49 protein-coding genes (1 of these 49 running past the window's edge) are annotated in these 57,671 nt (G+C 42.8%); 25 read left to right on the top strand and 24 right to left on the bottom strand.

The annotated features are described in order from the left end of the window. The 5 genes from dnaA (at nucleotide 1) to IEE84_RS00025 (ending at nucleotide 8,002) form a co-directional block, all read left to right on the top strand. A complete protein-coding gene (dnaA, locus tag IEE84_RS00005; RefSeq protein WP_191114447.1) occupies nucleotides 1-1,440 on the top strand; it encodes a chromosomal replication initiator protein DnaA in 1,440 nt (479 codons plus the stop codon). 160 nt (nucleotides 1,441-1,600) lie between these two features. Continuing rightward, nucleotides 1,601-2,776 (top strand): DNA polymerase III subunit beta, encoded by a 1,176-nt coding sequence (dnaN, locus tag IEE84_RS00010; protein ID WP_191114448.1) that lies wholly within the window; start codon nucleotides 1,601-1,603, stop codon nucleotides 2,774-2,776. Between the two features lie 138 nt (nucleotides 2,777-2,914). Next, nucleotides 2,915-4,126, top strand: coding sequence for a DNA replication/repair protein RecF (recF, locus tag IEE84_RS00015; protein ID WP_191114449.1), 1,212 nt, complete (start codon nucleotides 2,915-2,917; stop codon nucleotides 4,124-4,126). A 510-nt stretch (nucleotides 4,127-4,636) separates the two neighbouring features. Next, on the top strand, nucleotides 4,637-7,252 hold the full coding sequence (gene gyrB / locus IEE84_RS00020) for a DNA topoisomerase (ATP-hydrolyzing) subunit B (protein WP_191114450.1): 2,616 nt from the start codon (nucleotides 4,637-4,639) through the stop codon (nucleotides 7,250-7,252). 126 nt (nucleotides 7,253-7,378) lie between these two features. Further along, the gene (locus IEE84_RS00025) at nucleotides 7,379-8,002 is read left to right on the top strand and encodes a manganese efflux pump MntP (protein ID WP_191114451.1); all 624 of its coding nucleotides are present in this window, start codon (nucleotides 7,379-7,381) and stop codon (nucleotides 8,000-8,002) included. A 93-nt stretch (nucleotides 8,003-8,095) separates the two neighbouring features. Here IEE84_RS00025 and rlmF read toward each other — a convergent pair whose 3' ends face one another. Together rlmF and IEE84_RS00035 are read right to left on the bottom strand one after the other, a co-directional pair. Continuing rightward, nucleotides 8,096-9,133, bottom strand: coding sequence for a 23S rRNA (adenine(1618)-N(6))-methyltransferase RlmF (gene rlmF, locus IEE84_RS00030; protein ID WP_191114452.1), 1,038 nt, complete (start codon nucleotides 9,131-9,133; stop codon nucleotides 8,096-8,098). An 87-nt stretch (nucleotides 9,134-9,220) separates the two neighbouring features. Beyond that, the gene (locus tag IEE84_RS00035) at nucleotides 9,221-9,976 is read right to left on the bottom strand and encodes a LysE family translocator (RefSeq protein WP_191114453.1); all 756 of its coding nucleotides are present in this window, start codon (nucleotides 9,974-9,976) and stop codon (nucleotides 9,221-9,223) included. Nucleotides 9,977-10,205: 229 nt separating this feature from the next. Between IEE84_RS00035 and IEE84_RS00040 the strand changes: the two genes are divergently transcribed. Beyond that, complete coding sequence (locus tag IEE84_RS00040) at nucleotides 10,206-11,006, top strand: crotonase/enoyl-CoA hydratase family protein (protein ID WP_191114454.1); 801 nt, start codon at nucleotides 10,206-10,208, stop codon at nucleotides 11,004-11,006. 194 nt (nucleotides 11,007-11,200) lie between these two features. Here the strand turns inward: IEE84_RS00040 and IEE84_RS00045 are convergent, their stop codons facing one another. Beyond that, nucleotides 11,201-12,019 carry a hypothetical protein gene (locus IEE84_RS00045; protein WP_191114455.1) on the bottom strand — a complete coding sequence of 273 codons (819 nt, stop codon included), beginning with the start codon at nucleotides 12,017-12,019 and terminating at the stop codon, nucleotides 11,201-11,203. A gap of 366 nt (nucleotides 12,020-12,385) precedes the next feature. On the opposite strand from IEE84_RS00045, the gene IEE84_RS00050 reads away from it, so the two are divergent. The 3 genes from IEE84_RS00050 (at nucleotide 12,386) to IEE84_RS00060 (ending at nucleotide 16,706) form a co-directional block, all read left to right on the top strand. Continuing rightward, nucleotides 12,386-13,543: a MalY/PatB family protein gene (locus IEE84_RS00050; RefSeq protein WP_191114456.1), complete on the top strand. Its 1,158-nt coding sequence runs from the start codon at nucleotides 12,386-12,388 to the stop codon at nucleotides 13,541-13,543. A gap of 221 nt (nucleotides 13,544-13,764) precedes the next feature. After that, on the top strand, nucleotides 13,765-15,375 hold the full coding sequence (gene guaA, locus IEE84_RS00055; protein ID WP_057757585.1) for a glutamine-hydrolyzing GMP synthase: 1,611 nt from the start codon (nucleotides 13,765-13,767) through the stop codon (nucleotides 15,373-15,375). Between the two features lie 188 nt (nucleotides 15,376-15,563). After that, the gene (locus IEE84_RS00060; protein ID WP_191114457.1) at nucleotides 15,564-16,706 is read left to right on the top strand and encodes an SH3 domain-containing protein; all 1,143 of its coding nucleotides are present in this window, start codon (nucleotides 15,564-15,566) and stop codon (nucleotides 16,704-16,706) included. 93 nt (nucleotides 16,707-16,799) lie between these two features. On the opposite strand, the gene IEE84_RS00065 is transcribed toward IEE84_RS00060, so the two are convergent. Both IEE84_RS00065 and IEE84_RS00070 read right to left on the bottom strand, forming a co-directional pair. Then, the gene (locus IEE84_RS00065) at nucleotides 16,800-17,804 is read right to left on the bottom strand and encodes a YhdH/YhfP family quinone oxidoreductase (RefSeq protein WP_191114458.1); all 1,005 of its coding nucleotides are present in this window, start codon (nucleotides 17,802-17,804) and stop codon (nucleotides 16,800-16,802) included. A 192-nt stretch (nucleotides 17,805-17,996) separates the two neighbouring features. After that, nucleotides 17,997-18,974 (bottom strand): zinc-binding dehydrogenase, encoded by a 978-nt coding sequence (locus IEE84_RS00070; RefSeq protein WP_191114459.1) that lies wholly within the window; start codon nucleotides 18,972-18,974, stop codon nucleotides 17,997-17,999. A gap of 979 nt (nucleotides 18,975-19,953) precedes the next feature. Between IEE84_RS00070 and IEE84_RS00075 the strand changes: the two genes are divergently transcribed. The 5 genes from IEE84_RS00075 to oppF all read left to right on the top strand — a co-directional run bounded on the left by IEE84_RS00075 (nucleotide 19,954) and on the right by oppF (nucleotide 25,946). Further along, the gene (locus tag IEE84_RS00075) at nucleotides 19,954-21,624 is read left to right on the top strand and encodes an ABC transporter substrate-binding protein (RefSeq protein WP_191114460.1); all 1,671 of its coding nucleotides are present in this window, start codon (nucleotides 19,954-19,956) and stop codon (nucleotides 21,622-21,624) included. Between the two features lie 174 nt (nucleotides 21,625-21,798). Beyond that, the gene (gene oppB / locus IEE84_RS00080; RefSeq protein WP_191114461.1) at nucleotides 21,799-22,719 is read left to right on the top strand and encodes an oligopeptide ABC transporter permease OppB; all 921 of its coding nucleotides are present in this window, start codon (nucleotides 21,799-21,801) and stop codon (nucleotides 22,717-22,719) included. Nucleotides 22,720-22,817: 98 nt separating this feature from the next. Next, nucleotides 22,818-23,723 (top strand): oligopeptide ABC transporter permease OppC, encoded by a 906-nt coding sequence (gene oppC / locus IEE84_RS00085; protein WP_224737796.1) that lies wholly within the window; start codon nucleotides 22,818-22,820, stop codon nucleotides 23,721-23,723. 27 nt (nucleotides 23,724-23,750) lie between these two features. After that, a complete protein-coding gene (oppD, locus tag IEE84_RS00090) occupies nucleotides 23,751-24,920 on the top strand; it encodes an oligopeptide ABC transporter ATP-binding protein OppD (protein WP_191114463.1) in 1,170 nt (389 codons plus the stop codon). A 3-nt stretch (nucleotides 24,921-24,923) separates the two neighbouring features. Beyond that, nucleotides 24,924-25,946, top strand: a complete 1,023-nt coding sequence (oppF, locus tag IEE84_RS00095; protein ID WP_191114464.1) for a murein tripeptide/oligopeptide ABC transporter ATP binding protein OppF — start codon at nucleotides 24,924-24,926, stop codon at nucleotides 25,944-25,946. A gap of 110 nt (nucleotides 25,947-26,056) precedes the next feature. On the opposite strand, the gene IEE84_RS00100 is transcribed toward oppF, so the two are convergent. The 5 genes from IEE84_RS00100 to IEE84_RS00120 all read right to left on the bottom strand — a co-directional run bounded on the left by IEE84_RS00100 (nucleotide 26,057) and on the right by IEE84_RS00120 (nucleotide 29,683). Further along, the gene (locus IEE84_RS00100) at nucleotides 26,057-26,311 is read right to left on the bottom strand and encodes a DUF2798 domain-containing protein (protein ID WP_102078218.1); all 255 of its coding nucleotides are present in this window, start codon (nucleotides 26,309-26,311) and stop codon (nucleotides 26,057-26,059) included. Nucleotides 26,312-26,599: 288 nt separating this feature from the next. After that, the gene (locus IEE84_RS00105) at nucleotides 26,600-26,977 is read right to left on the bottom strand and encodes a DsrE family protein (protein WP_102078217.1); all 378 of its coding nucleotides are present in this window, start codon (nucleotides 26,975-26,977) and stop codon (nucleotides 26,600-26,602) included. Between the two features lie 177 nt (nucleotides 26,978-27,154). Next, nucleotides 27,155-27,706, bottom strand: coding sequence for an acyl-CoA thioesterase (locus tag IEE84_RS00110; RefSeq protein ID WP_191114465.1), 552 nt, complete (start codon nucleotides 27,704-27,706; stop codon nucleotides 27,155-27,157). A 59-nt stretch (nucleotides 27,707-27,765) separates the two neighbouring features. Further along, the gene (locus tag IEE84_RS00115) at nucleotides 27,766-28,863 is read right to left on the bottom strand and encodes a YheT family hydrolase (protein WP_191114466.1); all 1,098 of its coding nucleotides are present in this window, start codon (nucleotides 28,861-28,863) and stop codon (nucleotides 27,766-27,768) included. Between the two features lie 220 nt (nucleotides 28,864-29,083). Beyond that, on the bottom strand, nucleotides 29,084-29,683 hold the full coding sequence (locus IEE84_RS00120) for a YigZ family protein (RefSeq protein ID WP_191114467.1): 600 nt from the start codon (nucleotides 29,681-29,683) through the stop codon (nucleotides 29,084-29,086). A gap of 197 nt (nucleotides 29,684-29,880) precedes the next feature. Here IEE84_RS00120 and IEE84_RS00125 point away from each other — a divergent pair, with 197 nt between their 5' ends. Next, nucleotides 29,881-30,585, top strand: coding sequence for a pseudouridine synthase (locus tag IEE84_RS00125; RefSeq protein WP_102091327.1), 705 nt, complete (start codon nucleotides 29,881-29,883; stop codon nucleotides 30,583-30,585). A 377-nt stretch (nucleotides 30,586-30,962) separates the two neighbouring features. After that, nucleotides 30,963-32,027 (top strand): disulfide isomerase DsbC N-terminal domain-containing protein, encoded by a 1,065-nt coding sequence (locus IEE84_RS00130; protein WP_191114468.1) that lies wholly within the window; start codon nucleotides 30,963-30,965, stop codon nucleotides 32,025-32,027. A gap of 154 nt (nucleotides 32,028-32,181) precedes the next feature. On the opposite strand, the gene IEE84_RS00135 is transcribed toward IEE84_RS00130, so the two are convergent. Further along, nucleotides 32,182-32,832: a DUF2939 domain-containing protein gene (locus tag IEE84_RS00135; RefSeq protein WP_191114469.1), complete on the bottom strand. Its 651-nt coding sequence runs from the start codon at nucleotides 32,830-32,832 to the stop codon at nucleotides 32,182-32,184. 43 nt (nucleotides 32,833-32,875) lie between these two features. Between IEE84_RS00135 and IEE84_RS13165 the strand changes: the two genes are divergently transcribed. From IEE84_RS13165 to IEE84_RS00150, 4 genes are all read left to right on the top strand, one after another. After that, nucleotides 32,876-33,004: a hypothetical protein gene (locus IEE84_RS13165; protein WP_267442830.1), complete on the top strand. Its 129-nt coding sequence runs from the start codon at nucleotides 32,876-32,878 to the stop codon at nucleotides 33,002-33,004. Between the two features lie 251 nt (nucleotides 33,005-33,255). Further along, nucleotides 33,256-34,392 (top strand): molecular chaperone DnaJ, encoded by a 1,137-nt coding sequence (dnaJ, locus tag IEE84_RS00140; RefSeq protein ID WP_057757637.1) that lies wholly within the window; start codon nucleotides 33,256-33,258, stop codon nucleotides 34,390-34,392. A 172-nt stretch (nucleotides 34,393-34,564) separates the two neighbouring features. Further along, nucleotides 34,565-35,395 (top strand): 4-hydroxy-tetrahydrodipicolinate reductase, encoded by an 831-nt coding sequence (dapB, locus tag IEE84_RS00145; protein WP_191114470.1) that lies wholly within the window; start codon nucleotides 34,565-34,567, stop codon nucleotides 35,393-35,395. A gap of 70 nt (nucleotides 35,396-35,465) precedes the next feature. Continuing rightward, entirely contained in the window at nucleotides 35,466-36,386 is a 921-nt protein-coding gene (locus tag IEE84_RS00150; RefSeq protein ID WP_191114471.1) for a hypothetical protein, read from the top strand. Between the two features lie 82 nt (nucleotides 36,387-36,468). Here the strand turns inward: IEE84_RS00150 and IEE84_RS00155 are convergent, their stop codons facing one another. The 8 genes from IEE84_RS00155 to erpA form a co-directional block, all read right to left on the bottom strand. Further along, a complete protein-coding gene (locus IEE84_RS00155) occupies nucleotides 36,469-37,644 on the bottom strand; it encodes a type III PLP-dependent enzyme (RefSeq protein ID WP_191115316.1) in 1,176 nt (391 codons plus the stop codon). 146 nt (nucleotides 37,645-37,790) lie between these two features. Next, complete coding sequence (gene def / locus IEE84_RS00160) at nucleotides 37,791-38,345, bottom strand: peptide deformylase (RefSeq protein WP_057757649.1); 555 nt, start codon at nucleotides 38,343-38,345, stop codon at nucleotides 37,791-37,793. A gap of 233 nt (nucleotides 38,346-38,578) precedes the next feature. Next, nucleotides 38,579-38,833, bottom strand: a complete 255-nt coding sequence (locus tag IEE84_RS00165; protein WP_057757652.1) for a GlsB/YeaQ/YmgE family stress response membrane protein — start codon at nucleotides 38,831-38,833, stop codon at nucleotides 38,579-38,581. A 375-nt stretch (nucleotides 38,834-39,208) separates the two neighbouring features. Further along, nucleotides 39,209-40,690, bottom strand: coding sequence for a UDP-N-acetylmuramate:L-alanyl-gamma-D-glutamyl-meso-diaminopimelate ligase (mpl, locus tag IEE84_RS00170; protein WP_191114472.1), 1,482 nt, complete (start codon nucleotides 40,688-40,690; stop codon nucleotides 39,209-39,211). Nucleotides 40,691-40,951: 261 nt separating this feature from the next. Then, on the bottom strand, nucleotides 40,952-41,590 hold the full coding sequence (locus IEE84_RS00175; protein ID WP_191114473.1) for a copper resistance protein NlpE N-terminal domain-containing protein: 639 nt from the start codon (nucleotides 41,588-41,590) through the stop codon (nucleotides 40,952-40,954). Nucleotides 41,591-42,033: 443 nt separating this feature from the next. Beyond that, on the bottom strand, nucleotides 42,034-42,546 hold the full coding sequence (locus tag IEE84_RS00180) for a disulfide bond formation protein B (RefSeq protein ID WP_191114474.1): 513 nt from the start codon (nucleotides 42,544-42,546) through the stop codon (nucleotides 42,034-42,036). A 167-nt stretch (nucleotides 42,547-42,713) separates the two neighbouring features. Further along, nucleotides 42,714-44,288: a glutamate--cysteine ligase gene (gene gshA / locus IEE84_RS00185; RefSeq protein ID WP_191114475.1), complete on the bottom strand. Its 1,575-nt coding sequence runs from the start codon at nucleotides 44,286-44,288 to the stop codon at nucleotides 42,714-42,716. Nucleotides 44,289-44,641: 353 nt separating this feature from the next. Further along, nucleotides 44,642-45,022, bottom strand: a complete 381-nt coding sequence (gene erpA / locus IEE84_RS00190; protein ID WP_057757666.1) for an iron-sulfur cluster insertion protein ErpA — start codon at nucleotides 45,020-45,022, stop codon at nucleotides 44,642-44,644. Nucleotides 45,023-45,683: 661 nt separating this feature from the next. Here erpA and IEE84_RS00195 point away from each other — a divergent pair. Next, complete coding sequence (locus tag IEE84_RS00195; RefSeq protein WP_191114476.1) at nucleotides 45,684-47,708, top strand: ATP-binding cassette domain-containing protein; 2,025 nt, start codon at nucleotides 45,684-45,686, stop codon at nucleotides 47,706-47,708. A 72-nt stretch (nucleotides 47,709-47,780) separates the two neighbouring features. Here the strand turns inward: IEE84_RS00195 and IEE84_RS00200 are convergent, their stop codons facing one another. Further along, nucleotides 47,781-48,143 carry a septal ring lytic transglycosylase RlpA family protein gene (locus tag IEE84_RS00200; protein ID WP_102078203.1) on the bottom strand — a complete coding sequence of 121 codons (363 nt, stop codon included), beginning with the start codon at nucleotides 48,141-48,143 and terminating at the stop codon, nucleotides 47,781-47,783. 684 nt (nucleotides 48,144-48,827) lie between these two features. On the opposite strand from IEE84_RS00200, the gene IEE84_RS00205 reads away from it, so the two are divergent. Together IEE84_RS00205 and IEE84_RS00210 are read left to right on the top strand one after the other, a co-directional pair. Then, nucleotides 48,828-49,853: a DnaJ C-terminal domain-containing protein gene (locus tag IEE84_RS00205; RefSeq protein ID WP_191114477.1), complete on the top strand. Its 1,026-nt coding sequence runs from the start codon at nucleotides 48,828-48,830 to the stop codon at nucleotides 49,851-49,853. Between the two features lie 100 nt (nucleotides 49,854-49,953). Next, a complete protein-coding gene (locus tag IEE84_RS00210) occupies nucleotides 49,954-50,277 on the top strand; it encodes a chaperone modulator CbpM (protein WP_102083164.1) in 324 nt (107 codons plus the stop codon). Nucleotides 50,278-50,358: 81 nt separating this feature from the next. Here IEE84_RS00210 and sstT read toward each other — a convergent pair whose 3' ends face one another. The 4 genes from sstT to IEE84_RS00230 form a co-directional block, all read right to left on the bottom strand. After that, a complete protein-coding gene (gene sstT, locus IEE84_RS00215) occupies nucleotides 50,359-51,561 on the bottom strand; it encodes a serine/threonine transporter SstT (protein ID WP_057757687.1) in 1,203 nt (400 codons plus the stop codon). Nucleotides 51,562-51,855: 294 nt separating this feature from the next. After that, nucleotides 51,856-52,350 carry a DNA polymerase III subunit chi gene (locus IEE84_RS00220; RefSeq protein ID WP_191114478.1) on the bottom strand — a complete coding sequence of 165 codons (495 nt, stop codon included), beginning with the start codon at nucleotides 52,348-52,350 and terminating at the stop codon, nucleotides 51,856-51,858. 7 nt (nucleotides 52,351-52,357) lie between these two features. Beyond that, entirely contained in the window at nucleotides 52,358-54,013 is a 1,656-nt protein-coding gene (locus tag IEE84_RS00225) for a leucyl aminopeptidase (protein ID WP_191114479.1), read from the bottom strand. Nucleotides 54,014-54,238: 225 nt separating this feature from the next. Beyond that, nucleotides 54,239-54,856 carry a cysteine hydrolase family protein gene (locus tag IEE84_RS00230; RefSeq protein ID WP_191114480.1) on the bottom strand — a complete coding sequence of 206 codons (618 nt, stop codon included), beginning with the start codon at nucleotides 54,854-54,856 and terminating at the stop codon, nucleotides 54,239-54,241. Between the two features lie 493 nt (nucleotides 54,857-55,349). On the opposite strand from IEE84_RS00230, the gene IEE84_RS00235 reads away from it, so the two are divergent. Both IEE84_RS00235 and lptG read left to right on the top strand, forming a co-directional pair. Continuing rightward, nucleotides 55,350-56,660, top strand: a complete 1,311-nt coding sequence (locus IEE84_RS00235) for an LPS export ABC transporter permease LptF (RefSeq protein WP_191114481.1) — start codon at nucleotides 55,350-55,352, stop codon at nucleotides 56,658-56,660. Beyond that, nucleotides 56,660-57,671, top strand: partial view of an LPS export ABC transporter permease LptG gene (gene lptG, locus IEE84_RS00240; RefSeq protein WP_191114482.1) — the 5' portion only. The gene runs 197 nt beyond the window's last position; 1,012 of the gene's 1,209 nt are visible here — the first part of the coding sequence; it begins with the start codon at nucleotides 56,660-56,662; its stop codon lies off the right edge, out of view. The genes IEE84_RS00235 and lptG overlap by 1 nt, the downstream gene beginning before the upstream one ends.

Here is a 57,671-nt window from a genome sequence, read left to right on the forward strand (position 1 = left end):
ATGATAGACACAGCAAATATTTGGGATAAATGTCTAAACGATTTGCGTTATAACGTCAAAGACAACGTTTTTACTATGTGGCTGAGACCTCTGTCAGCTCATCAAGAAGCACAAACTTTGATTATTCTTGCTCCCAATGATTATTTTGTGACGTATATCAAGAAGAATCATCTTCAAGATATTCAGCAGTTGGTGACCAAACACAGTCAAGGTAGTATTGAAGAGGTCGTCGTACATGTTGATAATGCTGGCCGCAATGCAGAAGATAACAGTCAATCAGGTTCTTTGTTTGTAGAAGACGACGTCTCCCCTACCCCATCCGAACATAAATTTGAATCTATTCATCATAACAATGCAAAAGCAGATATCGACGCGAACATGCGTCATAATGAGCCAGTGGAGTCTGCTGATACAAAATCATTAAGCTATCTGAACCCCGAATTTACTTTTGAAACCTTTGTTACAGGTAAGTCCAATAACTTGGCTTACAAGGCTTGTTATGAGCTTGGTAAGCGCCAATCAAAAAATCGTCACAATCCTTTATTTATATACGGCCCTTCTGGATTGGGAAAAACGCATTTAATGCATTCTGTAGCTCATCGCTATTTAAAAAATAATCAAAGTTTTTATTATTTCACTTCTGAAAAATTTATAAATCAATTAGTTTATTCATTAAGAAATAATAAAATAGAAGATTTTAAAAAGAAAATTAAAAAAGTAGATTTATTAATTGTAGATGATATTCATGTATTGGCAGGAAAGACTAAAAGTAGTAATGAGTTTCTAACATTATTTGCAGATTTTACTAGTGGTGATAAACAACTTATTTTAGCCTCTGATCGACATCCCTCTCAAATGACAGAATTTGATGAACGATTTAGATCACGGTTTTCTTGGGGGTTAACAGTCGCTGTTGATCCTCCTGAAATTGATACTCGTGTACAAATTTTGCAGAAAAAAGCGGCCTCCTACGGTATGGTATTGCCCAAAGAATGTGCGCTATTTATTGCACAAAATGTGGTGTCTAATGTCAGGCGTTTAGAAGGTGCCTTAAATCAAGTGTTTGCCAATGCCAATCTAACAGGTGCACAGATTACCCTTGAGATGGTGCAATACGCACTAAAAGACATCGTTGCAATGCGTGTGCAGGCAGTGAATATGGATAACATCCGTAAGATAGTTGCTGAATACTATGATGTCACGGTCAAAGATATTATGGGGCGTAAACGTACGCGTAGTATTGCAAGACCACGTCAAATAGCGATGGCTTTGTCGCGTGAATTAACAGGCGATAGCTTCCCTGAAATTGGTCAGTCGTTCGGTGGACGCGACCATACGACGGTGATGCACGCTTGCGATAAAGTAAATGAGTTAAGAGCAGCAGATCCTGCATTTGATAAGGATTATAAAACCCTAGCTCTGATGTTACAGGCAGGATAAAAGCGCTAGATATCGTTGTATTCTAGTAAATACAGATGGTTTATAATATCGAAAATACAAGTGCAGAGATGCTCTGTAGATTATCGTCAGCAGACAAGGTATTATTGAGTCATTACGACAAATTTTTATAAAAGAATCATTCAAATAAGAGTAACTAAGCATGCAATTATCGATCAATCGAGAATCGTTACTAAAAGCTATCAATTTGATCGCCAAAGCCGCTGATAAACGCCACAATATGGTTATATTGGGTAATATCAAGCTACAGTTATCAGAATCTGAGCTTATCTTAACAGCGTCAGATCTAGAGGTAGAGCTGACATCGACATTGAAATTGCCTGCTGGTGCTTGTGTAGAAGCAGGTACAACGACGCTTCCTGCAACCAAGCTAAAAGATATTTGTAAATCGCTACCTGCACAGGCGCAAGTTAATCTAGCAACTCAAGCAAATGAGCGTTGTTTGTTAACTAGTGGTAAGAGTCGTTTTACATTAGGAACATTACCAAGCGAAGACTATCCGAGTTTGGGTAACCCTGAAAATATCACCCCTCTGACTATTAGCCGTAATCGTCTAACAGATTTGATTCATAAAACACAGTTTGCAATGGCGATTCAAGATGTACGCTACTACTTAACAGGTATGTTATTTGACGTTTCACAGCAGCAACTGACAACGGTAGCAACAGATGGCCATAGACTGGCATTAGCCCGTAGTGTGATCAATGTAAGCACAGATCTCAATATGCAAGCTATTTTGCCACGTAAGGCAGTGATTGAGCTTGAGCGTTTAGCTTCTGAGCTTGGCAAAATGTTGGGTGATCAGGATAACGTAGTTACCCTAAGTTTTGGCCGAGAATTTCTACAAGTAAGTTTGCCATTTGGCGATGTCGATAGTGCAGGACAGGTCAGCCAAGATCTAATGGTGACATTTACCGCGCGTTTGATTGATGGTAAGTTCCCTGATTATCGCCGTGTGATGCCGATCAATACTGATAAATTGGCTTTATTCAATCAAGAAAAAATGACAGACGTTCTACGTCGTGTTGCTATCTTGAGTAATGAAAAATCTCGTGGTGTGGTCTTTAATTTTGCTAGCGATGGTATGGTCGAAGTACGTGCCAACAATGCTGAACAGGATGAAGCAGTCGAGATGATACAAGCTAAGTATCAAGGTGAGCCGATGGAGCTGTCGTTTAACGCTGCGTATCTGCAAGATGTATTAAGCGTTATCCAAGGCGATTTACAAATGCATATGAGCCAATCGAATGCTTCTGTATTGGTCAATCAACTTAACGATGAATTCCATCAGTATGTCATTATGCCAATGCGTATATAATGCGTTTTTCTTTAGAAACAAACAAAATTGAATAGAAGTAGTACGTTTCAAAGAGCTTTATTTTTAGTACTATATATTGATTTTTAATAAACTTTTGCCTGCTAAACTAGCAGGCTTTAATGGGCGGCTGTCGATACTATGATTGAACGTCTACAAATATCCCATCTTAGAAACCTTACTCAAATTAGCCTAGAGCCTGCTGCTTGCAACATCATTATCGGTGAAAATGGTAGTGGTAAAACCTCGTTACTCGAAGCTATATTTTTATTATCAAGAGGTAAGAGCTTTCGTCATCACCAGCCCAAACGTTATATCCAGCATCATCAAAATAAGACAACTGTTCATGCTAAGCTAAATGATAGTCGTACTTTAGCTATTCAAAAGCAAGCAGATGCTACGACCATCTTACGCCTCAATCAAACCACTGTTTATAACCAAAGTATCTTGACAGAGCAGCTACCTACGTTACTGATAGATCCATCGACAATGGATATGTTGGAGCAGGGAAGTGCGAGCCGTCGACAACTATTAGATTGGTTAGTGTTTCACATGAAACAAGGATTTCATCCACAATGGATGGCTTATCAACGCCTCCTAAAACAGCGCAATAGTTTGCTAAAAGTCACTCGTCACTTAACCCAAGTACAGCTAGCTGAGCTGAAATCATGGGATAAAGGGTTGAGTAATCATGCTGCCTTGATTCATCATTATCGCGAGCAAGTATTTACTGAATGGCAGCCTTATTTTGCCAAGAGTATCATACAGCTATTGCCATCTTACGCTGAGCAACTGAGCCTAAGCTATAATGCTGGTTACGATACCAGTGTTGCGCTAGATGTGCAGCTTAACGAGCGGTTAGAGCAGGATCTGCAACTGGGGTACACCCGTATAGGTAATCATCGTGCTGATATTCATGTGCATTGGCGTTCTGATGAGTCTGTAAACGATCAAATTAAAGATGCCAGAACAGCGGATTCAGCAAATAGTATCCAAAACAAATTACCAACTTTGAAAGAGCAGGCAGCAAATGTATTGTCTCGCGGTGAAAAGAAACTGCTCATTACTGCACTGCGCCTATCGCAGCTACCACTGTTGCTAAACGATGAAGAGCGCAGTAACTCACTCAATGATGATTTGTCATCGAGAGCGACACCTGTTGTGCTTCTAGATGATATCACTGCAGAATTGGATAATAGAGCTATAGAAATACTGCTATCGACCCTCGCGCAACTCCCATGCCAAGTATTTATGACCAGTCTAACAGACGATATTTTACCTTTAGTTAATGAACTTTGGTCACAACCAAATACGTTTCACGTGAAACAAGGTAGGATGTCACTTAGTGATTAATATCTTATTTTCAATTCATACTCCTGATGATTATCAATCTATTTTTATCTCTTATTCTTTGGTACTACAGCCATTACTATTTGTCCTAACCGTTACTATGTTAAGACGACCTTTCACAGACCATAAAACTCTCAGTAAACAGTGACTTAGAAGCAAAAAAATGTTAAAATAACCCTTTATTTTTGTCCTGTGCTCAGCAATTTATTTGACAGCATCATAGAAAAGATTTCTATTTTTCAATTATTCATAAGTATTTGATAAATATGTATTTTATTTATTTCAATAGTTTTAACAACGGTTAGAAAAACAAAGACTATTACTAATAAATAATTTATTAATTTTATCTCTGTGCGGCCTTTTTTGAGGCTAACGGTGGTTAGTGGTTTAGCTGCTCATATGCACTTTAGATTATGAATAATAGACGTTAATTCTAAGATGCCACTATGTAGCGGACTTTTTATAAGTCCGCTAATCGTAAATGGCTGATTATGGCTAGATTAAGGAATGTACATGAGTGATTCATTACCTATTAACCACGAGCAATTGATAGACGACAGTACTAATGAAGCAGCTGTGCCTACGGTAGTTTCAGAAGTATTGCCTTCTGATTATAGTTCTAAAGATATTCGCGTATTGCGTGGGTTAGAGGCCGTACGTGTGCGTCCTGGTATGTATATCGGTGATACCGATGATGGCACAGGCTTGCATCATATGGTCTTTGAGGTAGTGGATAACTCTATCGATGAGGCGCTTGCTGGTCACTGTGATCAGATTGATATCGTTATTCACGAAGATGAGTCTGTCAGTGTGATGGATAACGGTCGCGGTGTGCCTGTTGATATCCACCCAGAAGAGGGTGTATCAGCGGCGCAGGTTATTATGACGGTCTTGCATGCAGGTGGTAAGTTCGATGACAATAGCTATAAAGTGTCAGGTGGCTTGCACGGTGTGGGGGTATCAGTAGTTAACGCTCTGTCTCAAAAGCTTGAGATGAATATCTGGCGTGAAGGCTATCATTATCATCAGACTTATACTGATGGCGTACCTGATAGCGATATCCAACAGATGGAAGCAACCGATCAGACGGGTACACAAATCCGTTTTTATCCTAGCAGTGATGTGTTTACTGGTACGATCTTTGAGTACGATATCTTAGCAAAACGCTTACGTGAGCTATCATTTTTGAACTCTGGTGTGCGTATTGTTTTGACTGATGAGCGTATTGATAAACGTCATGAGTTTGAGCATAAAGGTGGCTTGCTAGAGTTTGTTAGCTATATCAATGCTGGTAAAGACGGTATCAATGAAGTATTCCATTTTACTAGTCAACAAGATGATGGTATTAGCGTAGAAGTCGCGCTACAGTGGACAGATACGTATAACGAAAAAGTATTGTGCTTCACCAACAATATCCCGCAAAAAGATGGTGGTACTCACTTATCTGGTTTCCGTTCAGCATTGACGCGTTGCTTGAACAGTTATATGGATCGTGAAAACTTATTCAAAAAAGAGAAAGTAGCCGCAACGGGTGATGATGCTCGTGAAGGGTTGACCGCAATTGTCTCTGTAAAAGTACCAGATCCGAAGTTCTCAAGTCAGACCAAAGATAAGCTAGTATCAAGCGAAGTGAAATCTGCTGTTGAATCAGCCATGCATGATAAGTTCAATGACTACCTGCTAGAGAATCCAGGTGCTGGTAAAGCCATTGCTAACAAGATTATCGATGCAGCGCGTGCACGTGATGCGGCTCGTAAAGCGCGTGAAATGACGCGTCGCAAGACCACTTTGGATATTGCAGGTCTGCCTGGTAAGTTAGCCGATTGCCAAGAAAAGGATCCAGTATTATCTGAACTATACATTGTGGAAGGTGACTCTGCAGGTGGCTCAGCTAAACAAGGTCGTAGTCGTAAAACACAAGCAATCTTGCCACTAAAAGGTAAGATTCTAAACGTCGAGCGTGCGCGCTTTGACAAGATGCTATCGTCTGCTGAAGTGGGTAACCTGATTACTGCATTAGGTTGTGGTATCGGTCCTGATGAGTACAACCCTGACAAAGTACGCTACCACAAAATCATCATTATGACCGATGCCGATGTTGATGGATCGCATATTCGTACGTTGCTATTGACGTTCTTCTTCCGTCAAACGCCTGAATTAATCGAGCGCGGCTATGTATATATTGCTCAGCCACCGCTATACAAAGTAAAAAAAGGTCGTCAAGAGTTATATCTCAAAGATGACGAAGCGCTTAAAGCGTATCTATTGTCTTCAACGATTGACAATACCAAGCTGCATATCAGTGCTGATGCGCCTGCGATTACTGGTCAAGCGCTTGAGACACTGCTTAACGACTATAACCAAACGCAGTTGATCAAAGCACGTCTGCAGATTCGTTTCCCAGCGGTAATTTTAGACGCATTGACGCATACGCCGAAACTTAGCACTGACATGACTTATGATGAGTCTGCCATGCAGGACTGGAAAGCAGCGATGCAGACTAAGCTTGATCACTTCGGTAGCGATCTAAGCCCTGAGATTGAATTGGTTAATATCCATGCGCCGCAGCCAAAAAATATGGATGCAGCCGCAGCAGATTTATTGGGTATGACGCCAGTAGTAGGTACTGAAGAAGGCGAAGCGTCAGATAGTGAGGCTTTATCTACCAAGGCACAGTGGCTACCACGCGTCACGGTATACGTGCATCAACTGGCACACCATTATTTGTTAGATGCTAGCTTTATCAACTCTGGTGAGTATGGCAAGTTGCTACGTTTATCAAGTGAATGGAATACATTGCTTGAGAGCGACGCCTTTATCCGCCGTGAAGCAAGTGCGGGCACAACAAAAGATATCCCAGTACGCGACTTCGATTATCTATGGCAACAAATGATGCTCGATGCGCGTCGTGGTCTAGCTATCCAGCGTTACAAAGGTCTAGGCGAGATGAATGCCGATCAGCTGTGGGATACAACGATGGATCCTGAAAATCGTCGTATGCTACGCGTTACTATCGAAGATGCTATCGCCGCTGACCATATGTTTACTTGCTTGATGGGTGATCACGTTGAACCGCGTCGTATCTTCATTGAAGAGAATGCGCTAACAGTATCGAACCTAGATATCTAAACTTGAAACTGGTTACTGACAATTTATAAAAATACCGCTTTGATATTCAAAGCGGTATTTTTGTTTCACGTGAAACTCATTTATTAGCGTTGCTATTACTTAATAATTATAATTTGTGGGAATCAAATGGTTGAAGTAATTCTACTCGCTATTGCTTTAGCGATGGATGCGTTTGCAGTGTCGATAGGGTCGGGTGCTAAGGCTCAAAAATACAGTCATCAATATGTATTGCGATTAGCTATTTATGCTGCGCTGTACTTTGGTATCGCTCAGGGGATAATGCCGCTTATTGGATACTTATTAGGTGCGGCAATGTTGGGTTGGTTGGCCGCTGCTGCACCTTGGATTGGCGGCACTATATTGATTGCTCTAGGTGGGAAAATGCTTTATGAAGTGTTTACTGCTGATGAGTCAGATACTGACAGTGATGATCTGGACGTCAATGATGATGCTATTAACACTGATAGTGATACAGTAACAGCCACGAGTAACCATGGACGTATCAATCACCGCACTATGTTTACGTTAGCAGTTGCCACTAGTATTGATGCAATGGCGGCAGGGTTTACGCTGAATTTATTGTCACTGAATGCGTGGTTAGCTTGCTTAATTATCGCTGTAGTAACTGCTATATTTGGCTGGATCGGGGTCTATCTGGGACGTCGCTCAGGCACATGGCTAGAGGATAAAGCTGAAGCATTGGGAGGTATCGTGCTTATTTCGATTGGTCTAAAAGTGATGTTTTTTTAGCTAATTTAGTTTTTTACTGAGTATTTATACAAAAGCACCGCTTTGAATATCAAAACGGTGCTTTTTTGTTTCACGTGAAACTCAAATCAGTGATTATTCTTCGTCAGTGTCAAAACGCCAAGCTAATACACGAGTGCTTTTTTGACCTTGGCTCATCTCGATAATACGCATTTGAGCGACGTTTAGCTGCTTTAATAATAATTGCAATGGCTTAACGTTTTCAGATTTCGACACTAAAGTAGTAAACCAACCAACGTGTTCTGCAAAGCTCTGGCTTTCTTTTGCCATCTTGGTCAAGAACGCAATTTCGCCACCTTCACTCCATAGCTCTTTGTGCTGACCGCCGAAGTTTAGGTTTTGCGCAGCGTTGCCTGATTTGGTTGAACTACGGCTGATTTGCTCGCTTTCATTTTTACCACGATGACGCTGCAAGTTATGTTGTTTGCGACTATTGGCTTCCATCGCTTCTTCTAATGAAGCATGAAACGGAGGGTTACAAACCACGACATCAAAATAATCTTGACGACCAATGATGTTTTTAAAGATAAACTTAGGCTCAGGCTGCAGCTTTACTTTGACCGCACTCTTTAGTTTTGGATTAGCTTCACAAATCAGCGCTGCGGTGTTGACTGAGATAGGGTCAATGTCACTTGCTGTAAAGCGCCAGCCATAGCTTTGACTACCAACGATAGGGTAGATAGCACTGGCACCAGTACCGATATCAAGGGCGTGAATTTCTTTACCTGTTGGCGGTGTGTTATCGGCGTTTAGGTGAGTGGTTTGCGCCAGTAAATCCGCGATATAGTGAATATAATCGGCACGTCCAGGAATAGGCGGACATAGATAACCTTCAGGAATGTCCCAAAATTTAACCCCGTAATAGTTCGCCAACAGTGCTTTATTTAGCACGCGAACAGCCTGATGATCCGAGAAGTTAATCGTCGACTCACCTTTAGGATTGGTAATGGTATGGTCAGCAAGCTCGGGTAAGGCGCGAGTCAATACCGCAAAGTCATAACGACCTTGGTGCGGGTTACGTGGGTGCAGCTGACCGAGTTTTTTCGCGGTCGCAGGAGATCTGTTTCTGTGTTTACTATTTGCAGGGTTACGGGTCATGGGCTTACTTGTCATAATGTCAGGCTACGATATATGGATATAAGTAACCAGTGTAGCAGATTTCGCAGGTTGCTAATTGTTTATCCGCGCTTTATCGGTCGCTTATCGGTGACGTAATATCAAGTTAAGTCCTAATACGATCATCGCAGTACCCAATACGCGGTCGATCCAATGCTCAAATTTTTGGAAGCGTCGATGTACCGCAGGGATAGAGAGTAGCATGACGACCGTACTAAACCACGCCATCTGTAGCACCATCATCCATACACCATAAATAGCCAATTGCCAAAGCGGTATATCAGGCGACAATACAAGAGTAAAAATAGCTACAAAATAGACAGGCGCTTTTGGATTAAAGACGTTACAAAGGAATCCGCGACGCAACGTAGCAAAGGTTGACTCACTATTGCTAGGCGATTTTTCGATAGTGGTGTCTTTAACTAGAGATGTGGTCTGGCTAGTAAGCGCATCTTGCGAAGTGTGAGTGCTTGAACCTACTTGTGAATCTGCTTTTTCTAAAGCATGTGTTTTTTCTAAAAGATGAGCTGTTTCTAAATCTGCTGGTTTTTTAGGCTTGGCTTGGATACCTTGCCAACCTAAATAAATCAGATAGCCGCCACCCAACCATTTAATAGTAGTCAATAATGGCTGTGAATGAGCAATGACAGTCGCCAGTCCTAATACAGAATAGATAATATGGACGGCAAGACCCAAGGTAATACCGAGACTACAAATCAAACCTGTGCGTCGGCCTTTTGCTAATGTCTGCTGCGAGACTAAGACAAAATCAGGGCCAGGTGAGGCCGCAGCCAATAGATGTACGCTAGTGATGAGTAAAAAACCGTGCCAAAATTCCATAAAATACTCTGAACCATATTTAGACCTGCAACATAGTTGCACTTATCGTAAATGAGGTCAACTTTTATCGATTTTTGCACTATGCGAGTCATCTCTATGGCTTGTGTTATAGAACGAGGGTGTCTATATTAAAGGTGACTTATCACTCAATCTCTACCGATAAATTATCGAGATTTGACTATATAACCACTCATTATATGCCAATGATTACTTTAACAAGGATGGAACCATGACTACGGATAGTAACGCCACAGAAAACCGCATCACTTATAATACGCAAGGCCACGTATGCCTTGTCGGGCTAAATCGTGCCAACAAACGCAACGCCTTTGACAGTCATATGATTGCCCAACTGTCTGACGCCATGACTCGCTACGAGGCAGACGATAACTTACGCTGTGCGCTGATATTTGCGCATGGAGATCACTTTACCGCTGGGTTAGATTTGGTAGAGCTACAAGATAAGCTAAACGATGGCGTGTTTGAGTTTAATGACGATCAAATTGACCCATGGGGCATTAGCGGGAAACTACGTACCAAACCTGTGGTCGTGGCGGTCAAGGGCACTTGCTTCACCGTGGCTATCGAGCTGATGCTAAACAGTGATGTGGTTATCGCTAGTGATAACTGTAACTTTGCACAAATGGAAGTCCAGCGCGGTATCATGCCATTTGGCGGTGCAACGGTACGCTTTGTCGCCGCTGCTGGCTGGCAAAAAGCCATGCCGTATCTACTCACTGGTAAAGCATTCGATGCGCAAACGGCCGATAGGCTGAATTTGGTCAGTGAAGTAGTAGCAAATGGGACTGAGTACGAGCGTGCATTAACGTTGGCAGAAGAAATCTGTAAAGCGGCACCTTTAGGCGTGAGAGGGGCATTGTCTTCAGCACAAGATGCCAGCCGTAATGGGGCAGCGACTGCATTGGCTAATATCCATAGCTATCTGCCGCCGCTGTTTCATTCAGAAGATGCCAAAGAAGGTGTAATGGCGATGGTTGAGAGACGTGAGGCGGAGTTTAAGGGGCGTTAATATTAATAAAGTTTAAGAGTTGTTTCTCGTACGCAAAAGATAAAAGGACGATATGTGCACTTACCTTTTAAACTTCCGTAAAAGTCCTATTTAACCAAACATACCACCAAAAAAAACCTCGCAATCGCGAGGTTTTTTTATTTTATCGAGTATGACTGACTACAATAGCGTCAGTGTTGACCACTCAACTATAATTATTTAGCTGACTTATAGTAGTCAACCATCATCGTACCTAAAGTGCCGTTATTATCGATCGTGACGATTCTGACCGTACCTGATTGTGCTGCAGTACTCGACTGCACTTGTCCAGCGTTACCTAAGACGACTTGGTTGTCTTTAGACGCCTTTGCCTCGTTACCGATAGCGATACTGTTCATGCCGCCTGCCATAGATTTATTACCGACCGCCACCGAAGTTGCACCTTGTGCTGCTGCCGCTTCACCGACAGCGGTAGAGCGCATACCACTTGCATTGGCTAGATGACCAAATGCTTGTGCGCGTTCAGCGGTAGCTTTTGACTGCCAACCGATAGAGGTTGAGCCTAGACCAGCGGCATTAGCTTCACCGCCTACGGCTGTTGCTGAATTTAGACCTGCATTGGCTTTATTCCCGACAGCAACTGTATCATTATTGCCACCTGCCATAGCTGCCTCACCGACAGCGGTAGAGCGTACACCACTTGCATTGGCTAGATGACCAAAAGCTTGTGCACGTTCGGCAGTGGCTTTTGATTGCCAACCAATAGAGGTTGAGCCTAGACCAGCAGCGTTCGCTTGACCGCCAACGGCAGTAGCTGAGTTTAATCCTGCATTGGCCTGACTACCAATGGCAACGGTATCATTGGTGCCGCTAGTTGTGGCAGCATTGCCGAGAGTGATGGCGGTGCTGCTAGCTGCGTTTGCAGTCTGATGGTCAGTTCCTGTTGCCATAGCAGTGCAAGAAGCAGTTGCGGCAATGGCAAAGGTAAGGGCACTAATCTTTAGTACTGATTTCGGTAAAAAGTCCATTTTCATTCTTTATTCCTTTTTGTTAGCCTTGATGGCTTATTAGATAGTTTAGGTAGATGTTGATAGATTATAATCATGGCAACATCAGCGCACTCTGGCACAAATAACTTTATGATAGATAGAGTCCGAAACCTTAATGTAGCATTATTTTTTAATCATTATTAAAACAATGTTCACTTTATATCTTTGAAGGTTATTTAAGCCGATAAATGGATAATTAGGGTCTAAAAGCACTTTAATTATTTGTAAAAAATCGAATGCGCCTTAATCTACTACAGCAGATAGCGTAGCGTATATTGATAATACAATGCATATATTGCGCTGTGTTTTTGACGTTCCAAACCATTATTGTTCTAAACAAGAAGAGTACCAATGCAATATAACTTTGATGAAATAATCGATAGACGTAATACAGGGTCACTCAAATGGCACTATACCGATGACACGATTGCGCTATGGGTCGCGGATATGGATTTTAAGGCTGCGCAGCCTGTCTTAAATGCAATTGAGCAAACAGTGCAGCATGGCATATTGGGATATACCAATCCTACCGAGGCTTTGTATGACTCGATTATTAACTGGCATGGCCGTCGTTATGACTTGTGGTTAGATAAGCAGGATATTTTATTTTCCCCTGGTGTCGTGCCGAGCTTGGTGCTGATGATGAATGTCTTTACCGAAGTAGGCGACGCGGTACTGGTCAATGATCCTATTTATACACCGTTTATGACCAAGGTTGAGGGCAATGGCCGTAAGCTTGTGCTCTCTGCATTAAAGGAAGTCGAAGGCAAGTATCATCTGGACTTGGTCGATATTGAATCCAAAATAGTCGAACATGATGTTAAGCTTTATCTACTCTGCAATCCGCACAATCCAGGCGGGCGCGTGTGGACGAAAGATGAGCTTGAAGCGGTTCTTTCGATTTGCAAAAAGCACAATGTGGCGATTGTCAGTGATGAGATTCATCAAGATTTGACCTTAACGGGTCACACGTTTATACCGTTTCTAACGCTAGCAAAAGGCTACGAGCACAATGTCGTAAGCCTGACTTCGATGACCAAAACCTTTAATATCGCAGGTATCAAAGGCTCGATGATATTTGCTAAAGATAAGGTACTAATCAAAAAAATCAGTCAGCAGCAGCAATTAAATGATGAATACGAGCTGAACCTATTTGCGTATACAGCTATGCGTAGTGCTTACGAGCACGGCGGTGAGTGGCTAGAGCAAGCGCTTAGTTATATCGAAGCCAACATTGAGTTGACGGTGCAGTTTTTAAATGAGCATTTGCCTGATATTAAAATCATGCACCCAGAAGCATCGTACCTAATTTGGCTAGATTGTTCAGCATATAGCCAAGACGATCAGGCGCTGTATGATGCGCTTAGAGCTGCTAAAGTTGAGCTAAACGCCGGTATTAAATATGGCGAAGAAGGACATTTAAAGATGCGCCTAAATGTGGCCTGCCCTAAAGAAATATTGAGGGAAGGGTTGACTCGCATTCATGCAGCGTTGAGTGATGCTACGTAGTAAACTTAGCAAATGGCTGATGAACAGAGAGGAAGATAGTTTCCTCATAACTGGGTTTACTGTCTACTTTTTGCTTATTTTTGTCATTGCTTAGAGGGTAATTATATAAATTGAGGGTATGCGCGAATAATAATCGCGAATAATCGAACATCTAATAGCCAATAGAGGGCGTAAACTTGTTAAAATAGGGCACCAATTTATCTATTGATGGATATCGATTTATGACCACTGCTGCTGCCACTCCTGCAATCAAAGAAGATCGCATCTTAATCCTCGATTTTGGCTCGCAATATAGCCAGTTAATCGCTCGCCGTGTGCGCGATTCTGGGGTGTTTTGTGAGATGTTCCCTTATGATATCGACACTCAGCGCATCATCGATTTTGGCGCAAAAGGCGTCATCTTGTCAGGTGGCCCTGAGAGCGTCCACGCAGAAAACAGCCCACGTATCAACGATGCGGTATTTGATCTAGGCGTGCCAGTACTAGGTATCTGCTACGGTATGCAAGCAATGGCAGATCGTTTCGGCGGGCAAGTTCATGCCAGTGATATTCATGAGTTTGGCGCGGCGACTATCGAAGTAAATGGTCACTCGCAGCTGACTGACGGTATCGAAGACAGCAAGACTGACGGCGCGGCTGCCAAGCTAAACGTTTGGATGAGTCATGGTGACAAGGTCATCGAAGTACCTGAAGGCTTCGACATCATTGCTAGTACGCCAAGCTGTCCAATCGCGATTATGGCCAATGATGATAAGCAATACTACGGCCTACAGTTCCACCCAGAGGTCACGCATACGTTACAAGGTCAAGCGCTGCTTGGTCGTTTCGTGCATCAAATCTGTGAATGTGCAGGTGAGTGGACGCCAGACAATATCGCTGATATGCGTATCGCACAGTTAAAAGAGCAAATCGGTGACAAGCAAGTATTACTAGGTCTATCGGGCGGTGTTGATAGTTCAGTCGTTGCCGCGCTATTGCACAAAGCAATCGGCGATCAGCTGACTTGTGTGTTCGTTGATAACGGTCTATTGCGTTTGCATGAAGGCGACCAAGTCATGCAAATCTTTGCAGAAAACATGGGTGTGAAAGTCATCCGCGTCGATGCCGAAGACTTGTTTTTAGATGCGCTAGCAGGCGAGTCTGACCCAGAGAAGAAACGTAAAATCATCGGCAAGACATTCATCGACGTATTCGCTGATAGCGCGCGTCAAGTGAGTGAGCAGAGCGATGGTAAAGTCGTTGAGTTTTTGGCACAGGGTACGATTTACCCAGACGTTATCGAATCTGCTAAGTCGCATCAAGGCAAAGCGCATGTGATTAAGAGCCATCATAACGTAGGCGGTTTGCCAGATGATTTGGCATTTAAACTGATTGAGCCGTTACGTGATTTGTTTAAAGACGAAGTGCGCAAGCTTGGTATTACCTTGGGCCTACCTGCCAAAATGATCTATCGTCATCCGTTCCCAGGTCCAGGTTTGGGCGTACGCATCCTTGGCGAAGTCAAAAAAGAATATGCTGATATTCTGCGTTTGGCTGATGCTATCTTTATGCAAGAGCTTGAGCGCTCAGGCTGGTATGACAAGACGGCACAAGCATTTGCCGTATTCCAACCAATCAAATCTGTCGGCGTGGTCGGCGATGGCCGCCGCTATGCGTGGGTAATCGCGCTACGTGCGGTTGAGACGGTAGACTTTATGACCGCTCGTTTTGCGCATCTGCCGTATGATTTGATCGAGACTGTATCGAACCGCATTATGAATGAAATCGCTGAAGTATCACGCGTGACTTATGATGTGTCGAGCAAGCCACCTGCAACGATTGAGTGGGAATAACATCAAGCCAAAAATCTGATTATTTCAATATAGTAATAAAAAAAACACTCAACTTGGTTGGGTGTTTTTTTTGTTATCCAAAGAAGTAGAAGACAAGTAAATGTTAGTGCTCTATCTCACTAACTATTATGCTATCTTTGGAATTGATTTTGGACAATTAAAAACGGTTCAATAAAAGGAATTCGGAAATGGATGAAGAACCTAGAAAAGAATACAAACTACCATCAATGTTAGAAATGTTCGATAAAGTTCAGAGTCAAATGAACCCGTTATCCTACCAGCTCGAAAAATTAAACAGTATACAAGGGATAGCAAACCAGTATGAGCATCTTAACCCAGCTGTAAATATTGCGGATATTGCAAGAAAAGCTGTTCAACCAGTAGATTTGGCTTCCAGCAATGTTGTAGACCATATTGCAGTAGCAATGAGTGCTCAGTTGAGAGTTCCAGAAGCAATGGCCGTGCAAGATAATTTTCTTGAAATGAAAAAGGGGATGGGTGCCTACAATAATAGTCTCATGTCTGAGAGAGAGAGCCTGATACAAAGTACAGGAGGAACTAGTATATATGAAAATATGATGTCATCAGTAAATCTAATCAGGGATTCGTTAGAACCATATAGAAGCACTTTTGATGCAGTGCGTACCTCATTTGAAGCAAGTGAATCTTTTAAACTTGCAAGAGAGCTACAATCGCAAGTAGTTTTAGCTACTTCCACATTATCAAAATACTCGGATGTTTTTGAGCAGTTTAATTCGTTACGCAATCTTGAGTATTTTCAATCAATATTTGAACTAAATAATTTTCAGTTTGAAGAAGTTGTAAGCATTAATTTAACGCAAGGAGATATAACGAGATTTACAGAAAAACCGATATCTGAAATTGAGTCTGATTTAAGTGATGAAATCAAATCAGGAAAGGGTTTTAGTTTATATTCAGATCAGGATAAGAAATATTTATCTTATATTTACCATTATTATCTACTACCATTATTTTTTGGCTATTTATTTTTAAATATGTCGAATATTCTTCAGGCTAAAGAAGAGTTAAAAGTAATGGAAACTAAGCAGGAAATAAGGTCATTTACAAGATCTTCACATACTACGTTTGACCGTAAAGCATTAAAAGGTCATCGATTTGTTATGGTTAATTTACTTAATTTTCGCGATAGACCTAGTATGAATTCTAACGTGATTGATTCTTTACCGATTGGTACTACTGTAAGGGTTTTAAACAAATCTGAACGCTCGTGGCTTCTTGTAGAAGTCGAAATTAATGGTGAATTAGAGCAAGGTTGGGTTCTAAGACGTTATACAACTTATTTTAAATAATTTAAGTATGAATAAGGCTGTTTCTGAAACCTAAAAAAAGCAGCACCTCAAAAGAGATGCTGCCTTTTATTTATAAGACTAGCTCTTAAAAAACTAACCCTTCACATTCACCACATAACGCCCAACTACTTTGCTCGACATAAAGCGATCTAAGTATTCTGGCGTTTGCTCTAGCGTAATCTCTTCACCATAACTCTCAAGATTAGGGAGTTTCATATCAGTGGCGACACGTTTCCAAATGGCTTCTTTATCAGCCAGCGGAATATAAACCGAGTCGATACCCAGTAAAGATACCGCACGGGTGATAAAAGGTATCACCGACATCGAAAAATCAGCGCCGCTTGCTAGGCCACAACTGGTTACCGCACCGCCAGATTTGGTTTGCTTGAGCAGGTTGGGTAAGTAGTCGCCGCCAATGGTATCAATAGCATTGGCCCATAGCTCACGGCCGACAGGCTTATTACCGATTTCATTGATGGTATCGCGATGACGTACTTCGCTCGCGCCAAGCTCTTTTAGATGTTCGCTTTGCTCTGGTTTACCTGAGAATGCAATTACGTCATAGCCGAGCTGCTTTAAGATAGCAATACTGATCGTACCGACGCCACCTGTTGCGCCTGTTACAGCGACTGGGCCATCACTTGGTTTTGCGCCCATTTTTTCTAGCTTTTGCACACTTAGCGCTGCGGTTAAGCCGCCTGTACCATAGGTCATCGCTTCTTTTAGCGTGAGTGTTTCTGGACAAGCCAGTGCCCAATCTGCTGGGATTGAGATCATCTGACCGAGACCACCATCGGTATCCATACCGAGATCATAGCCGAATACCAATACTTCTTGCCCTACAGTAAACGTGCCTGATTTGTCACTGACGACGACGCCTGCTGCATCGATACCAGGGGTATGCGGGTACTGTTTGGTGATTCGTTTATTACCAGTGGCTGACATCGCATCTTTAAAGTTTAACGATGAATAATGCACTTCGATGAGCAAGTCATTCTCTGGCAAGTCACTGACTTTGCGCTGTTGGATGCTTTTTTTGAATTCACCATCGCTGGTTTCTTCAACGACTAATGCTTTGAATGTTGTATCGTTTGACATGGTTATATCCTTATTAAATATTATTATTTGGGTTGATAGGCAATTGCTTATGAAACTAATTACTTTGAAATAATCATGACAACAGCATGGTTAAAATAAAAAAGCCCATAGTATTATCTAACGAGTAATACAGATGGACTTTTCATATTTATGATGCCTTTAATGACAATCAATGCAAGGTTAGAGTATTGCTTAAGGCTTTAGAATAACTTTACCTTTTTTGCTTGATTGTACTTTTCCAGAGACGGCAGTCGTGATGTCGTCCAGACTATAGATAGCTTCGATAGGTAGCTTTAGGTCGCCGTTCGAAGCGCGCTCTAGTAGCTCATCGATTAGACGTTGTTTGTTTTCTAGATCCATTTCTTGACTGGTTTTGCTACCCCAGAAGCCTTTTACAACGGCTTGCTTAAAGATCAAGCTACCAGCGTCTAATGCCATTGGCTTGCCTGACATGATACCAAATGAGACCAGCGTGCCTTTGCTGCCAAGTAATGATAGTAGCTCGTTGCTCGACTCACCACCGACTGAATCGACGGCTGCTGTAATCTTATCATCACCAATGATAGCGCGAACTTGGTCTTTCCAGTCGTCATCAGCAGTGACGACATTGTTTTTGATACCGAGGGAGGTCAGCTCTTCCATCGCATCTTTACTACGTACAAGGTTGATCGTATTTACACCGCGTGCTGCTGCTAGCATGGCAAGGGTTTTACCGACAGCGCCGTTTGCCGCGTTATGAATAATCCATTGACCTTTATCTACTTCTAGGAACTCTAATAGCATTAGGGCAGATAACGGCATCGCAATCAGCTGGGCAGCCAACTCGTCTTCGATACTATCAGGCATGTTAAATACCATACTGGCAGGGGCGACAAAATACTCTGCCCACGTTTCATGCACACTGGCACACGCCACACGCTGGCCAACACTGAACTCTGTCACATCATCGCCCACGGCATCGATAATACCTAGCGCTTCACTACCACCGATGGCTGGCATCTCAGGCTTATAGCCATATTGACCACTTACCGTTAGCAAGTCATGGTTGTGAATAGGGGAGAGGATGGTTTTGATACGGACTTCGTTGGCTGCTGGCTGTGGCATGGGGCTGTCGCCAACGCTCAATACGTCAGAAGGTTTGCCAAAGCTGTTATGAATAGCACTACGCATGATGATTTCCTTTATCTATTTATGATTTAATTTACGTATAAGTGTATGAATAACCGACTATAAACATCATGTCATTGAGATCATTCATCGATGTATTTTTTCTTCTAGTAGAAACGATACCATGATAATGATGCTTAGAGGTTATCGACTAACAAAGACACTATACTTAAAAATAGACTGGTCGTCTAGGAGTCGGATACATTTGCGCTAACGGGATTTTGTTATAGAAAGCTTGGCTTACATCGGTAATATTCTTTGTGTTACTGCTCACACTGATGTAGAGCTGTTCATGTTATTTGATTTGTGGGATTCAGCAGGATTCTCTAATGAATAGGGCTTTTTAGAGAGAAACTAAAAATAAAAATCATTGGTGACATGACTCAATGAATTATAGCGAATATCTTAATTAATCACCGTGCTACTCAAGGTCGCACTAGAACGTATCACATGAATGGTCTTCCATATGATTATCTAAATTATCAAATGTCTTAAGCTTAATAATAGAATACGATTCCAAGTATTAGTTCGTAAGCACTATAAAATGTCAAACATATGTCAGATACAATTTATAACATATGAGTAGCATTTTGACGAGTGATGGGTTTTTTATAAAAAAATCGGTTAAATCTTTGTAGAATTCCGTAAATTAGTATGTTTTTTGTTCATTTTTACTCATTAATAGTATATGCAGATGTTTGACTAAATTCACGTTTTTTCTATGAACTGAAAAATTGTTGACATTGATAACTTTTTTTACTATTACTATTACCAATAGTTTTCTAACACACATTATGAACAGATGGTAGTCATCTAGACAGCCACTACAAACAATCCAGATAATTATGATGATTACAAAGTTACTGGTCAAATTATGGCCTTTAACGACGTAAATAATGCATATGAAAACGATATATTAACTGTAAATGGATTTACTACTAGATTAGTTAATCTGATCGCCACCTGCCTGCTAGGACGCCATATGACCCGCAATTCTGTCTCCCTTCGTACTGCTGTATTTTTACCGACTTCTCTTGTACTTGCCATGTTTATGACAGGGTGTAGTGATAATGCGGCCACTAGTAGTACCAATTCGTCAGCCAATATTGATCCAAACGTACTAGCGGATACTCAAGAGCTGGTCATTAATAATGGAACAGAGCCTGAATCGCTTGATCCACATAAAGTGTCTGGTGTACCTGAGTCTAATATTGGTCGTCAATTATTTGAAGGGCTAACCAATACCGATGCAGACGGTAAAACCATCCCAGGAATCGCAACTGAGTGGGAGAGTCCGGATAACAAAGTATGGACTTTCAAATTACGTGATGCCAAGTGGTCAAATGGCGATCCGGTTACTGCGCAAGACTTTGTCTATAGCATGCGCCGCCTAGTCGATCCAAATACAGCGTCGCCTTATTCAAGCTATTTGGTTGATGCTAAAGTAGTTGGTGCTGATAAAATCGTTGAAGGTGCTGCAGGTATAGATACGCTTGGAGTAAAGGCAATCGATGACAAAACTCTGCAGGTCACTTTGTCAGAGCCAGTGCCTTATTTTCCAGATATGCTTATTCATAATTCCGTCAAACCTGTGCATCAAAAAACAATCGAAGCATTTGGTGATAAATGGACGGATCCTGCCAATATCGTCGTCAACGGCCCTTATAAAGTCAGTAAATGGCAGATTAACGATGAGCTCGTTTTGACACGTAATACCTCTTATTATGACGATGCCAATACAACGCTTGATACAATCACGATGCTACCTATTCCTTCTAGCACAACCGATGTAGCACGCTATCAGGCTGGTGAAGTGGATGTCACTTATAATGAAATTCCAACCGAGCAGTTTGCTTCTTTGAAAGAGAAAAATGGTGATGAGCTCAGAGTTTCACCTTATCTCTGTACCTATTATTACGAGTTCAATACCGTCAAACCTCCTTTCGACAACCCTAAAGTACGTCGTGCCTTAGCCTTGTCACTAGATCGTGACACCATTGCCGATAAGGTTATTGGACAAGGCCAAACAGCGGCTTATCAGCTCACACCTATAGCAGCTAATGGCAAAGTGGAAAACAAACCAGAATGGTCCACGTGGGATAAAGAGAAGCGTATTGCTGAAGCCAAAAAACTACTAAATGAAGCTGGTTACAACGAGAGTAATCCGCTCTCCTTTGAGCTGCTTTACAACACCAATGACAATCATAAAAAGGTCGCAGTTGCCGCCACTTCGTTATGGAAACAAGCGCTCGGTTTCGTCGATGTAACCTTGACCAATAAAGAATGGAAAACCTATCTTGATACACGCCGAAACGGTAACTATCAAATCGCTCGTGCTGGTTGGTGTGCCGACTACAACGAACCTTCAGCATTTTTGAATATTGCCAAATCTGACAATAGCGGTAACTACGGTAAGTACGCCAATGCCAATTTTGATAGCTTAATGGCTCAAACGTTAAAAGCGGGCGTCACGCCTGAGCAACGTGCAAGCTTGTATCAAAAAGCGGAAGCACAGTTAGATCAGGATATGGGGTTACTTAATATCTATCACTATGTCAGCCCTCGTTTGGTAAAACCTTACGTCATCGGCTTTTCAACGAAAGATCCTCTAGACAACTGGCAAGGTAAAGATATCTCTATCGCCAAGCACTGATCATCAAAGAATGACATCCAATAGTCTTATCAGCAGGCGCTATGAAAAGGAGTAATTCCGATTGATAGCGTCCGTCTGCTATGGACCAGAGAAAGTCTGAAAGTGGCGTAAATACTCAAAACGAGCATTTTGAAATCAAGCGTTGTTGTACAGGTAACCTTATAAAGAGGCATTATGCTAAAGCTTATTTTTCGGCGGATTTTAGAAGCCATTCCGACCATGTTTGTTTTGATAACCGTGTCTTTTTTTATGATGCGTTTGGCACCGGGCAGTCCTTTTACTAGTGAGCGTAGTTTGTCGCCAGCAGTATTGGCCAATATCGAAGCCAAATACAATCTCAATGATCCTATGTGGCTGCAATATGTTAATTATCTAAAGCAGCTGGCTCTAGGCGATTTCGGACCATCCTTTAAGTATAAAGACTATACAGTCAATGAATTGTTATCGCAGTCGTTTCCGGTATCAATGGAACTTGGCTTGTATGCTTTTATATTAGCACTGGTGTTGGGGCTTATTCTTGGGGTGATAGCTGCGCTCAAGCAAAACTCTTGGATGGATTATATTCTGATGGCGTTTGCCATGACGGGTGTCGTGATTCCAAGCTTTGTAAAAGCCCCCTTATTGGTATTGGTGTTTGCGATTCTTTTACAGTGGCTGCCAGCTGGTGGCTGGAATGATGGAGCAGTGCGAAACCTGATACTGCCCGTTACAGCTTTAGCATTGGCTTACGTCGCTAGTATTGCACGTATCATGCGTGGCTCGATGATTGAGGTGATGAATAGTCAGTATATCCGTACGGCAAAGTCTAAAGGGTTGCCAATGCGTCGAATCGTGATGAAACATGCGCTCAGACCAGCATTACTACCTGTGATTTCTTATCTTGGTCCTGCATTCGTCGGCATTATCACTGGCTCTATCGTGATCGAGACTATTTTTGGTTTACCAGGTATCGGGCAGTTATTTGTGAATGGTGCGCTGAATCGCGATTATGGTGTTGTGCTTAGTTTGACCATTTTGGTTGGTGTATTGACGATTGCCTTTAACGCCATCGTCGATATTTTATACGCCATTATTGATCCAAAAATCCAGTATTGATATTGGTATTAATGGCCACTTAAAGCACACCGTATAAATGCTAATTATCACTTAAAAATACATATCAGATTCTCAATTAAATGAGTAAAAGGACGACTATGAGCCTGACCGTAGACCAGCCAACCGAGCTTATGGAACTGCCTATTAAAGTGATAAAAGGCCGTAGCCTTTGGCAAGATGCATGGCGCCGCTTTTATCAAAACAAAGCGGCAGTGACGAGCTTTTTTATCCTATTACTCGTCGGTATGTTTGTCATCTTTGTGCCCATGCTAGCACCTTTTGGTTATGCAGAGACTGATTGGAACTTTATGCAATCTGCACCGTCGATTGAAAACAAGCACTATTTCGGTACGGACTCACTCGGTCGTGATTTACTCGTGCGTACAGCAGTCGGCGGGCGAATATCACTATTGGTAGGTATCGCTGGTGCAACGGTGGCGGTATTGGTTGGTACGGTGTATGGCGCAACGTCAGGCTATCTAGGCGGCAAAGTAGATATGATTATGATGCGCTTTTTGGAGATTCTAAGCGCCTTTCCATTTATGTTCTTTGTGATTTTGCTAGTGACGATATTTGGTCGTAACCTTATTTTAATTTTCGTCGCTATCGGCTTAGTCTCTTGGCTGGATGTCGCTCGTATCGTCCGTGGTCAGACGCTGAGCCTGAAGAGTAAAGAGTTTATAGAAGCGGCGCACGTTGGTGGGGTGTCAGGGTTTAACATTATCCTGCGTCATATCGTGCCCAACGTGCTTGGCGTGGTGGTGGTTTATGCCTCATTACTAGTACCGACGATGATTTTATTTGAGTCATTTTTGAGCTTTTTAGGGCTTGGTGTACAAGAGCCAATGACCAGCTGGGGTGCGCTACTACAGGAAGGCTCGCAAACGATGCAAGTCGCTCCTTGGCAGATTTTGATTCCCTCGGCTTTCTTAGTCATTACTTTATTTTGCTTTAACTTTATTGGCGATGGTCTGCGTGATGCGTTTGACCCCAAAGACCGCTAGACTCAAGCTCGCTAGGAGAACAACATCATGTCAATGCAAGATAGCAATAGCGCACCTGAGAAAATAGACTCTACTGTTCGTAAAGTGGGCGCTGACTCAGTGCTCAATACCCAAGCCCATCAGGCTAAACAAGTCAGTCAAGAAAGCAGCTTATTAGCGGTTAAAGATTTATCTGTGCAATTTAAAACCGAAGATGGACTTGTAACCGCAGTGAATGGTTTGAACTTTAATCTGCATGATGGTGAGACGTTGGGTATCGTTGGTGAGTCAGGCTCTGGCAAGTCACAGACGGCGTTCGCTATCATGGGTTTGCTGGCAAAGAACGGCCGAACCAAAGGCTCAGTAAAATTTGAAGGCAATGAGCTATTAGGTTTATCGCAAAAAGCATTGAATAAGATTCGTGCTGAGCAAATCGCTATGATCTTTCAAGATCCGATGACCTCACTCAATCCTTATATGAAAATAGGCGATCAGCTTGCTGAGGTGTTGATTCTGCATAAGGGTATGAGCAAAAAAGATGCGTGGGCGGAGTCGATATGTATGTTAGATGCGGTCAAAATTCCTGAGGCAAAAAAACGGATTGGTATGTATCCGCATGAGTTTTCAGGAGGTATGCGCCAACGGGTAATGATTGCGATGGCGCTGCTCTGTCGCCCTAAATTACTGATTGCCGATGAGCCAACGACAGCACTTGATGTGACCGTCCAAGCACAGATTATGGTGCTGTTAAATGAGCTAAAGCGTGACTTTGGTACCACTATTATTATGATTACTCACGACTTGGGTGTGGTGGCTGGTATCTGTGATCGAGTACTTGTGATGTACGCTGGTCGCACCATGGCATATGGCGAGACGGAAGAGATTTTTTATACACCGACGCATCCTTATACTATCGGGCTATTAAAAGCTATTCCGCGTCTTGATGATGATAAAGGTAAGCTTGAAACCATTCCTGGCAGTCCGCCCAATCTACTGAATCTACCGACTGGCTGTCCTTTTCATGAACGTTGTACGCATGCCATGGATATCTGCCGTGATGTACCACCGCCGCTTGAGTTTTTACCAAATGAGCGTCAACGTGCTTGCTATTGGCATCCTGAGATGCAGATTGATGATGCAGGAGACGTTACCAAGGGTATGGCAACAGATACTGACCCTAAGACTAATATCAATAACCTATCGACATTGGAGGGCTAGGACATGACATTATCTAATATAGGCATAGTCAAAGAAAGCCAAGCTCCACTACTACAAGTGCAGGATGTGCATACGACGTTTAATATCAAACAAAAAGGGACGTACTTTTGGCACAAGCCTGACACCTTAAAGGCTGTCAATGGTGTCTCGTTTGAGCTATTCGCTGGCGAGACTTTGGGTGTGGTAGGTGAGTCGGGCTGCGGTAAATCGACGCTGGCAAGAACGATTATCGGCTTAGTGAGAGCCAATGCTGGCAGCATAAAGTTTGGTGATGAAGAGATAGTAGGCGCCTCTAAGAAAACCATGAGAATAAAGCGCAAAGATATTCAAATGATATTCCAAGATCCGCTAGCGTCGCTTAACCCACGCATGACGGTAGGCGATATCATCGCAGAACCACTGCGTACCTACTATCCAGAAATGAAAAAATCTGACGTACAAGATGAAGTACGTACAATGATGAAAAAGGTTGGGCTACTATCTAATCAGATTAACCGCTATCCGCATGAGTTTTCTGGTGGTCAGTGTCAGCGTATTGGAATTGCTCGCGCTCTAATACTAAAGCCTAAAATCATCATCTGTGATGAGCCGGTATCGGCTCTTGATGTCTCGATTCAAGCGCAAGTCATTAACTTGTTGCAAGACATACAGCAAGAGATGGGGTTGGCGCTTATCTTTATCGCCCATGATCTATCAGTGATTAAACATATCGCGGATAGAGTGCTTGTTATGTATTTAGGACATGCCGTCGAGCTAGGTATAAACGAAGCTGTATATGGAAATCCGACGCATCCCTATACACAAGCACTGATGTCAGCGGTGCCATTACCTGATCCTATTGCCGAACGTAATAAGGTCATTCAGTTATTAGAAGGCGACTTACCAAGTCCAATCAATCCACCGTCAGGCTGCGTATTCCGTACTCGCTGTCCAATAGCGGATAGCGAGTGTGCCCAAATCAAACCTGTGTTAGAAGGTACTTTGGACCATAGAGTGGCTTGTTTAAAGAATAAGGTTGAGCTTTAATTAACCTACATCCATGATGCTATCGGTATAAAGAACACTAGTATAGATAATTCATCAGCGTAGTCAGTGATGTCCACTATGTAGTAATTTTAGCTGCGGTAGGGCATATTTCAATAAAACTCTATTCTACTCAGTACGTGCTCTTGTACTAGATAGGCGCAGATGTACGCACTTGGCCACGCAAACATAAAGGCCAGTCCCCACGAATGCATCAACTCCATAAAAAATCCGTCGATAAAGCCTTGTTTGACTACCAACAGGGCTGTTGAGATAATCAGTGACATCATCATCGCCATCAGACCTGTAAAGATAAGGCGGTAATATTTGCGGCGCGTACGTATTCTGATAGTGGGGAAGTTGGCCATAGTATTCGGTTGTCCTACATAGTGTTAGCTACGCCCAGCCTATGATGCGGGCATACATTGTAAATATAATAGTCAGATAATGAGCAGTCACGATAGATAGGGTGTGTACTACCAGTGTTCATCATACTCTGTGATACCGAACGGGTAAAATCGTTATTATCAATGGTAGGGTTCACGTTATATTATTAATAAGTACTCTGCCAATCTAAACGAAAAAAGAAACACCAGAATATCTGATGTTTCTTTACTATCTCGTAGGATTATACAAATGAACCATTTATGAATATCTTAATTCAACTGCAAAGATCCCTTTGCATTCATCAATAGCTCAACCACATCATCACCACTAATTACTTCAAAGCGCTTGTCGATATCTGACTCTTCTACACCGTTGTGTTTCATACAAGCGCCGCAGACCAATACTTGGCCACCTTTTTCGATAAAGGCTTCTAGTAACTCACCAGCTGGCTCAAACGGATCGCCGATATCTACATTGTCTAGCGCGTTTGGTTTTGCCAGATGCACCGCATCCACCATTAATATCACAGTAGCAGAATGGCCTTTTTTCAGTGCCACGCCTGCCATGGTAAACGCTAAAGTAATTTTGCTTGGGTTTGATTCACTATTATCAAATAACGTGCCGACATAATCTGTTGTATTAGCCATATTATTCTCCTTATAAGACTATATTTGTTTTGTCTGAGTATGTACTCACTCCTATCCTAACATTTATTATATGTATTTATATAATGAGTTGTTATGAAATAGTAGCTATAAGGTTGCTTGCTTGTACTATCTGTTAAATAAGTTAAAAGTAATGGATTTCTAGCTTACAAAGTTAAGTTAGTCAGCTGTATCGATAGGCGGCCACGGACGATCAGCATCACTTTTGATCCATTCAGCCACATAACCCGTTGGCGGTAGATCCCAGTCAGATTGGCCAAGTGCAGCTAGTACTTGTGCCGTGTAGATCACTCTACCACCCTTGGTAACACCGGTACGCAGTAGACCAGATGAGCAGGGCTGTCCTTTGACCCACATAGATTGCTCAATATACAGCCAGCGCGCGTCGATACCGACGATTTTGGTTTTGAGCGTGACTTTTTGAAAGGCACGAATACGCTTACGGTATTGAATAGTGCTGCCAGCGATGACCAAGCCCCAGCGTTTTTTTAACAACTGCTTGCCAAGCCCAGTCCGTACCGCAAAGTCCATACGACCCAAATCATAAAGCGTAAATACGCGGCCGTTATTCATCTCCAAAAAATTATCTATATCGGATAAGCGGCAGCGAAACTGAATCTCACTGGTGTCCTTAAACGTCAGTGTGTCGCCCTTTTTTGCTTTTAGAGCAGCATGAGCGATGGTACTAGCATAACGGATAAATGGGTACATAAAACACTCTCAAAAGGTTATAAACGTTGGCGTTATTATTTTGTCATTGATGACAGTGATTATTTATTGTCAGAGACCACATCTTGAGAAGGTTCGCTAGTAGAAGCCACACCAATCCAATTAAAATAAGCGCTGACAGTTTCAGGTATCCAGTTGATATCGAATTTTGAAGTCTTGGACTTTTTATCATCGGTGACAGACGATTTGTTTTTGGCCTGACCATTGTCTGAGCGATAACGCAGATAGCCAATATGTCCGCCGTGGTCAGTATCTAAGATAGTGACACTCTCAGAGACATCATTTGGCGTAGCCGTGAAGCCGATGAAAGGATCATCTTTTGCACTGATTAATAGCAGGGGATGAGTGACATTGCGCAAATACGGCATGGCGGATGCAGTATGGTAATAGTCGTTTTTGGAGCGATATCCGTGACGCGGCGCAGTAAAGATATCATCGAAATCACTGATACGATTGGCAGCTTTGATAGAGTTGATTTCATCCTGCGTGAGATCGTTTGCCAATGCTTTTTTGATAATTGGGTTAAGCAGATAAGGCGTATAGATACGATGACTCAAGAAGCTGTGCATAGTAATGGCAGCTGAAGACATATCGACTGGCGCGGAGATGACAACAGCACCTTTACATAGGACTTTGTCCTCATATTCGCCCATGTATTTGGCCAGTGCATTGCCACCTAATGAGACACCAACCGCATAGATATTGGCATACTGCTCACGCAAGTTTTGTAGCGCATGATGTACCTCGTCCGTATCGCCGGCATTATAAAAAACTGTGCCACTAGCAGGAATACCACCGCAACTACGGAAATGTGCCACCACAAAGTGCCAGCCTTGCGCGTGCATTTGGTACGCTAGTGCGCGCGCATAATGACTGTCACTACTGCCTTCCATGCCGTGGAATAGCACAATCAATGGGGTTTGCTCAAGCTCGCCATCTTTTGATGCTTCTATAGGGTGCGCATCATAAAAGTCATAGGCAATATCACTCTCGTCCAATGAGTCTTTTTCGACCACGCGGCGGTAGGTGGGTGCCTTTGGCGCAAAAAACTTAGGCAAGATGCTTTGCAAGTGTGGATTGGTTAGCCAAAAGGGCGGCTTAAAAGGGGCTGGAGAAAAAGGTTTGGTTGAAGTTGACATATATTGGTCTTATTTAATGATCGTGGAAAAACAAATAGAGTAGTGTGATAAAGGTTTTTTTATCATAACGCCAGTACCCGTGAAAACCAATAATTTTCAGTGAACGCATGATTACTGAAAACAGCTACTGAAAACAGCTACTGAAAAATCTAACAAATAAGCATATTGAAAAGAGAGCTGTCCAAAATTTGCGACGAGAGTAGTTAAACAGAAAATTTTATTATTCTGGCTTATCCAATACTCGACCATCCATCGCAAGTCGCGCTTTTAAATTTTCGACATCTGCTTCAGCAAGTGTGGCGGTTAAGGTTACTTGCTTGCTATAGGCGACATCGTCGATATGACCGCCAAGGCTCTCTAACATATAGCGGCATTGCGCTTCAGTCGCAAACTCTGCCAGTATTTGAATCTGGGTCATCGGTACATAAGGGTTTAGTATCATTTCATCGACGGCCGCTTGGGCAGAGCCTGCATAAGCACGGGTCAGACCGCCAGCACCCAATTTGATACCACCGAAATAACGCACCACGATGACAATTACGTTGCCGATCGACTTATGCTGCAGCACATTTAATATCGGCCTTCCTGCCGTACCGCTGGGCTCGCCATCATCATCGAAACCAGCGCTAGTGGTATTATCTGGATCACCGATAATGTATGCCCAACAGAAATGCCGTGCATCGGCATATTGCTCGCGCAGTTGTTCCACGTGAAACATTGCTTGCTCGCGAGAGGTCACCGGATAGGCGTAAGCGATAAACTCAGATTTTTTAATTTCGAGTCGCGTGGTAACGGCACGTTTTAACGTTTGATAGCTCATATTTCATCAGGCTTAGGTTGGATATGTTAAACTGGTCTGACTTTCACTGGCTTTTGTATTGGGCACAGTGTTCATTTAATTTTTCATTATAGTACCATTTCTAACCATCGAAGATAACGAGCCGCTCACGGCTGAGTGCTGGCGTCGTTAGTTTCTGATTTAGGGCTGGTATAATAAAACCGATGGTAGTAAATAGTATGCGTTTAGATAAATTCATTAGTAAAGCCACCGAGCTGTCGCGCAAAGAGTCAAAAAAAATCATGCACGCCGGCGAAATCACCGTAAACGATCAAGTGGTTAAAGATCCTGGCCTACATGTCGATGTCGTCAATGATGATGTGATGTGGGCAGGCGAGCCGTTGTCGGTTGCTGCGGGCAATCGCTATATCTTGTTGTACAAGCCTGAAGGTTTTGAGTGCACGCTAAAAGTTAAAGAGTATCCAATTGTCACCGAACTGATTGCTGTACCAGAATTGGGTAGCCTGCGTATCGCTGGACGTCTCGATGTCGATACCACTGGCGCATTGCTCATGAGTGATGATGGCGGCTGGCTACATCGTGTCACCAGTCCTAAGCACGAGCATGCAAAGGTGTACGAGCTGACATTGGCAGATGCAATGGATAGTGATGCACAAGAGAAAGCCGTGAAGAAAGTGGCTGAAGGCATCTTGCTTGAAGGTGACTATGAGCCAACCAAGCCTGCTATTCTTGAGTTCATTGATGAAAAACATGCGCGTCTGACATTAGAGCAGGGCAAATACCATCAGGTCAAACGTATGATGGGCTACTTCGGTAATCGAGTCACGGAGCTGCACCGCGCCAGTATCGGTCACATCAATCTAGAAGGCCTAGAAAAAGGCGATAGCCGTTTCTTAACGCCAGAAGAAGTTGCCAAGTTTTAAGAAATAAGCACTAAAACTATTAAGCTTTGGCCTTAGTATTTGTCTTGAAACTATCGTTTTGAACCCATTAGCAGCCGCTACCCAGTGTGCTGCTTTTTGCGGTCTGCTATATTGTATTTATGTCTACTACCTACCTGTGTTGCCTATCTCTTAAAGCTAAGTAGCAGTTTTGCGACTTTAGCCATTTTGTGCTTTGCAAAACTATCCCATATGCTACAGTCTTTTTAATCTATATTTTTATGACAGACAACCCTTAAACCAACTCTAAAAATCTGACTAATCAGAAGATGTATTGCTACCTTTCAGTTAGTTGTAGATTTGGAATTGGTCTTAATATTGAAAACTGCCATTATTAAAAACCAGATAGGAATCTCTCTGTGACATTACCTGTGTTAAAGTCCGCTAGCCTAATCAGCGTCATACTATTAGCAACAACTGCGTGCGCTCAGCCAAGTTCAGCGGATGCTAATAGCAATAACGTAACGCAAAACACTCAAAATTCGCAAGCAGATCAAGCAGTGAGTGCGACTGTCGATAAACGATTGCGCCAAGTACTGACCCAAGCAGGTATCAAAACACAGATTACTTCTATTGTGCCGTCCAAACTGCCCAATATGTATCAAGTGAATCTGGCTGGGCAGTTGCCTTTGCATATCACTGAAGATGGTAGATATGTCATACAGGGTGAGCTACAGAAAAATCCAAGTAAGCAAGTTGTCACTAAAACACCATTACGTAGCACGAGTGCGCAGGTAGGCGAACCTGTCAATGCGAGTGTCAAGTCTGACATGCTAGCAAATATGGCTGCGCTTAAGAACATGAGCGCTAAAACGCCATTCTTTTATACCGCAGTACCGGGTGTTATCTGGGGAGCAACGCTAGAAGGCGTGCCGTTTTTACTATCAGATGATGCGCAGTACATTACCGATGGTGAAATATCAGTCATCGAAAATGGTCAATTTATCGGCCTCGATGAGAACTTTGAAAAACGTAAAAACCAGTCGGTGTTTGCGTCATTGGATAAAAACCAGCTGATTACTTATCCAGCAACCACTACTGAGAGAGCCGTTATCTATGTGGCGGATGATGTGAATTGCCCTTACTGCCGCCGACTGCATCAGCAAGTGCCCTCGCTTAATGCAAAAGGCGTGACGGTTAATGTCATCGGCTATCCGATATATGAGGCGTCACCGAAGCAGATGCGTGGTATCTGGTGCCAAGCGAATGAAGACAGTCGTCGTCAGGCATTTGACAAGGCAATGCTGACAGGTGAAATGACACCTGCATCAGCAAGTTGTACGGTTGACCATGTGACACCCAATCGTGAAAAAGCAGCTGGACTTGCGGTAATGGCGACGCCTGCCATCTATCGTGAAGATGGCGTGCTATATCAGGCGAGTTTTGAGAGTCCAGAATTTCTAGAATTCTTGGGTGTTGAATAATTGATTGGTATGGTTAAGTGTTTCAACAGTTCAAATACTTAAGATATTGGACTGCTAAACAAAGTAGAAAAACCGCCCTATGAATCAGTTCATAAGGCGGTTTTTTTTGGTTCTATTCAGAGGTTTTTGCGTCTCAAAAGCTGTCTTAAATAATTTATGGTAAGACGATATCAACGATTTTCCAATTGATAAGCCCTTCACGCTGCATCTCGATAGTGAGAGGATAGCCTTTTACCTGACCACTAATACTAAAGCAGTTAATACCGCAGTAGCTCAGCGTTGGCTTCTCGCTGTCATTGCCTTGGGCGACTTGCTGCTCAAGTTCGGCAGCTTGTTTTTTCATGACTTGCTGCATTTGGCTTTTGACCACGGCATCGACATCACCGCGCTGAATAATTAAGCTCTGAATTAGGTTTTTCAAGTCAACTTGATTGCTAGCGATGGCCCATGCTGCGGCTAGCTCTTTGGTTGCTGTATTGGCTTGACCTTGGGTATTAATCACTTTTTCGATATTCTGCGGGGTGATGGCCCCTTCAACTGCCTGCGCGATAAAACCATTCGCGGCTTGGGTCAACGGCTCACCACCCAATTCAGAAATTAATGGATACTTAGTCATTGTCGTCGCAAATTGGCTGGTTAGCTGGTTTTGGACGCTTGGTCGCACTTGCTCATAATCAATAGCCGCTGCGATAGTGGCACCATCTTTATCGTCATAAGCGTTTTTGAGCTGATAAGCACTGTAATAAGGCGAGCCTGCATACACTGCTACCGCAATGATGATTAATAGAATAACCAGCTTTTTCATAAGACTTGATACCTTGTCGCAATCGTCATCACTATGAGTATAAATGACCGTAGATGTGACGGTAAATATTAGCACGACTATGCACCGCTCAGGTACGAAAAGCTTTGCAGTAACCTTAATGAATCGTTTGGCTTTTGCCGCAGCGATGCCAACTGCTAATTTCATCATTTAAGAGCTTGATAAATCAGCAGACCATCTCCATAAATAGCGCAAACTTTTTATAATTGATTTGGCTAAGCAGCCTTCACCGTATTTGTTGGTTAAGTCTAAGCATTATGGTTCTATAGCTTGGTGAGTTATTATGTTTCATGTGAAACGTAATACATATCCACTAGCTAAGAACCACGAATAAGATTAAGACAATTATCAACTGAGCTGATGATTTGACGAACCGGTGTGGCTGTAAAGACGATAGGAGAGAGCATGAGTAAGCGCGATTTTTATGAAATATTAGGTGTCAGCAAGACCGCTGACAGCAAAGAAATTAAGCGAGCCTACCGTAAGCTTGCCATGAAATACCATCCAGATCGCAACTCTGATGATCCTGATTCGGAAGACAAATTCAAAGAAGCTTCAATGGCTTATGAAGTATTGAGCGACGAAGAGAAACGTTCAGCCTACGACCGTATGGGCCATGCAGCCTTTGAAAACGGCATGGGTGGCGGCGGCTTCGGCGGCGCAGGTGGCGGTAACTTCCAAGATATCTTTGGCGATATCTTTGGTAACTTCGGTGATATCTTCGGTCAGCAGCGTGGTGGCGGCGGTGGGCGTTCGCGTCGCGGCTCTGACTTGCGTTATGTGATTGAGCTGACATTAGAAGAAGCTGTACGTGGCTGCAAAAAAGAAATCAGTTTTACGGCTCCTGCGCCTTGTGATACCTGTGATGGTAAAGGGGCAAAAAATGCTTCTGATGTGGTTACCTGTCAGACGTGTCATGGCCAAGGTCAAGTACGTATGCAGCAAGGTTTCTTTGCGGTACAGCAAGCTTGTCCTCATTGTGGCGGTACTGGTAAGCAGATCAAAAACCCTTGTTCGGACTGTCATGGCAATGGCGTAAAAGACAAATCACGCACGTTAGAAGTCTCTATCCCTGCAGGCGTCGATGATGGTGATCGCGTTCGTCTAGCAGGCGAGGGCGAAGCAGGCGGCGCTGGCGTACAAAACGGCGATCTATATGTCGAAGTACGCGTCAAACAGCACAATGTCTTTACCCGTCAAGGTGCTGATCTATATATGGATGTACCCGTCAGCATTACTGATGCAGCATTGGGTAAAGAAGTTGAAATCCCAACCTTAGATGGCAAAGTAAAAATCAAAGTGGCAGAAGGTACGCAAAGCGGTAAGTTACTGCGTGTACGCGGCAAAGGCGTAACGCCAGTCCGTACTACCATGAAAGGTGATTTGATTTGCCGTGTGGTTATCGAAACGCCAGTGAATCTGACTCGTGAGCAAAAAGACTTGTTACGCCAATTCCAAGACACGTTGGATGACGATAGCAAGCATCAACAGTCGCCACATAAGAAGTCATTCTTCAAAAAAATCGGCGATTTATTCGATTAAGAAATAATCTAACTAAGTAGCTAGTATTAAACTAAGCCCAAAGGTTTCACATGAAACCTTTGGGCTTTTTATTGATAGTATAAAAAGCCCTTCGTGTGATGATATTTGCTAAACTTACGATAAATATGGTCAAAGATAATTTCACCAAATATAAAACGTCTAAGGTAAAAACATGAGCGAACAATCGAATAATAAATCTATCAACGTTGGGGTAATCGGTGCAGGCGGACGTATGGGTCGTATGCTTATCGAGGCAGTACAGAACAATCCACAAACTGCATTAAAAGCAGCGATTGAGCGTCAAGGCTCTAGCCTAGTTGGAGCAGATGCAGGCGAAGTTGCTGCTATCGGTCATTTAAATGTACAAATCGTTGATGACTTAGCTGCTGTGATTAACGATATCGATGTACTGATTGATTTTAGCTTGCCTGACGCCACTGAAAAAAACATGCAAGTTTGTGCTGAGCATAACGTCGCTATGGTCATCGGGACGACAGGATTCAATGAACAGCAAGAACAAGTACTGGCAAAAGCAAGTGAGAAAATCACCATCGTATATGCGGGTAACTATTCGACAGGCGTTAATTTGTCATTGAAGCTACTCGGAATGGCTGCCAAAGCGTTTGGTAATGATGCTGATGTAGAAATCATCGAAGCCCATCATAAGCACAAAATCGATGCGCCTTCTGGTACCGCATATATGATGGCTGAAGCCGTCGCAGAAGCGCGCGGACAGAACCTAAAAGACGTCGCTATCTATGGCCGCGAAGGACAAACTGGCGAGCGCGAATCTGGCACAATCGGTATCCACGCGGTACGTGGTGGCGAAATCGTAGGCGACCATACTGTGATGTTTATCGCAGATGGCGAAGTGGTCGAGATTACCCATCGTGCACGCGCGCGTATGACATTTGCCGCTGGTGCCGTACGTGCCGCAACTTGGGTTGTTGAGCAGGAAGTAGGTCAGTACAACATGCAAGACGTGCTTGGATTAAGTGACTAACGACTATTGATGATTGACTATAGCATTGTGTCTGATGGCTCGATGACCTAATAGCAGCAAGGGAGCGGGTATGAATAGTATCGAACGTTATGTTAGTCATAGACTGATTGGTGCTGTTTGTACCATCAACCTTGCAAGCCTATCAGCCTTTGCACTGAGTCTAGCGGTTCTACCAATTAGCGTACAAGCTAGTACTCCTCAAACCTATGTTATCCATACTTATGGTGGGGCTAGTTTGTTACCTGCAGTAAGGCAGCTATTAAGTAGTAGCGCAGACGGTGGCACGGTGACTACGTATCAAGATAAATTGGTACTGCGAACGACGGCACGCAATTATCAGGCGGTACAGCAATTGTTGTCTCAGATTGACCGTCAGCCACAGGCATTGACGGTCGCCGTACGTGTTGGCAATAGTAGTAGCGGGCAAGGTAATATTCAGCAGGGTCAGGTCATTATTACCAATCGCAGTATTCAAGGTGCAGGGGTTATTAGTCAGCGTAGCAGCCAGCAGCAGAGTAGTAATCTATATCAAGTACAAACATTATCTGGCAGTGCGGCGAGTATCAGCACAGGTACGCTTTATTCGCTAACTCAAACCTATAATGCTAATAACCATCCAACTTATCATCGTTCAGCTAACGATAATTTCAAACCACAGATTGTGATTCAGCAGAAAATACTACTGCCAACGACACAAGGGATTGCCGTCACACCAAGACTGCTGCCTAATGGACATGTGGAAGTACAACTCTCCCAAGTGGAAGAAAGATTAGTGCAGCCGAATTCACCTTATAATCAAATGAGTTCTACTAACAATTCTACTAACAGTGCTAGCAATGCTATTCGAAGTCAAAGATTGAGCAGTACGATTATCGTGCCACGTGGACAGTGGGTGACGATTGGACAAGTTTCACAAAACTCAACCAATAGTACTAGTAACAGTAGCCGTAATACTAATAATAGCCTGCCTATTTCTTTAAGAGTTGAATAGTTCACCAAGCAAACCATTAAGCACAAAAAAGCGCGACACGAGTATTAACCGTGCCGCGCTTTTTTATGAAACATTAGAAATACTAGTCAATATAAACCACTTCGAGCGGTGGGAAACCATTGAACTCTACCGATGAGTACGAATTGGTATAAGCACCAGTGGTGAGCCAATAGATTTTGTCACCAATCTCAAGCTCTTCTGGTAGCTGATAGCCGGCTTCTTCATACATAATATCAGTTGAATCACAGGTTGGGCCTGCCAGTACTACTGTACCTTCACTAGTAGACGTCTCCATCTTAGGCGTATAGACAGGATACTTGATAGCTTCACCTAGCGTTTCGATCAAGCCTTGGAATAGACCAACGTCGGTATATACCCAACGAGTCAAATCGGTATCAGACTTACGAGAGATCAGTACCACATCACTGACCAACACGCCTGAACCACCAACCAACGAACGACCCGGCTCCAAAATAATTTCTGGCATTTCGTCATCATTATAGTCATCAGTCAGATAGCTGGTAATCTCTTCTGCATAGACTTTGATAGGGTTAACTTCGCTGATGTAATTGGTCGGGAAGCCGCCGCCCAAATTGATCATTTGCAGCTTGATACCTTCTTCGTTCTTCATCCAGTCAAACATATATTTAACTTTGGATAATGCATCATCCCATGCAGCGACGTCTTTTTGCTGGCTACCGACGTGGAACGAGATACCATAAGGCACCAAGCCCAGCTCGCGTGCTTGAACCAGTAGGTCGATGGCCATATTAGGATGGCAACCAAACTTACGTGACAATGGCCATTCTGCTGTCTCTGAGCCTTGAACCAAGATACGAACAAATATTTTAGAACCTGGAGCGTGTTTGGCAATGTTCTTTAGATCTGCTTCTGAATCAGTTGCATATAGATCGATGCCTTTCTCAAAGGCATACTTAACATGCTCAGCTTTTTTGATGGTGTTGCCATATGAGATACGAGATGGCTCAACGCCGCAACCAAGCACGCGATCAAGCTCATAGATAGAGGCACAGTCAAAGTTAGAACCAAGGTTTGCTAGTAGATCGATTACTTCCACTGCAGGGCTAGCTTTCATTGCATAATGCAGTTTTGCGTTAGGAAACAGGCTTACCATCTCGTGGTATTTGGTTTCGATACGACTAAGGTCAACTACTAAGAAAGGCGTCTCGCGACCTTCAGCAGCCTTGGTAAATTTCTGCCAGCTGGCAGGTTCAAAATATTGGTCAATTTTGATCATTGTCATAGTAGTAAACCTTTTGTGGAAACTGTATCGGTTAGAAAAATTATCGCCAAACAGTGAATGCTAAATATTAACACCCACTGTAGACGTAACTATGTGAAGGATAAAGACGAAATAGAAAGATAAGAATAAAGAGTAGCGCTTTAAGAATTGACGGCTTGTGTCTGTTTTTCTGCTGATTGAGCTTCTTGCTTTTCGCGTATTTTAAGAACTTTACGGACTTTATCACGAGCACGAGTCTGTTTAAGACGAGACAAGTAATCAACGAAGATTACGCCATTTAGGTGATCCATTTCATGTTGGATACAAACAGCCAGCAGTCCTTCGACTACCTCGTCGATGACCTCACCGTTACCGTCTAACGCTTCGATACGGACTTTATTAGGACGTTCGACTTTGTCATAGACATCAGGTACGGATAAGCAGCCTTCTTCATACGGTTGCTTTTCTTCTACCAGTGGCGTGACTTTTGGATTGATAAAAACTCTAGGAGAGCTTTTGTCTTCAGACAAGTCCATAACGATAAGCTGAATATGATGATCCACTTGACTGGCTGCAAGCCCGATGCCTTGAGCATCATACATCGTCTCGATCATGTCTGCGATTAAGGTTTTGATTTCAGCAGTCACTTCCTTGACAGGCTTGGCGATAGTACGCAAGCGAGGATCTGGGTAACTTAAGATAGGGAGTAGTGCCATAACGCTCACCTCAATGATAAGGACAAAATAGGGTTGATATTATAAGATAAATGGGGACAAAAGTAATGCTTATCAATACTTTCGCAGTCATATGATGCTATATGCATATAGAAAGACTAAATTTCGATGATAAATGACATAAAAAAGCCCTGCTTAACGCAAGGCTTTGTTTATATAGTATTTTAATTAGCTAGTAATCATTTATGACCAAACTATGTACGGTTTATGACTAATTATGCACGGCGTTTATTTACGATCATTTCATACAAGAACAATAAGATAATTGCACCGATCACTGAGAATATAAGACCAGTAAAACCGCCATCAGCGTTGATACCGATTAGGCCAGCTAAGAAACCACCTAGCATTGCACCAACGATACCCAATACGATAGTCATAATCCAACCCATAGGGTCATTACCTGGTTTGATAGCACGTGCTAATAAACCTGCGACTAAACCTACAATAATCATCCAAATAAAGCTCATGTTATTCTCCTAATATTATTAATATTTATAATGTGTTACAAGTTTTGATAAATCTATTGTAAACACTCCTCGGACGCAAAAGTAAGCATAAAATGTTACTACTGTAGGGGCTATGTGAGGAAAAAGTCCGATTTGCTATCGAGTAAGGGCAATAAGTAAACGAAAGGTTACAAAGGTAGCAGTGGTGCTAACAGCGTTTATCAATGTGGTGCCTGTAGTGCTGAACTCATATAGTGAAGACATATAAATATTAGAAATAAAAAACGCAGCCATCTATTAGATGAACTGCGTTTTTATATAAGGGAATAAGAAGATCAATTTCTTTATAAGAGTTATTTCTTTATAAGAGCTGCTTCTTTATCTTAGCTAGAAGCATTAACCATTATGCAATGCGGTTAATAAACGCTGATGAATCCCTTCAAAACCGCCATTTGACATAACCACAATCGCATCACCTGCTTTTGCATGACTGCTGATATGCTCAATAATAGCGTCAATGCTTGATAACACTTGTTGGTTGCCGATAGAGTCGCTAGTAGCCTTAGCTTGTTCGATGACTTCTTTTAAGCCCCATTCCAAACCAGTAGGCTCGTACCATAATGTGTAGTCAGCAAGTGCCGCTGATTGAGCCAAACTGTCTTGATGAATACCCATTTTCATGGTGTTGCTACGCGGCTCAATAATGGCCCAAATACGTCTATCAGCTAGCTTCTTTTTGGCACCATCTAATGTGGTCGTAATAGCTGTTGGATGATGGGCAAAATCATCAAAGACTAAGATGTTATTGACGTCGCCAATCAGCTCCATCCGGCGCTTGATACCAGCGAAATCTGATAAAGCAGCACAAGCAGTCTCAACACTGACACCAACATCATAGGCAGCAGCTACAGCAACTAAAGCGTTATTGACGTTATGGATACCGCTCATTGACCAGTTTACGATAGCAGAGGCATCTTCATTAGCGGCAAAACTGACTTTGAACTGGCTACCGTCTTCTTGAATCAGCTCAGCCTGCCAATCGCTACTATCTTTCAGAGCACGCGCATTTTCGCTGGTATCAGCTAAAGTAGAGTCGATGACAGCAGTACGCCAAATAGGCGTCCAAACCCCTTTTTCTAGCGTATCTTCTAGACTAATGGTCGCGGCTGGCATAATGATTTTGCCAGTGCTTGGAATCATACGCACCATATGGTGAAACTGAGTTTGTATCGCATTAAGATCTGCAAAGATGTCTGCATGATCAAACTCAAGGTTATTCAAAATAGCAGTACGCGGACGATAGTGAACGAACTTTGAACGCTTATCAAAAAATGCAGAATCGTACTCATCTGCTTCAATCACAAAGTAGCCAGCTTTATCATAAGCGCTTTTATCAGCACCCAAATAGCTACTATGTGCAAACACTTGCTGTAAGTGCTCGTCAGTCGTATCAACTAATGGCACACCGCCAATCAAAAACCCTGCATCGATACCAGCATATTGTAATATCCACGCAAGCATAGTCGTGGTTGTGGTCTTACCATGTGTCCCTGCAACGGCGATTACGTGGCGTGACTGCAATACTTGCTCAGATAAGAACTGCGGACCTGAGGTATAGCGCAAGCCATTATCTAGCATGTACTCAATCACATCCATGCCGCGCTTCATCGCGTTCCCAACGACCACTAAGTCTGGCGTTGGTTGCAAGTGCTCTACCAGATAGCCTTCTTCGATAGTCACGCCAGCATTTTCGAGTTGAGTGGACATAGGAGGATAGACATTGGCATCTGAACCTGTGACCGTATGCCCAAGCGCACGTGCTAGCAATGCCAGTGAGCCCATAAAAGTACCACAAATACCAAGGATATGAATATGCATAGACGTTCCGTACGCGCTTGAATGAAAAGAATAGAAAGCGGATAAAATAAAGTGTGAGGTGCTTAGCTGTTAGCAGTAAAAATAACCACTTTGATAAACAATGACCAATACATCAGCTGGGCAAACAAGCAATCATTGTAAAGTAAACCCTGTTCGATGACCAATAAAAAACGCCTAACAAGTAGGCGCTATGTAGCTAATGTAATTTGGCTGTTTTAGTATGTAGAGATACGCCAGCTAACAGTCAGCATGAGGACGCTTTTATTTTCGTGATAACGTATAGTCATCCTCTAAATTATCGTGCTCATCGATCCGTATCAAATGATTGTCCTGGATATGGTAGGTCTCGATATTTTTCCCTTCATAGACAATGGTGATTTTATCATTGTCTTGTCGGTAGATACCCGATTCGAGTAGGGGTGTTTTTGGTTTTTCAGGATTATGATAATAACTTGCTTTTAGTACGGAACCATCGGCGAATAAGTTCAATGTGACATCAATACTGTCGCAATCTGTACAAGAGACCATGCCACCATAATCGCCCATCAATGTCGCTTGCAGCATACTGCTTTTCGCTTCTGTTCGCTCCATAGAGCTGTCTGCATAGGTATCTTTATTTGACTGAGCAGCAGCAATTAATGATTGCCCTTCCCCCATGTCGCTTGTCTCATCATCACTCGCTAGCTCAGCATTTCTAGCATTTTCATCTTGCAATGATTGTGAAGCCTCCTGCGATTCAGAACCAGTCGATGCGAACGTAGATACCATGTCTTTATCGGTATTGGACGAGGCACTATCACAGCCTACGAGTAGCACGCATAGTGACGCTACAAGTAACGAAGGACGCCACCGTTTTACGATAGCAAGCGTAGTAGAGCGAACGGGAGCAAAATATATCATGGTCATACCAAAAACAGTTTTTAACAAGTATTTTTCAAGCTCATCTATACTATCGACAACGTAAAGCCATTGTCAAAGATAAGGATAATAAGGCATGGGCGCGTAGTAATAATATAAATTAAGAACTTGATAGCATTATCTTATATTCAAAATACAGATAGCTTATGAGTAGAAAGCGACAAATATCTAATGCTTATCCGTTTATAAGGTAAGCTGACTAAAGATATCAAAGGCTTGAAAATATCTCTGTGGGCTTTTTGTTGTTGGCCTTATATCTAAAAGGCATGAGTTGGTAGTAGAAAGTCCTATAGGTATCGCTAATATGGATTGTAAGGTCGGGTTAATAGTAGACAAAAAAAACAGACATTGTATCGAAGATAGCAATGTCTATTTTAAAAGCAGAAGTAGGAAAGAAACCTAACGTCTTATTGAGTCATAAGATACTAATTAGCAGATTTTACGATACGCATTAATATCAACACATGTACGATCAGTAGCACACTAAATAGAATCAACGACTGCTCAGGGATACTCAATCCCATAAGCGTCCAATCAACAGAAGCACATTCGCCAGATCCTGCAAATACTTCTTTGAATACTTGTAGGATAGGGAGGGTATCAAGCCAATAGTTCAGTCCTGGTCCACAAGAAGGTACTTGGTCGGCAGGCAAATGTTGCAGCCATACATGGCGTGCTGCTACCGCAGTTGCCCAGCCGATACCTACTAGACTACCAAGCCATAGCAGTAGTCTTATCACTTTAGACTTAGGATTAAACAACGCCGATATCAGGGCAAATCCGCCCATGACGATTAGACCAACGCGCTGAAAAATACAGAGCGGGCAAGGTGAAAGCCCTAAATGACGCTGTAAATAAAACAGCGCAAAACTCATGCCTATCACGGCCATTATCACCAAAAATACTTGCAGGTTACGGTAAGTGGTTAGCTGTCGCATTGTGCGGTTACTCTTATGGGTTTATCTATAATAGATGTGGGGTAGCAATCAAGATTAAGCAGTCAAAATTTTACAGTCAGTACTTAGCAATTAGGCCTTAGCAATCAAAAACTAGTCATCAGAACTCAGCAATCAACAACTGGCAGTTAAAAGCTAGCAATCAAGGCTTAGCGATACTGCTTTAAAAATTCCATAAAGTCTTCTGTTTCAGACTGCTCAATCTCAGCTTGCTGCAAGATAGATTTTTCTGCTAATACTTCGTATTTAGCTTGAGTGTTTGGACTAAGTGTCTGCTGTAATAAAGATTCGCGATGCTGCTGAGCCAACGTAAAGCCAAGCTGCCATAAGCTGCCTAAGCGTTTACTGTCAGAATTTACTTGTGCAGAGATAGTCGACTCAGAGTGTCCTGCTTTGCCTTGCATCAATGCTACGGCTGCACGGTAATCGTTACCACCGTAGTGAGCATCAAGCAATGCAGCAAGCGGCTGCATACGCTCTAGATGCGTGAGCATCCAGCTTTCAAGTGACTGCTCTTGACCATTATTGATAATATGCAAGTCATCACGGCGACCTTCATTGACCACACGCTCAAGATTGATAGCGAGCGTGTCTTCTTCTTCAGGTAGCAAGTCTGGTGAATCACTGAACAGGCAATACAGCGCCATCACTTCCAAGAAGCAAGCACTAGAGAGACGAATACCTACGTCACTATATGGATCAAGGTCGATAGCGCGGAACTCAACATAGGCGATACCGCGACGCTCAAGCGCTTCGGTTGGTGTTTCACCGCTCATTGCGATTTGTTTAGGACGAATAGGGCTGTAGTACTCGTTTTCTATCTGCAGAATATGATTGTTGATTTGAATCGGGTTACCATCTTCGTCTTCTAAGCCAAGCTTAGCAAAGCTTTCGTGCGGTGTTTGGATAGCACGGCGTAGACCATCGACATACTCTGGCAGATAGTTGTAACGGATATCAAGCTGCTCTTGCACACTGTTAGTATAGCCAAGCTTACCCATACGCAGGCTAGTCGCAGCAGGTTTGTAATAAGTCGAATCATTGAGCAATTCTAAATCGTGCTCACGCCCTGCCAAGAAGCAAGGACATACGCTTGGACTGGCACCCAGTAAATATAAGACAAGGCTGGTTAGACGTTTGAAGTTACGAATCAGCCCTAAGTATTTCTCATTTTTGAACTCTGTCAATGTCTGGCTTTGTGCGGTCGGCGTTTTGGCTTGCCACGTCTCAAACAACGTATCACCAAAAGACAAGTTGTAATGCAGACCAGCAATCGTCTGCATGCGACGACCATAGCGGATACCAAGTCCACTACGATATAAAGTTTTTAGCTTACCCGTATTAGAGCTACCATAATCAGCTAGTGGGATATCTTCGTCTTTAGAAGACAACATGCAAGGCATCGATAATGGCCACATCAGCTCACCTTCAGGCATACCCTGATAGACCAATACGTGCAATTGGCGCAGCATATTGAGGGTCTCTTTTGGTGAGGACTTTGGTTCAGTGATGAGCTCAAGCAGGCTTTCTGAGTAATCGGTAGTAATAAAAGGGTGGGTAAGTTTTGACCCAAGTTTGGCTGGATGCGGGGTCTGTGCCAAGAAACCATCAGGCTTTACGCGTAGGCCCTCTTTTTCAATACCGCGAAGCATACCCGTTAAGTGTTGGCTATCAAACCAATTAGGGATTTCGAAATTAACAAAGCTACTCGCAAAATTACTCATAATAGTCATCTATTGTTATTTATTATGGCGGATCAAAACACGATAAGCGTTTGTCCATAAAATAGGTAAGTGTTAGGTCAATAATTCCGTCAGTTTAGCTCAAAGCTGTCTTGAAAACCACGGACAATTACAAATACGATAAGCTTTAGGCAACGCGATGTGTGAGGATTTTGACCCTGTTTTTAATACAAATTCATCTCGAATATAGCGTTATTCAGGCCAGACAGTTTGATAAAAAAAGCATCTACCTGAGAGATAGATGCTTTGTTCATTATGCCTACAAGCCATTTGACATGGTGTTCGCACACTATCGCATTATCTTAATAGTCATAGCGCGACCGCGTCTATTTGGCTTATATAGAGAATGACGAACCGCAGCCGCACGTGGTCGTGGCATTTGGATTGGTCACCACAAAACGTGCCCCTTCCAGTCCTTCGGTATAGTCAACGGTAGAGCCTTGCAAGTATTGATAGCTTAGCGAATCGACGACTAACGTCACATCACCATTATCAAAATTGGCATCGTCTTCGTTTAGATCATTGGCAAAGTTAAACCCATAAGAGAAACCAGAACAACCGCCACCCGTCACATAGACACGTAGCATAAGATCGCTATCGCCTTCTTCTTCGCGTAGACGGCGTACTTTTTGCGCCGCACTGTCGGTTAGGCTTAATACGGTTGGGTCTACTGGCTGGCTTGAGCTTGGACTAAATTGGTTGGCTGATTCGTTCATATCTACCTCAGTTGCTAGGATCAAATGCGGTCGTCGTCCTGTTTGGGTTTGCAATAGGATACTTGCAAATAAAGATACGCACGGCGTTTGATTTAATTGGGTGCTGTCATTATGGCAAAGCTATTGGTGCATTATAAGCTGTTTGTACAATTTCAAAATAGTATTTGTGCCATTACAATATTTTATTGGCTCTATTGATAGTGGGCACTTATCTTTTAGCAGTATATCATAATGGGGGTGCTGATTCGTTTGTCAAGAGTGATGCGACTACTGAATTTTACTAATGAATAGCAGTGCTCCATTTTTGATATTATGTTTTTTAAAATAACTGCGTCAATGGGCTAAACCAATAACCAGACTAAAAAATAATAGCGTGTGATTATATAAAACACTACTTAATAATATTAGGCAGTCTTAAAGCTTATTAGTCATATTACGGTATTTTACGGCTATAACCTTTATAATAGTAACAACCATGTATGAGCTCAAGAGTCGCTTGTGCAACTTAAGGTGTTTGGCGTAATAAATACTTAGTTTTGAAATAGTTATTTAATTGTTTGCCTATGGAGCAAGCGTTTGAAATAATAGCCGCCAGTTGGCATACCCTATGTGTGTTTCTTATTGCCCTATATCTATATTATTGTTGAGATGAAGAAATTATATGATCGAATTTAAAGACGTTGGTGTTCGCCGTGATGGTCGTGAATTGTTTGCAGGTGCAAGCTTTCAGCTCCATCCAGGTCACAAAGTTGGACTGACAGGCAACAACGGCACAGGCAAATCTACCTTATTTGCGCTATTACTGACGCAGATGGGTACAGGCGATACAGAGGTCACCCTTGATAAAGGTGAAGTCAGTATTCCTGATAGCTGGCATGTGGCGCACATGGCGCAGGAAGTTGGTGCTACGACGCAGTCTGCAATCGATTATGTATTGAGCGGTGATGAGCAGTGGTATGAAATTAATGCTGCGCTAAATGATTTGAGCAGTGTCAGTGATGAGCAAATTGGTGTGTTGCACCAGCAGTTCGATGAAATCGACGGATATCGTACGCCGACTAAAGCGGCACAAATTATGGCAGGTCTTGGTTTTAAAACTAGCCAGCATGAGCTGCCAGTAGAAGGGTTTTCTGGTGGTTGGCGTATGCGCTTAAACCTCGCCAAAACCTTGATGAGCCGTGCTGACTTGATGTTACTCGATGAGCCAACTAACCATTTGGACTTGGACGCTATCTTATGGCTTGAGACATGGATCAATGCCTATATGGGTCTGGTCATTGTCATTTCTCATGACCAAGCGTTTTTGGACGCGACAGTCGGTCATATCCTACATGTAGAGCAACAAAAAATCACTCTTTATACTGGTAACTATCAGCAGTTTATTCGTACCCGTCACGAGCGTATGGCGCAGCAGCAGCAAGCGTTTGAAAAGCAAGAAGCGACCAAGGCTCACTTGGATGACTTCATTCGTCGTTTCCGTGCTAAAGCCAGTAAAGCTAAGCAAGCACAGAGCCGTATTAAGCAGTTAGAGCGTATGGCAGAACTGTCACCAATGATGGCTGACAATCCTTTCTCGTTCCAGTTCTACGAGCCTGCAAACATGAGCTCACCGCTGATTGAGCTGACCAACGCAGATATTAGCTATAGTGAGACACCGCTTCTACACAATGCCAATGTACAGGTAACCCCTGACACCCGTCTTGGCTTATTGGGTATGAACGGCGCTGGTAAATCAACGCTGATTAAAGCATTAGTCGGTGAGCTTGGCGTACTAACAGGAAAGTATCGTGTTTCGGATACCTTAAAGCTTGGCTATTTCAATCAGCATCAAATGGATATCCTAGATGCCAAAGCAACGCCTATAGAAATGCTACGTCGCCTGGCAGGTAAAACCTCTGATGCGATGCTGCGCTCGTTCTTGGGTAGCTTTGACTTCCGCGGTGAGCGTATTGATACACCAAGTGAGCTATTCTCAGGTGGCGAGCGCGCGCGTTTGACTTTGGCATTGATTGTTTGGCAGCGTCCAAACGTCCTTGTACTCGATGAGCCAACCAACCATTTAGACTTGCAAATGCGTCAAGCATTGACTATCGCCTTACAAGGCTTTAAAGGTGCAGTGGTATTGGTCTCGCATGATCGAGAGTTGATTGCCAATGTCTGTGATGAGCTGTATCTGGTACATGATGGCATCATTGAAGAGTTCGATGGCGACATTGGTGACTATGGTAAATGGCTAGCAGAGAAGCGCAAGCAAGAGAACGCATCAGATAAAAATACTGGTAAGAAAAAAAGCAAAAAAGAGAGCAAGAAGTTTGTTTCACGTGAAACAGATAATAGCCAAGCAAGTAATAAAGCATCTGATAACTCATCAAACAGTAAAGCTGCGGCGCCTGCACTTATTAGTAAAGAAGAGCAGCGTAAGCTAGCGGCTGAACAGCGTAAAATGACAGCACCTATCCGCCGCGAGATAGAGGAAACAGAAAAGACATTGGCTAAGATTGATAAGCAGCTTGTGACGCTGGAAGAAAAACTGGCCGATACAGATCTGTATGAAGAGAGCCGTAAGTCTGACTTGCTTGTATTGCTCAATGAGCAAACGGCGCTACAGCATCAGCATAGTGATAATGAAGAGAAGTTACTACTATCAATGACGACTTTAGAAGAGATGGAAGCTAAGTTCGCATAAAGCATTCTAGATAGTTAGTTATATAAACAGACATAAAAAAGGGATGGCATCAGCCATCCCTTTTTTATTACATTATTCCTTACGATATTTGCCATCACCGTACGACAGTATTTCCATCGTGGTCGTACAAAGCTGACAGTTTATTTCACCAGCAGCGGCTTTTGATAAATCAAGGATACGACCTCTAATAAAAGGTCCTCTGTCCGTGATTTTTACAACGACGCTCTGCTTTGTCTTTTGATTGGTTACTTGTACCTTCGTGCCGAACGGTAACGTGCGATGTGCAGCGGTTAAAGAGTTCATGTTGAAGATACTACCACTCGCTGTGCGCTTACCATGAAACTTACTACCGTAATAACTGGTATTGGCAGCGAAAACTGTGGTGCTAATTAGTAGCGATAAAGTGACAACCAAAGACTTGATTAAATAAGACATTTAATACCTTCAAGCAATTAATAAAATAGACAGATGCTCTTGCCTACGTTATCTATACTCCCTATGAGTATGAATAATAAGGGATTCTACAAGAGCTAGCTTGTCATATTATTACTGTCGTGTAAAAAACTCATGAGGTCAAATAGCTGTTTTTTAAGGAAAAATAGATATTTTCTAGCAAAAATAATGATGATGTAGGTACTAAAATTAGACTTATAAAGAGTTATTCTCATAAAGAAGCCGACAAAATACTGGAAAGCCAAGAACGTAATATAAATAGGTAATATATAAAGACCAAATCTATCGATATAGCATAATTAACGTTATGAAACGCTATTTAGAAATAGATAATATAATGTAAAAAAACCTTGCTATATTCTTACTATTTTGTAAATAGAGAAGGTCTGGCATTATTACAGTTCTAATATAGAGCTGATAATACTAAATTTTTAAAAAATCTAGCTTAAGGTAAAGATGTTCGCTTACCTGCATTAGAGAATATTGTAGATATCGCTTGGCATCACTACTGGTAATATTTATATAACGGTGTTTGTTGTAATTATTGCTATGATGATAAGTAGGCTACAAAAATTGCTATAGCAGAATCTAGTAGCCATTTATACCGTATCGTTTGAAATTGGCAGACTGATACCACTAATATGTTTTTATTTTGGGGAAAATAACATGGCAGAGAAAAACTACTATGACATTTTAGGGGTCAAAAAAGACGCCTCAGACGCTGATATCAAAAAAAAATACCGTAAGCTTGTTCGTCAGTATCATCCCGATGTCAGTGATCATCCAGACGCTGATAATAAGATTGCAGAAATAAACAACGCTTACGAAACGATCAGAGATAAAGAAAAGCGTGCTGAATATGACGCTATGCTCAATAATCCGTTTGCTGGTCAAAGTAGATCAAGTGGGTTTGGTGGCAATGGGCAAGCTGGGACGGGTCAAGGTGGTTTTCGCTGGGAAGATATCAAAGATCAGTTTGGTGACGGTGAGGCCTTTGGTGATGGTGGTTTTCGCTTCGATGACATTTTTTCAGCATTTGGTCGCGGCGCACGTGGGTCAACTGGTGGACAAACGGGCAGTCGCTCTCAAAGCAGCGGCTTCGATCAATTTGGTGGCGGCTTTGGGACGCAAGATAGCAAAGGTCAGGATCAGCATGCCGAGATTACCGTTGATTTATCTTCAGTCTATAGTGGCGACGACTACAGCATTAAGTTAAACGTCCCTGTTCGTCAGCCCAATGGCAATGTCGACTACGACAATAAAACTCTTAAGATCAAAATTCCTAAAGGTATCACTGATGGTAAGCAAATTCGTTTAGCAGGGCAAGGTGCTGCTGGTAGCAGTAATGGCAAAAATGGTGATTTGTTTTTGAAGGTTAAAATTCGTCATGATGCCAATATTCGCATAGAAGGCACAGACGTTTATCAAACTGTGAATATTGCACCGTGGGAAGCGGCATTGGGTGAAAAAATCAATGTCAGTACGCCAGCGGGTACGCTTGGTGTGACTATTCCTAAGAATAGCAAGTCCGGTAGCAATTTACGTCTTAAAGGCAAGGGTATCCCTGCCAAGCAAGCAGGTGACCTGTATCTAACTTTAAATATCGTCAATCCTGATGTCAGTAACGATGCGTCGATACAGGCTTATGAGCAGCTAAAACAAGCCTTTGCTGATACCAGTATTAGTCGTTAGACGAGATTATGAATAACCGTTACTTATTGCTGAAGTAACAAACGAATAGCAGAGATGAATACGATACCGATGAAATAAAGAGAAAACGAGGATAATAGCTATGAACCACTCGACTGAATTTACAGACATCATCATGAGCTTAGATGAACTGGTCTCTGCCTGTGGCCAAGAGCGCCAATGGGTCATCGAATTAATCGAAGAAAATATCATTGAGTATGATGTACCAGAGCATGAAAAATTTACTGGTTATCAGCTGACGACAGTGCGCCGTGCATCGCGATTGAGTCGTGATTTTGAAGCCAGCGTACCAGCAATTGGTTTGATACTTGAGCTGTTAGATGAGGTTGAGCAACTGCGCCAACTTAAACGTCAGATAGAGCAGCAAACACCAGTCATCGAAGTCGACATAGACAACCTAAAGTAATCAAATAATCAAAATAACATGTAAAAAAAGGGCCCTTTAAAGGCCCTTTTTTTATATCTATAGAAAACACTTCAGCAAAAATTAACGTGAGTACGTTGGATCAGCTGCTGCTGTAAATAATACATCAGTTGAAGAGTTCAAGGCAGTCTCAGCTGAATCCTGAATCACACCGATGATAAAGCCAATCGCAACCACTTGCATCGCGATATCATTTGGAATGCTAAATAAGCTAGCAGCGAGCGGAATCAATAGTAATGAACCACCGGCAACACCAGAAGCACCGCAAGCACTAATCGTAGCAACCAGACTGAGTAGCAGCGCTGATGCAAACGTCACTTCAATACCCAACGTATGAGCAGCAGCAAGCGTTAAGACGTTAATCGTAATTGCAGCACCAGCCATATTGATCGTGGCACCTAGTGGAATGGTCACTGAATAAGTATCTTCATGCAATCCAAGTTTACGGGCAAGGTTCATATTGACTGGAATATTGGCCGCTGAACTGCGTGTAAAGAAGGCAGTAATTCCTGATTCGCGCAGACATCTGAACACGAGTGGATAAGGATTTTTACCTGTTTTAATAAGGACGATAAGCGGATTGGCGACCAACGCAATGAATAACATACAGCTGATTAATACCATTAAAATACGTGCATAGCCTGCCAAAGAAGCAAAGCCTGTTTCAGCAACCGTGCTAGCGACTAGGCCCAAGATACCAAATGGGGCTAAAGCAATAATCCATTTAACCACTTGTGAGATGGCATCAGCAAAATCGCCAACGACATTGCGAGCAGTATCACTGGCTTGACGCAATGCAAAACCGATAATAATTGCCCATGCTAAGATACCAATATAGTTGGCTTCAGCGATTGCATTGATCGGGTTGGCGACCAAGTTCATGAGCAAGTTCGTCAAGACTTCTTTTAAGTCGGCAGGTGGTACTTGCGCGATATCGGCGTTGATCAAGACCAGCTCAGTCGGGAATAAAAAGCTGGCACCGACTGCCGTTAGTGCTGCCAAAAAAGTGCCGAACATGTACATGATAAGCACTGGCTTTACGTAGACTTCATTGCCACTGCGATGTTGACTAATGGCTGCCATAACCAGAATAAATACTAGGATGGGAGCGACTGCTTTTAGTGCGCCGACAAAGAGTGTACCAAGCAACCCTATGGCGGTGCCGATACTTGGCGCTAGCCAACCAATCAATACCCCTAACACCAAACCAATAATAATAAGCGGCACCAGCCCTATACGCTGATACATCGCAATTAATGAACGCATCTGTACACCCTCAAGTCCGTTAAAAGTAAGTGAATTGTCACAACAGAAAATTTATCGAAGGATGGTAGCATTTTTTGACATATTCGCATACCGCTCATAGCAGCAGCTGCTATGCGCAAATGGAGAGTTAGCAGAGTTATATAATTAGTATAAAAAAGAATGCAGCACTTATAGGCAAGACTTGCTACTCAGCATACATCATCAATGAGAGAGTAAAAGCAGCGATATGGGTAGTAATATATAGGTTAGAAAGAGATTTGGCTATAAAAGGTAAGAAGAAAATAAACGGCAAAGCTATACTTTAAAGTGGGTCAGATCGTAACCTAATTGCTGGTAGGCTTTATATTTATTGCGACCTTCTTGGGTACTTGTAGCATCAGGTCGGATCAGCTCAAGAACTCGGGAGGGTTTTGAATTATTAGTAGCGGCCATAAAATCGTTGACGGGACGTATCGTCGTATTGAGCACGATACCATTAAAATCTGCTGGCATATGATTGCCTAGCAGTACAGGCGCTGATACTTCAGAAGTAGCAATGTTGCTATCATCATCGGTACTTTTATCATTAGTACCTTTATTGTCAGTATCAGAAAGACATCGATGCGGTATAAAACTCGTAGGCTCTTGTGCCCAAAGTGCCGTATCTAGATTTGATAGTAATGTCTCATCTTCAATTAAAATCAGCAAAGACTGAGCGCTTTTGTTAAGCGCCGTCTGAGTCAGCTGACAAATAAAGCCCAAGAAATCTTGGGCCTTACTCTCACTTAATACATAAAAACTAATTTTCATAAATGGATTAAGCCATCTCTGCGCTGTTTTTTAGATATTGCATAAACAATGGTACAGGACGGCCAGTTGCTGCTTTGTCTTTACCTGAATTCCATGCAGTACCAGCGATGTCTAAATGCGCCCATGCTTGACCTTCTTCAATGAAGCGCGATAAGAAGCAGGCGGCAGTTACGGCACCAGCACCTTTACCACCGATGTTTTGCATATCAGCGATTGGTGAATCAATCTGAGCTTGATACTCATCATCTAAAGGCATATGCCAAATTAGGTCACCTGATAGGTTGCTAGCATTTTCTAAATCAAACAGGACATCTTCATCATTACTAAATACAGCTGAACGCACATGGCCTAGCGCAACCACACAAGCGCCAGTCAAAGTAGCAACATCGATGATGGCTTTTGGCTGATAACGCTGCACGTAGCACAAGGTATCTGCTAGTACTAAACGACCTTCAGCATCAGTATTCAAGATTTCAACTGATTTACCATTCATCGCTTTAACGATATCGCCTGGACGCGTGGCATCACCTGATGGCATGTTTTCAGCACAGGCTAGCGCACCAACGACGTTGATTGGTAGACGAGCTTCGCACAACGCTTTGATTGTACCAAGTACTGATGCCGAACCACCCATATCAAACTTCATCTCGTCCATCGCCGCACCTGGCTTGATTGAGATACCGCCTGAATCAAAGGTCACGCCTTTACCGACTAATACGATAGGTGCGTCGTCATTAGTTGCTTGTGCATTGTCATTGCTATTTTTACTTACATTTTTAGCTGACTTTTTGGTTGGTAGTTTATCGGCCAGTGCCTTTAGACTACTTACTTTTGCGTTGCTAGTGGTTTGCTCGGTAGTGCCTGCATTTGAACTAAATTCTGATTTACCACGGTACTCCATGAGTACCAGCTTACCTTCTTTGGTAGAGCCTTGTGCAACGGCCAAGAAGCAATGCATACCTAACGCTGACATCTCGTCCTCACCTAGTACTTTCACGGTTAATAGATCAGGATACGTTTTTGCAAGCTCTTGAGCTTGTTCAGCCATGTAAGCTGGGAAGCAAATATTGCCAGGCTCATTGGCCACATCACGAGTGAGGCTCTGACCAGCAAATACTGACTGAGCAAATGCTAGCGCAGGCTGTAGTGACTCATCAGCTAACAGATAAACATCAGTCAATACAGGCATGGCTTGCTCAGATTTATATTTGTCAAAGCGGTAGCTTGCTGCCAGTAGATTAAGGGCAAATTGACCAAAGTGATTTTCTTCCAGTGCATCACCCAAGGCGACAGTGATAGAAGACACACGCTTTTGAGTGCTGCTATAGATAGTATTGGCGATTTTTTGCAGCACTGTGTTATTGAACTTATCAGTGTTACCCACACCGACCAACAGCAGTTGAACAGGGTTTTGCTTAGTGGTTTTTTTATCACCTGCCAGCGCATAATCAGCAACAGTCTCACAGGTAGTACCCTTGAAATGCGATACTTCAATCAACTGCTCAATACGAGTGGTATATTCGGTCAGCACAGATTCAGCCAGAATATTTTTCTTGTCATCGACTAAAACAACCAGACAAGCATCGTCTTTACTTTTGGCTTCTTTTTTCAGGATTTTCTGCGTATGAGTCTTTGGTAAATGCTGAGATAATTTGATATTCATATAGTTATCCTTATTAGAATTATGAAAACTGCAGGATTTGTATGACTGCTTATACCTGTCAGATTATTAGATTGTTTGGTCTATCGAGCAATCACAGTAGTGTAGCATATTGCGATAATCGTGCGCAGTTAGCAAGTCTTGAGTGATACGTTTGAATTATTATGCTGTGCTAACTTGCGCTATGGTTTAGCGGTTACATTATCATTTTTCGATGAGGCCAACATACTAGCCATTGACCAATTCATCGGTCGTTACCATCGAGGCAAATCTGTCTTGTAGTGCGGCCATGGCAGTATCATGCATGATTTCAGCGCTTATCGGTTCTCTTGTAGCGCTAGGCAGGTCGCGAGTGGCACAGGCATCGTGACAGACGAAACTATCAAAACCTAAATCAAATGCGGCGCGGACGCTTGAGCTGACGCACATATGACTCATAAAACCTGCAAAAATAATCTGCTTCTTTTCTGCTGCTGAAATCAGTGATTGTAATTGCGTATCATAAAAGGCATTCGGATGCTTTTTGGCAATTACTGTTTCGCCATCTTGAGGCTGCAACTGTTCGACTATCTCAACGTTAGCTGATAGAGGATCAAAGACATTGCCATTCTCGGCACCATGATGGGTAATGTGGAAGATAGGTAGATCTTGCTGACGCGCTTTATCGATTAGTCGGCGTGCATTGGCGATGGCTTTTGCCCCAGCGTCCCCTAATGGCATAGCGCCATCGACATATTCATTTTGATAGTCGATAAGAACCAGCGCGCTATTTGACCAGTCAAGCGCATCGAATGTGCCGCCAGCGAGTTCAAGTAGGGTAGAGGGTGTAGAGGTCGTTTTATTCATTAGTATTATTCTCCGTTTAACAATATAAGTATATTTTTCTATCAGTCAGTCTAGCAATTAATAATAGAGATAAATGTTTGATGATACGAATGACAAACAAACCTTTCTAAAATAAATAAAGCAAAAACTTAGCGCCATAAATCCTATTAATGTGATGTAATTTGAGGTTTTAGCAATTATTTATCCAATAATTGCTATATTTGTTACTTACTGTCAATAATGCGCTCTCAGCAAGGTGTAGGTAATGTTTTCAAACACATTTCACAGCCATTTTTAGGCAAAACATGCTAGCATTAGCGGTTATATCTGTCGCTTGTGTTTATTGAGTATGACTAACCAGTCGCTTAGTAACGTTTACCGTTATTTGAGTATTTAAATGACTCATATCATGCTGGTGATATGTCGTCGTATGACCTAGATATTTAATAAGCTCATCATCAATCGCGCGCATACCAACCGTTTAAGAGTACCCATTGTGATATTACGCCGCTACATGACACAACAAGTTGCCTCGACCACTGCCTTAGTGTTGGGGTTTTTGGTAGTGATGATGCTCGGCGGTCGTTTGATACGCTATTTTGGCATCGCTGCTGAAGGTCGTTTAGACGTCAGCCTACTGTTTACGATCATTGGGTACAACCTACCGTATTTTTTAGAGCTCATCTTACCGTTAGCATTCTTTATTGCTTTGATGCTGGTATTTGGTCGCTTATATGTTGATCAAGAAATGGCAGTGATTAATGCTAGTGGCGTATCTCGAGGTAAGCTTGCTCGATTGATGACACCATTAATATTGGCATTGTTCGTTGGTGAAGCGGCGCTATCTGTCGTTGGCAAACCTTGGGGTGTCCGTTCGTCTGAGGCTGTTTGGCAGCAGCAAGCATTGACCAGTGCATTTGATTTGATTCGTCCGAACGAGTTTATCAGTAGCGGTAATTACCATTTATACGTGGGTAGTCTCAGCGATGATAAGAAAAAGTTGCAAGATGTCATATTAATCCAATCTGAACCTGCGAAAAAAGGTAGTGCTGCTGGAAGTATCGATGCCAATGCTACTGATATGAATAACAGGATTGATAATGAGACAGCCGAACAAATTGGCATCTCTGACATACCAAAAGATATTATAAATAGCGGTGCGAAGGACATTAGTAAAGACACCATTACGCTGGCTAAGCGTGCTGAGCAAGTAGATACCGGCAATAGCGGCGTGACTCAGTTGGATTTGTTCCAAGGACGTCGTTACGAAGTTGGCGCAGGCAGTCTGAAATATAATCAAGTCGCTTTTGATCGTTATCGCATCACCTTGACTGAGACTTCACAGGAAGTTATCACCGAAGACAATATCGAAACGCAAAAGATTGGACCATTGTGGCAAGCCGCCACGAGTAGCTCACCATCAGGCACGAATAATGCAATGCGCGCTGCACAAGGTGAGCTTGGCTACCGTTTGGCGCTACCATGGCTGATGATTATCGCGCCTATGTTGGCTGTGCCACTGGCGCAAGTACGTCCACGTCAAGGACGTTGGCTGCGCTTGTTTCCTTCTATCTTATTATTTGTCAGCTGTGCATTAGGTATCATCTCGCTAAAAAACGCAGTGAGCAAAGACAGCATCAGCGTATGGGCGTATGCATGGCTCATCTTAGGGTTTATGGCATTGGCGCTTTATATGAATTGGGGTAGCCGCGTGCAACATCGATTGCGCTTTCGCAAACAAGAAAATAGGCTAGCCGCTGCCGCAACTAACTCAGTTAGCGACATCGATAATCAGAACAATAGCTCACAAGGAGGGCAGTCTTAATGCGCTCTTTATTTGCTAAGTCAGACAAGTCTGTTCCATTGGCCAAAAAACCTGCCAATTTAAAAGTCCTTAGTCGTTATGTCAAACTCAACGCTCTATTGGCTATTATCGCTGCCATTATTGGTTTGTGGGCATTACAGCTGATTTTCTCTTACTTATCAGAGCTTGATTCGTTAGACGATAACTACACCATGGGCGAGGCGCTCAAATATATCTTTTATCGCTCGCCTTACTTTTTAGAGCAATTTATTCCAACGGGTGCGCTATTGGGGGCTGTCATAGGATTGGGCTTGTTGGCTAATAAAAGCGAGCTAGTAGTTATGCGCGCGGCTGGGGTCAGTATCTATCGTATCGTCGGTTGGGTATTGCAGCCCGCTTTGATATTTGTACTGTTGGCATTGGCTATCAATCAGTTCGTCCTACCGTCTTCTAACCAGTTAGCAAAACAGATTAATGATGAAGACAGCACCTCACTGGTCACATCAGTACGCGGCTACTGGACGATACAGCCACGATTCGAAACCGCAGAAGATGGCAGTGCCACACCTGATGGTAGCGACATTTTATATATCGATTATGCTGATGTCGCGGGTAATATTGGTGAGGTGAAACGCTGGCATTTGGATAACAACGGTAATTTGCAAACCGCTGTCCATGCTGAAGGTGGAAAGTATACTGGCCGTGAACCAATTGATGTGAACAGTGAAAAGCCAAGTGAGCAGTATCGTTACGAGTGGCAGTTAAACGATATGGTTAAGCTCTCTATCAATCAGGGTTTTGAGAGTAGCCAAGCTATTTCACCATCAGATACGTTAAGCTTACCCTTTGCCCCAGAATCTGTGTATCTACTGACGCGTAAGGCAGAAGATTTATCATTGACGCAGCTGTATGAGCATCGTACGTTTATGCGCCAACAGGGCAATCGCTCTTTAGATCATGAAGTCGCATTTTGGCAAAAGCTACTATCGCCATTATCGATATTGTCGCTAGTGATTGTCGCTTGCTCATTTG

It is taken from the genome of Psychrobacter sp. 28M-43 (genome assembly GCF_014770435.1).
GTDB lineage: Bacteria > Pseudomonadota > Gammaproteobacteria > Pseudomonadales > Moraxellaceae > Psychrobacter.

What these genes read in the sequence shown, in the direction of transcription:
- gyrB (WP_191114450.1), top strand. Translation starts at nt 4,637, where the DNA reads ATGAGTGATTCATTACCTATTAACCACGAGCAATTGATAGACGACAGT.
- IEE84_RS00230 (WP_191114480.1), bottom strand. Translation starts at nt 54,856, where the DNA reads ATGAATAAAACGACCTCTACACCCTCTACCCTACTTGAACTCGCTGGC.
- dnaJ (WP_057757637.1), top strand. Translation starts at nt 33,256, where the DNA reads ATGAGTAAGCGCGATTTTTATGAAATATTAGGTGTCAGCAAGACCGCT.
- IEE84_RS00100 (WP_102078218.1), bottom strand. Translation starts at nt 26,311, where the DNA reads ATGGCCAACTTCCCCACTATCAGAATACGTACGCGCCGCAAATATTAC.
- IEE84_RS00040 (WP_191114454.1), top strand. Translation starts at nt 10,206, where the DNA reads ATGACTACGGATAGTAACGCCACAGAAAACCGCATCACTTATAATACG.
- IEE84_RS00025 (WP_191114451.1), top strand. Translation starts at nt 7,379, where the DNA reads ATGGTTGAAGTAATTCTACTCGCTATTGCTTTAGCGATGGATGCGTTT.
- IEE84_RS00220 (WP_191114478.1), bottom strand. Translation starts at nt 52,350, where the DNA reads ATGAAAATTAGTTTTTATGTATTAAGTGAGAGTAAGGCCCAAGATTTC.
- rlmF (WP_191114452.1), bottom strand. Translation starts at nt 9,133, where the DNA reads ATGACAAGTAAGCCCATGACCCGTAACCCTGCAAATAGTAAACACAGA.
- erpA (WP_057757666.1), bottom strand. Translation starts at nt 45,022, where the DNA reads ATGAACGAATCAGCCAACCAATTTAGTCCAAGCTCAAGCCAGCCAGTA.
- IEE84_RS00115 (WP_191114466.1), bottom strand. Translation starts at nt 28,863, where the DNA reads ATGTCAACTTCAACCAAACCTTTTTCTCCAGCCCCTTTTAAGCCGCCC.
- guaA (WP_057757585.1), top strand. Translation starts at nt 13,765, where the DNA reads ATGACCACTGCTGCTGCCACTCCTGCAATCAAAGAAGATCGCATCTTA.
- dapB (WP_191114470.1), top strand. Translation starts at nt 34,565, where the DNA reads ATGAGCGAACAATCGAATAATAAATCTATCAACGTTGGGGTAATCGGT.
- IEE84_RS00180 (WP_191114474.1), bottom strand. Translation starts at nt 42,546, where the DNA reads ATGCGACAGCTAACCACTTACCGTAACCTGCAAGTATTTTTGGTGATA.
- def (WP_057757649.1), bottom strand. Translation starts at nt 38,345, where the DNA reads ATGGCACTACTCCCTATCTTAAGTTACCCAGATCCTCGCTTGCGTACT.
- IEE84_RS00210 (WP_102083164.1), top strand. Translation starts at nt 49,954, where the DNA reads ATGAACCACTCGACTGAATTTACAGACATCATCATGAGCTTAGATGAA.
- IEE84_RS00075 (WP_191114460.1), top strand. Translation starts at nt 19,954, where the DNA reads ATGACCCGCAATTCTGTCTCCCTTCGTACTGCTGTATTTTTACCGACT.
- IEE84_RS00150 (WP_191114471.1), top strand. Translation starts at nt 35,466, where the DNA reads ATGAATAGTATCGAACGTTATGTTAGTCATAGACTGATTGGTGCTGTT.
- oppB (WP_191114461.1), top strand. Translation starts at nt 21,799, where the DNA reads ATGCTAAAGCTTATTTTTCGGCGGATTTTAGAAGCCATTCCGACCATG.
- sstT (WP_057757687.1), bottom strand. Translation starts at nt 51,561, where the DNA reads ATGCGTTCATTAATTGCGATGTATCAGCGTATAGGGCTGGTGCCGCTT.
- oppC (WP_224737796.1), top strand. Translation starts at nt 22,818, where the DNA reads ATGAGCCTGACCGTAGACCAGCCAACCGAGCTTATGGAACTGCCTATT.
- IEE84_RS00110 (WP_191114465.1), bottom strand. Translation starts at nt 27,706, where the DNA reads ATGTACCCATTTATCCGTTATGCTAGTACCATCGCTCATGCTGCTCTA.
- IEE84_RS00135 (WP_191114469.1), bottom strand. Translation starts at nt 32,832, where the DNA reads ATGAAAAAGCTGGTTATTCTATTAATCATCATTGCGGTAGCAGTGTAT.
- IEE84_RS00045 (WP_191114455.1), bottom strand. Translation starts at nt 12,019, where the DNA reads ATGAAAATGGACTTTTTACCGAAATCAGTACTAAAGATTAGTGCCCTT.
- IEE84_RS00050 (WP_191114456.1), top strand. Translation starts at nt 12,386, where the DNA reads ATGCAATATAACTTTGATGAAATAATCGATAGACGTAATACAGGGTCA.
- oppD (WP_191114463.1), top strand. Translation starts at nt 23,751, where the DNA reads ATGTCAATGCAAGATAGCAATAGCGCACCTGAGAAAATAGACTCTACT.
- IEE84_RS00155 (WP_191115316.1), bottom strand. Translation starts at nt 37,644, where the DNA reads ATGATCAAAATTGACCAATATTTTGAACCTGCCAGCTGGCAGAAATTT.
- IEE84_RS00165 (WP_057757652.1), bottom strand. Translation starts at nt 38,833, where the DNA reads ATGAGCTTTATTTGGATGATTATTGTAGGTTTAGTCGCAGGTTTATTA.
- IEE84_RS00205 (WP_191114477.1), top strand. Translation starts at nt 48,828, where the DNA reads ATGGCAGAGAAAAACTACTATGACATTTTAGGGGTCAAAAAAGACGCC.
- IEE84_RS00175 (WP_191114473.1), bottom strand. Translation starts at nt 41,590, where the DNA reads ATGATATATTTTGCTCCCGTTCGCTCTACTACGCTTGCTATCGTAAAA.
- IEE84_RS00065 (WP_191114458.1), bottom strand. Translation starts at nt 17,804, where the DNA reads ATGTCAAACGATACAACATTCAAAGCATTAGTCGTTGAAGAAACCAGC.
- dnaN (WP_191114448.1), top strand. Translation starts at nt 1,601, where the DNA reads ATGCAATTATCGATCAATCGAGAATCGTTACTAAAAGCTATCAATTTG.
- IEE84_RS00070 (WP_191114459.1), bottom strand. Translation starts at nt 18,974, where the DNA reads ATGCGTAGTGCTATTCATAACAGCTTTGGCAAACCTTCTGACGTATTG.
- IEE84_RS00120 (WP_191114467.1), bottom strand. Translation starts at nt 29,683, where the DNA reads ATGAGCTATCAAACGTTAAAACGTGCCGTTACCACGCGACTCGAAATT.
- IEE84_RS13165 (WP_267442830.1), top strand. Translation starts at nt 32,876, where the DNA reads ATGACCGTAGATGTGACGGTAAATATTAGCACGACTATGCACCGCTCA.
- dnaA (WP_191114447.1), top strand. Translation starts at nt 1, where the DNA reads ATGATAGACACAGCAAATATTTGGGATAAATGTCTAAACGATTTGCGT.
- IEE84_RS00035 (WP_191114453.1), bottom strand. Translation starts at nt 9,976, where the DNA reads ATGGAATTTTGGCACGGTTTTTTACTCATCACTAGCGTACATCTATTG.
- oppF (WP_191114464.1), top strand. Translation starts at nt 24,924, where the DNA reads ATGACATTATCTAATATAGGCATAGTCAAAGAAAGCCAAGCTCCACTA.
- IEE84_RS00195 (WP_191114476.1), top strand. Translation starts at nt 45,684, where the DNA reads ATGATCGAATTTAAAGACGTTGGTGTTCGCCGTGATGGTCGTGAATTG.
- IEE84_RS00060 (WP_191114457.1), top strand. Translation starts at nt 15,564, where the DNA reads ATGGATGAAGAACCTAGAAAAGAATACAAACTACCATCAATGTTAGAA.
- mpl (WP_191114472.1), bottom strand. Translation starts at nt 40,690, where the DNA reads ATGCATATTCATATCCTTGGTATTTGTGGTACTTTTATGGGCTCACTG.
- IEE84_RS00200 (WP_102078203.1), bottom strand. Translation starts at nt 48,143, where the DNA reads ATGTCTTATTTAATCAAGTCTTTGGTTGTCACTTTATCGCTACTAATT.
- IEE84_RS00105 (WP_102078217.1), bottom strand. Translation starts at nt 26,977, where the DNA reads ATGGCTAATACAACAGATTATGTCGGCACGTTATTTGATAATAGTGAA.
- IEE84_RS00125 (WP_102091327.1), top strand. Translation starts at nt 29,881, where the DNA reads ATGCGTTTAGATAAATTCATTAGTAAAGCCACCGAGCTGTCGCGCAAA.
- IEE84_RS00225 (WP_191114479.1), bottom strand. Translation starts at nt 54,013, where the DNA reads ATGAATATCAAATTATCTCAGCATTTACCAAAGACTCATACGCAGAAA.
- recF (WP_191114449.1), top strand. Translation starts at nt 2,915, where the DNA reads ATGATTGAACGTCTACAAATATCCCATCTTAGAAACCTTACTCAAATT.
- gshA (WP_191114475.1), bottom strand. Translation starts at nt 44,288, where the DNA reads ATGAGTAATTTTGCGAGTAGCTTTGTTAATTTCGAAATCCCTAATTGG.
- IEE84_RS00235 (WP_191114481.1), top strand. Translation starts at nt 55,350, where the DNA reads ATGACACAACAAGTTGCCTCGACCACTGCCTTAGTGTTGGGGTTTTTG.